This window comes from Acuticoccus mangrovi (genome assembly GCF_016411865.1).
Classification (GTDB): Bacteria; Pseudomonadota; Alphaproteobacteria; order Rhizobiales; family Amorphaceae; genus Acuticoccus; species Acuticoccus mangrovi.
In genome coordinates this window covers 226385-282102 of record NZ_JAEKJA010000001.1, presented here as the reverse complement: position 1 = coordinate 282102, position 55718 = coordinate 226385, and the positions used below count along the sequence as shown (strand labels likewise).

The 55718-nt window shown below is 69.0% G+C and carries 62 protein-coding genes (2 of these 62 running past the window's edge); 32 read left to right on the top strand and 30 right to left on the bottom strand.

Annotated elements, in window-relative coordinates:
* Together JCR33_RS01340 and JCR33_RS01335 are read left to right on the top strand one after the other, a co-directional pair.
* A protein-coding gene (locus tag JCR33_RS01340) for an ABC transporter permease (RefSeq protein ID WP_211109993.1) crosses the window boundary here: on the top strand, positions 1–30 show its end. It extends 2097 nt beyond the left edge of the window; the window shows 30 of its 2127 coding nt (coding positions 2098–2127); the start codon falls outside the window, past its left edge; it ends in the stop codon at positions 28–30.
* Positions 27–1100, top strand: a complete 1074-nt coding sequence (locus JCR33_RS01335; protein ID WP_198880200.1) for an ABC transporter ATP-binding protein — start codon at positions 27–29, stop codon at positions 1098–1100. Before JCR33_RS01340 ends, JCR33_RS01335 begins: the two co-directional genes overlap by 4 nt.
* Before the next feature lie 11 nt (positions 1101–1111).
* Here the strand turns inward: JCR33_RS01335 and JCR33_RS25435 are convergent, their stop codons facing one another.
* Positions 1112–2212: a mannitol dehydrogenase family protein gene (locus JCR33_RS25435; RefSeq protein ID WP_332461090.1), complete on the bottom strand. Its 1101-nt coding sequence runs from the start codon at positions 2210–2212 to the stop codon at positions 1112–1114.
* 94 nt (positions 2213–2306) lie between these two features.
* On the opposite strand from JCR33_RS25435, the gene JCR33_RS01325 reads away from it, so the two are divergent.
* From JCR33_RS01325 to JCR33_RS01275, 11 genes are all read left to right on the top strand, one after another.
* On the top strand, positions 2307–3011 hold the full coding sequence (locus tag JCR33_RS01325; RefSeq protein ID WP_198880199.1) for a GntR family transcriptional regulator: 705 nt from the start codon (positions 2307–2309) through the stop codon (positions 3009–3011).
* Positions 3008–3931, top strand: coding sequence for an alpha/beta hydrolase (locus tag JCR33_RS01320; protein ID WP_198880198.1), 924 nt, complete (start codon positions 3008–3010; stop codon positions 3929–3931). Before JCR33_RS01325 ends, JCR33_RS01320 begins: the two co-directional genes overlap by 4 nt.
* Before the next feature lie 64 nt (positions 3932–3995).
* A complete protein-coding gene (locus tag JCR33_RS01315) occupies positions 3996–4883 on the top strand; it encodes a sugar phosphate isomerase/epimerase family protein (RefSeq protein WP_198880197.1) in 888 nt (295 codons plus the stop codon).
* The gene (locus JCR33_RS01310) at positions 4880–5899 is read left to right on the top strand and encodes a Gfo/Idh/MocA family protein (protein WP_198880196.1); all 1020 of its coding nucleotides are present in this window, start codon (positions 4880–4882) and stop codon (positions 5897–5899) included. The genes JCR33_RS01315 and JCR33_RS01310 overlap by 4 nt, the downstream gene beginning before the upstream one ends.
* A 99-nt stretch (positions 5900–5998) precedes the next feature.
* Positions 5999–7078, top strand: a complete 1080-nt coding sequence (locus tag JCR33_RS01305; RefSeq protein ID WP_198880195.1) for an ABC transporter ATP-binding protein — start codon at positions 5999–6001, stop codon at positions 7076–7078.
* Positions 7079–7485: 407 nt separating this feature from the next.
* A complete protein-coding gene (locus JCR33_RS01300; RefSeq protein ID WP_198880194.1) occupies positions 7486–8604 on the top strand; it encodes an extracellular solute-binding protein in 1119 nt (372 codons plus the stop codon).
* 13 nt (positions 8605–8617) lie between these two features.
* Positions 8618–9532, top strand: a complete 915-nt coding sequence (locus JCR33_RS01295) for an ABC transporter permease (protein ID WP_198880193.1) — start codon at positions 8618–8620, stop codon at positions 9530–9532.
* Complete coding sequence (locus JCR33_RS01290) at positions 9532–10326, top strand: ABC transporter permease (RefSeq protein WP_198880192.1); 795 nt, start codon at positions 9532–9534, stop codon at positions 10324–10326. Before JCR33_RS01295 ends, JCR33_RS01290 begins: the two co-directional genes overlap by 1 nt.
* A 221-nt stretch (positions 10327–10547) precedes the next feature.
* A complete protein-coding gene (locus tag JCR33_RS01285) occupies positions 10548–11555 on the top strand; it encodes a dimethylarginine dimethylaminohydrolase family protein (protein WP_198880191.1) in 1008 nt (335 codons plus the stop codon).
* Complete coding sequence (locus JCR33_RS01280; RefSeq protein WP_198880190.1) at positions 11555–12523, top strand: DMT family transporter; 969 nt, start codon at positions 11555–11557, stop codon at positions 12521–12523. Before JCR33_RS01285 ends, JCR33_RS01280 begins: the two co-directional genes overlap by 1 nt.
* 142 nt (positions 12524–12665) lie before the next feature.
* Complete coding sequence (locus tag JCR33_RS01275) at positions 12666–13631, top strand: DMT family transporter (RefSeq protein WP_198880189.1); 966 nt, start codon at positions 12666–12668, stop codon at positions 13629–13631.
* Positions 13632–13652: 21 nt separating this feature from the next.
* Here the strand turns inward: JCR33_RS01275 and JCR33_RS01270 are convergent, their stop codons facing one another.
* The 4 genes from JCR33_RS01270 to JCR33_RS01255 form a co-directional block, all read right to left on the bottom strand.
* Positions 13653–15281, bottom strand: coding sequence for a thiamine pyrophosphate-dependent enzyme (locus tag JCR33_RS01270; RefSeq protein ID WP_198880188.1), 1629 nt, complete (start codon positions 15279–15281; stop codon positions 13653–13655).
* 11 nt (positions 15282–15292) lie between these two features.
* Positions 15293–16072, bottom strand: coding sequence for a class II aldolase/adducin family protein (locus tag JCR33_RS01265; protein ID WP_198880187.1), 780 nt, complete (start codon positions 16070–16072; stop codon positions 15293–15295).
* Entirely contained in the window at positions 16069–16776 is a 708-nt protein-coding gene (locus tag JCR33_RS01260; protein ID WP_198880186.1) for a nitroreductase, read from the bottom strand. The genes JCR33_RS01265 and JCR33_RS01260 overlap by 4 nt, the downstream gene beginning before the upstream one ends.
* Before the next feature lie 247 nt (positions 16777–17023).
* Positions 17024–17725: a TetR/AcrR family transcriptional regulator gene (locus JCR33_RS01255; RefSeq protein ID WP_198880185.1), complete on the bottom strand. Its 702-nt coding sequence runs from the start codon at positions 17723–17725 to the stop codon at positions 17024–17026.
* A 209-nt stretch (positions 17726–17934) separates the two neighbouring features.
* On the opposite strand from JCR33_RS01255, the gene JCR33_RS01250 reads away from it, so the two are divergent.
* On the top strand, positions 17935–18852 hold the full coding sequence (locus JCR33_RS01250; protein WP_198880184.1) for a polysaccharide deacetylase family protein: 918 nt from the start codon (positions 17935–17937) through the stop codon (positions 18850–18852).
* A gap of 73 nt (positions 18853–18925) precedes the next feature.
* Here JCR33_RS01250 and JCR33_RS01245 read toward each other — a convergent pair whose 3' ends face one another.
* The gene (locus tag JCR33_RS01245) at positions 18926–19927 is read right to left on the bottom strand and encodes a hypothetical protein (RefSeq protein WP_198880183.1); all 1002 of its coding nucleotides are present in this window, start codon (positions 19925–19927) and stop codon (positions 18926–18928) included.
* 205 nt (positions 19928–20132) lie between these two features.
* Here JCR33_RS01245 and JCR33_RS01240 point away from each other — a divergent pair, with 205 nt between their 5' ends.
* The 6 genes from JCR33_RS01240 to JCR33_RS01215 all read left to right on the top strand — a co-directional run bounded on the left by JCR33_RS01240 (position 20133) and on the right by JCR33_RS01215 (position 25366).
* The gene (locus JCR33_RS01240) at positions 20133–20951 is read left to right on the top strand and encodes an SDR family oxidoreductase (RefSeq protein ID WP_198880182.1); all 819 of its coding nucleotides are present in this window, start codon (positions 20133–20135) and stop codon (positions 20949–20951) included.
* Positions 20945–21688 (top strand): FadR/GntR family transcriptional regulator, encoded by a 744-nt coding sequence (locus tag JCR33_RS01235; RefSeq protein WP_198880181.1) that lies wholly within the window; start codon positions 20945–20947, stop codon positions 21686–21688. The genes JCR33_RS01240 and JCR33_RS01235 overlap by 7 nt, the downstream gene beginning before the upstream one ends.
* The gene (locus JCR33_RS01230; RefSeq protein ID WP_198880180.1) at positions 21685–22344 is read left to right on the top strand and encodes an RraA family protein; all 660 of its coding nucleotides are present in this window, start codon (positions 21685–21687) and stop codon (positions 22342–22344) included. Before JCR33_RS01235 ends, JCR33_RS01230 begins: the two co-directional genes overlap by 4 nt.
* Before the next feature lie 71 nt (positions 22345–22415).
* A complete protein-coding gene (locus JCR33_RS01225; protein WP_198880179.1) occupies positions 22416–23381 on the top strand; it encodes a Bug family tripartite tricarboxylate transporter substrate binding protein in 966 nt (321 codons plus the stop codon).
* Positions 23382–23389: 8 nt separating this feature from the next.
* The gene (locus tag JCR33_RS01220) at positions 23390–23869 is read left to right on the top strand and encodes a tripartite tricarboxylate transporter TctB family protein (RefSeq protein ID WP_198880178.1); all 480 of its coding nucleotides are present in this window, start codon (positions 23390–23392) and stop codon (positions 23867–23869) included.
* Between the two features lie 3 nt (positions 23870–23872).
* Positions 23873–25366 (top strand): tripartite tricarboxylate transporter permease, encoded by a 1494-nt coding sequence (locus tag JCR33_RS01215; RefSeq protein ID WP_198880177.1) that lies wholly within the window; start codon positions 23873–23875, stop codon positions 25364–25366.
* Between the two features lie 18 nt (positions 25367–25384).
* Here JCR33_RS01215 and JCR33_RS01210 read toward each other — a convergent pair whose 3' ends face one another.
* The gene (locus JCR33_RS01210) at positions 25385–26470 is read right to left on the bottom strand and encodes a mandelate racemase/muconate lactonizing enzyme family protein (protein ID WP_198880176.1); all 1086 of its coding nucleotides are present in this window, start codon (positions 26468–26470) and stop codon (positions 25385–25387) included.
* A gap of 279 nt (positions 26471–26749) precedes the next feature.
* Here JCR33_RS01210 and JCR33_RS01205 point away from each other — a divergent pair, with 279 nt between their 5' ends.
* The 3 genes from JCR33_RS01205 (at position 26750) to JCR33_RS01195 (ending at position 28101) form a co-directional block, all read left to right on the top strand.
* Entirely contained in the window at positions 26750–27178 is a 429-nt protein-coding gene (locus JCR33_RS01205) for an OsmC family protein (RefSeq protein WP_198880175.1), read from the top strand.
* Positions 27179–27246: 68 nt separating this feature from the next.
* Positions 27247–27753, top strand: a complete 507-nt coding sequence (locus JCR33_RS01200) for a CinA family protein (protein WP_211109991.1) — start codon at positions 27247–27249, stop codon at positions 27751–27753.
* Positions 27754–27945: 192 nt separating this feature from the next.
* Positions 27946–28101, top strand: coding sequence for a hypothetical protein (locus tag JCR33_RS01195; protein WP_198880174.1), 156 nt, complete (start codon positions 27946–27948; stop codon positions 28099–28101).
* Positions 28102–28213: 112 nt separating this feature from the next.
* On the opposite strand, the gene JCR33_RS01190 is transcribed toward JCR33_RS01195, so the two are convergent.
* From JCR33_RS01190 to JCR33_RS01160, 7 genes are all read right to left on the bottom strand, one after another.
* Positions 28214–29227, bottom strand: coding sequence for a hypothetical protein (locus tag JCR33_RS01190; RefSeq protein ID WP_198880173.1), 1014 nt, complete (start codon positions 29225–29227; stop codon positions 28214–28216).
* Positions 29228–29254: 27 nt separating this feature from the next.
* Entirely contained in the window at positions 29255–30148 is an 894-nt protein-coding gene (locus JCR33_RS01185; RefSeq protein WP_198880172.1) for an OmpA family protein, read from the bottom strand.
* A gap of 9 nt (positions 30149–30157) precedes the next feature.
* The gene (locus JCR33_RS01180; RefSeq protein WP_198880171.1) at positions 30158–31189 is read right to left on the bottom strand and encodes a trypsin-like serine peptidase; all 1032 of its coding nucleotides are present in this window, start codon (positions 31187–31189) and stop codon (positions 30158–30160) included.
* A gap of 149 nt (positions 31190–31338) precedes the next feature.
* Positions 31339–32787, bottom strand: a complete 1449-nt coding sequence (locus JCR33_RS01175; protein ID WP_198880170.1) for a hypothetical protein — start codon at positions 32785–32787, stop codon at positions 31339–31341.
* A gap of 35 nt (positions 32788–32822) precedes the next feature.
* Positions 32823–33833, bottom strand: a complete 1011-nt coding sequence (locus JCR33_RS01170) for a hypothetical protein (protein WP_198880169.1) — start codon at positions 33831–33833, stop codon at positions 32823–32825.
* The gene (locus tag JCR33_RS01165; protein WP_198880168.1) at positions 33775–34437 is read right to left on the bottom strand and encodes a L,D-transpeptidase; all 663 of its coding nucleotides are present in this window, start codon (positions 34435–34437) and stop codon (positions 33775–33777) included. The genes JCR33_RS01170 and JCR33_RS01165 overlap by 59 nt, the downstream gene beginning before the upstream one ends.
* A 4-nt stretch (positions 34438–34441) precedes the next feature.
* On the bottom strand, positions 34442–36055 hold the full coding sequence (locus JCR33_RS01160) for a hypothetical protein (protein WP_198880167.1): 1614 nt from the start codon (positions 36053–36055) through the stop codon (positions 34442–34444).
* A 260-nt stretch (positions 36056–36315) separates the two neighbouring features.
* Between JCR33_RS01160 and JCR33_RS01155 the strand changes: the two genes are divergently transcribed.
* From JCR33_RS01155 to JCR33_RS01115, 9 genes are all read left to right on the top strand, one after another.
* The gene (locus JCR33_RS01155) at positions 36316–39207 is read left to right on the top strand and encodes a PAN domain-containing protein (RefSeq protein ID WP_198880166.1); all 2892 of its coding nucleotides are present in this window, start codon (positions 36316–36318) and stop codon (positions 39205–39207) included.
* 126 nt (positions 39208–39333) lie between these two features.
* On the top strand, positions 39334–40683 hold the full coding sequence (locus JCR33_RS01150; RefSeq protein WP_198880165.1) for a glycoside hydrolase family 3 N-terminal domain-containing protein: 1350 nt from the start codon (positions 39334–39336) through the stop codon (positions 40681–40683).
* 97 nt (positions 40684–40780) lie between these two features.
* Positions 40781–43519 carry a caspase family protein gene (locus JCR33_RS01145; protein WP_198880164.1) on the top strand — a complete coding sequence of 913 codons (2739 nt, stop codon included), beginning with the start codon at positions 40781–40783 and terminating at the stop codon, positions 43517–43519.
* Between the two features lies 1 nt (position 43520).
* Positions 43521–43850 (top strand): AtpZ/AtpI family protein, encoded by a 330-nt coding sequence (locus JCR33_RS01140; RefSeq protein WP_198880163.1) that lies wholly within the window; start codon positions 43521–43523, stop codon positions 43848–43850.
* A gap of 57 nt (positions 43851–43907) precedes the next feature.
* On the top strand, positions 43908–44672 hold the full coding sequence (locus JCR33_RS01135; RefSeq protein ID WP_198880162.1) for a F0F1 ATP synthase subunit A: 765 nt from the start codon (positions 43908–43910) through the stop codon (positions 44670–44672).
* A 46-nt stretch (positions 44673–44718) separates the two neighbouring features.
* Positions 44719–44946: a F0F1 ATP synthase subunit C gene (locus JCR33_RS01130; RefSeq protein WP_198880161.1), complete on the top strand. Its 228-nt coding sequence runs from the start codon at positions 44719–44721 to the stop codon at positions 44944–44946.
* Positions 44947–44965: 19 nt separating this feature from the next.
* Complete coding sequence (locus tag JCR33_RS01125) at positions 44966–45598, top strand: F0F1 ATP synthase subunit B (protein ID WP_198880160.1); 633 nt, start codon at positions 44966–44968, stop codon at positions 45596–45598.
* Complete coding sequence (locus JCR33_RS01120; protein WP_198880159.1) at positions 45591–46076, top strand: F0F1 ATP synthase subunit B family protein; 486 nt, start codon at positions 45591–45593, stop codon at positions 46074–46076. Before JCR33_RS01125 ends, JCR33_RS01120 begins: the two co-directional genes overlap by 8 nt.
* 223 nt (positions 46077–46299) lie before the next feature.
* Entirely contained in the window at positions 46300–46803 is a 504-nt protein-coding gene (locus JCR33_RS01115) for a YciE/YciF ferroxidase family protein (RefSeq protein ID WP_198880158.1), read from the top strand.
* Between the two features lie 80 nt (positions 46804–46883).
* Here JCR33_RS01115 and rplQ read toward each other — a convergent pair whose 3' ends face one another.
* The 16 genes from rplQ to rplN all read right to left on the bottom strand — a co-directional run.
* On the bottom strand, positions 46884–47303 hold the full coding sequence (gene rplQ, locus JCR33_RS01110) for a 50S ribosomal protein L17 (protein ID WP_198880157.1): 420 nt from the start codon (positions 47301–47303) through the stop codon (positions 46884–46886).
* A gap of 105 nt (positions 47304–47408) precedes the next feature.
* Complete coding sequence (locus JCR33_RS01105; protein ID WP_332461089.1) at positions 47409–48434, bottom strand: DNA-directed RNA polymerase subunit alpha; 1026 nt, start codon at positions 48432–48434, stop codon at positions 47409–47411.
* Positions 48435–48495: 61 nt separating this feature from the next.
* On the bottom strand, positions 48496–48885 hold the full coding sequence (gene rpsK / locus JCR33_RS01100) for a 30S ribosomal protein S11 (protein WP_075219881.1): 390 nt from the start codon (positions 48883–48885) through the stop codon (positions 48496–48498).
* A 52-nt stretch (positions 48886–48937) separates the two neighbouring features.
* Complete coding sequence (gene rpsM, locus JCR33_RS01095) at positions 48938–49306, bottom strand: 30S ribosomal protein S13 (RefSeq protein ID WP_198880155.1); 369 nt, start codon at positions 49304–49306, stop codon at positions 48938–48940.
* Between the two features lie 225 nt (positions 49307–49531).
* Positions 49532–50119, bottom strand: coding sequence for an adenylate kinase (locus tag JCR33_RS01090; protein WP_198880154.1), 588 nt, complete (start codon positions 50117–50119; stop codon positions 49532–49534).
* Positions 50116–51447, bottom strand: a complete 1332-nt coding sequence (gene secY, locus JCR33_RS01085; protein ID WP_198880153.1) for a preprotein translocase subunit SecY — start codon at positions 51445–51447, stop codon at positions 50116–50118. The genes JCR33_RS01090 and secY overlap by 4 nt, the downstream gene beginning before the upstream one ends.
* Positions 51448–51738: 291 nt before the next feature.
* A complete protein-coding gene (gene rplO, locus JCR33_RS01080; protein WP_198880152.1) occupies positions 51739–52218 on the bottom strand; it encodes a 50S ribosomal protein L15 in 480 nt (159 codons plus the stop codon).
* Positions 52219–52449 carry a 50S ribosomal protein L30 gene (gene rpmD, locus JCR33_RS01075; protein ID WP_198880151.1) on the bottom strand — a complete coding sequence of 77 codons (231 nt, stop codon included), beginning with the start codon at positions 52447–52449 and terminating at the stop codon, positions 52219–52221.
* Positions 52449–53045, bottom strand: coding sequence for a 30S ribosomal protein S5 (gene rpsE, locus JCR33_RS01070; RefSeq protein WP_198880150.1), 597 nt, complete (start codon positions 53043–53045; stop codon positions 52449–52451). Before rpsE ends, rpmD begins: the two co-directional genes overlap by 1 nt.
* 46 nt (positions 53046–53091) lie before the next feature.
* Positions 53092–53454 carry a 50S ribosomal protein L18 gene (gene rplR, locus JCR33_RS01065; RefSeq protein ID WP_198880149.1) on the bottom strand — a complete coding sequence of 121 codons (363 nt, stop codon included), beginning with the start codon at positions 53452–53454 and terminating at the stop codon, positions 53092–53094.
* On the bottom strand, positions 53451–53984 hold the full coding sequence (gene rplF / locus JCR33_RS01060) for a 50S ribosomal protein L6 (protein ID WP_198880148.1): 534 nt from the start codon (positions 53982–53984) through the stop codon (positions 53451–53453). Before rplF ends, rplR begins: the two co-directional genes overlap by 4 nt.
* A 10-nt stretch (positions 53985–53994) precedes the next feature.
* Complete coding sequence (gene rpsH / locus JCR33_RS01055) at positions 53995–54393, bottom strand: 30S ribosomal protein S8 (protein WP_198880147.1); 399 nt, start codon at positions 54391–54393, stop codon at positions 53995–53997.
* Positions 54394–54405: 12 nt separating this feature from the next.
* Entirely contained in the window at positions 54406–54711 is a 306-nt protein-coding gene (rpsN, locus tag JCR33_RS01050; protein WP_198880146.1) for a 30S ribosomal protein S14, read from the bottom strand.
* A 9-nt stretch (positions 54712–54720) separates the two neighbouring features.
* On the bottom strand, positions 54721–55299 hold the full coding sequence (gene rplE, locus JCR33_RS01045) for a 50S ribosomal protein L5 (protein WP_198880544.1): 579 nt from the start codon (positions 55297–55299) through the stop codon (positions 54721–54723).
* 4 nt (positions 55300–55303) lie between these two features.
* On the bottom strand, positions 55304–55621 hold the full coding sequence (rplX, locus tag JCR33_RS01040) for a 50S ribosomal protein L24 (RefSeq protein ID WP_198880145.1): 318 nt from the start codon (positions 55619–55621) through the stop codon (positions 55304–55306).
* A protein-coding gene (gene rplN / locus JCR33_RS01035) for a 50S ribosomal protein L14 (protein WP_198880144.1) crosses the window boundary here: on the bottom strand, positions 55622–55718 show its final stretch. Its footprint extends 272 nt past the window's final position; only the last 97 of its 369 coding nucleotides appear in the window; the start codon falls outside the window, past its right edge; it ends in the stop codon at positions 55622–55624.

Here is a 55718-nt window from a genome sequence, read left to right as displayed (position 1 = left end):
GACGACAAGACCTCCAGGGAGACAGCGTGAGCGAAGGCGCCCTCATCTTCGACAATGTCGGCAAGGCGTTCGGCCGCTTTGAGGCCGTGAAGGACATCGCCTTCACCGTGAAGACGCACGAGCTCGTCAGCTTGCTCGGCCCGTCGGGCTGCGGCAAGACCACCGTGCTCCGCCTCATCGCGGGGCTCGAGATGCCCACCTCCGGCCGCATCCTGATCGCCGGCAAGGACGTCTCGCGCGTCCCCGCCAACGGGCGCAACATCGCGATGGTGTTCCAGTCCTACGCGCTGTTTCCGCACATGAACGTGATCGACAACGTCGCCTACGGACTGGTTGCGCAGAAGGTGCCCAAGCGGGAGGCGCACGAGCGGGCGAAGCGTCAGCTCGAGATCCTCGGCCTCAAGGCGCTGGAAGAGCGGCTGCCGAGCGCGCTGTCGGGCGGTCAGCAGCAGCGCGTCGCGGTCGCCCGCGCGCTGGTGCTCGAGCCCGACGTGCTCCTCTTCGACGAACCGCTCTCCAATCTCGATGCCAAGCTGCGCCGCCAGGTGCGCGAGGAGATCCGCGATCTCCAGCAGCGCCTCGGCCTGACGGTGGTCTACGTCACCCACGACCAGTCCGAGGCGATGGCGATCTCGGACCGCATCATCGTCATGCGCCACGGCCGGATCGCCCAGGCGGGCGCCCCCCGCGCGCTCTACGAGGCGCCCAACAGCGCCTTCGTCGCCGACTTCATGGGCGATGCCAACGTGGTGGGTGCGGAGGTCGCCGACGGGGTGGTGCGGCTCGACGGGCTGACGCTCACCACCGACCTTGCCCCCGGCACCGCCGTCGACGTGGTGCTGCGGCCGGAGCACATGCGCCTCGTCCGCGAGCCCGGCGAGGCGATGATCCGCGGCACCATCCACCGCGCGTCTTACCTCGGCGCGGTGGCCGAGTACCGGGTGGACACGCCGATCGGCGCGCTTCTCGCCACCGATGCCGAGCACGAGGAGGTGATCGCCGAAGGAGCGACGGTGGGGATCGCCATCGACCCTTCGGACGCGCGCATCCTGCCGCGCGGCGACGAGGCGGGCCTCGACGCCGCGGACCCGCGCCTCTGATGGGCGCCGCCTCAGCCCCTCGCCCGCGCCACCACGGCGGCAAGGCGTGGCGCTGGGGTGCCGGCGAAGGCGAGGAAGGCGGCGACGCGCCGCTCCACCTTCTGGCGGTGGTTCTGGGCGATGTCGGCGAGGCGGTGGTCGAGGAACGGGTTCTGCAGCCGCTCCAAGGTGGTGTCCCGGTAGCGTGCGGCAACCTCCCCCTCGCCGTGGGCGGCGAAGCCCGGCAGCACTTCCTGCGCGTAGATCTCCCGCAGCGCGCCGCCGGCCTCGCCCACCATCATCTCGCGCACCGTGACGGCCTCGTCGCCGCCCGCCGCGAGCCACATGTCGGCCAGCACCGTGTGGCCGAGATTGAGGATCCAGAGCTTCAGCCGCTCGATGGCGCCGAGATCGTCGACGAGGCGGACCGCGGGGTGGTTGCACGGCGCGACGACGCCCGCCGCCTTTTCGATCGCCCACAGGGCGTAGGGCTCGGCAACGGCGCCGGCCGGCTCGATGGGCTCGGAGACGATGCGATCGACCAGCGAGTTGGCGAAGGGCAGCGCCTCGAGATAGGCGAAAAGCCCGTCGTCGGCGCCCGTCGCGCCGGCGATCTCCATCACCCGCGCCTTCAGGACGCGGCCGTTCTCCGGCACGAGCTCCGTCGGCATCACCAGGACCTGGCCGCCCCCCGCCGCGTGACGCGCCTTGAGGAGATGGAAGAGCTTGGCCGGAAAGCTCATCGCCTGATGCGGCGCCCGGTCGAGGTCGCCCGGCTGAGGCTCATAGCCGGCGTCGGCGGTGTTGGAGAGGATCACCTCCGCCTCCCGCACCACGATCGTGGTGAGACGATCCCAGTCGGTGGCCGTGGAGAGCGTGCGCACGACGCTCGTCACGCGCCGCTCCTCGTCCACCTCCCGCCCGTCGGCGAGGCCGCGGATGCGAACGGGAAAGCCGCCGGGCGCACTGAGCGCGCCGAGACGCCGCGCCCGCGCCGGGTCACCCGACGACTGCACCACGCTGACCCGCCGCGCCGGCTCCGCTTCGGTGAAGAAGAGATCGGCGTGGGCCTGAAGGAAGCGGCTGGTGCCGAACTGGACGATCGGCGTACGGCCGATGGGAGCGGTGGTCACAGGGGGATTCCTCGGCGTTTCAAGTGGCGATCCGCTTGCATGCGGGCGCGGTCGCGTGTACCACTATCAATATTGATAACGATGAAGGGTGACAATGGCGGTTGAAAGTTTCCAGTCTCCGCCACAGAGCGGTTCGGGCGGGCGGGCGCGGCCCGCCTCACGGCGCAGCCAGACTGTGTTCACCAGCCTGGAGCGCGACATCTTGCTCGGCACCCTTGCGCCGAACCAGCCGCTCCTGGAACTCGAGATCGCATCCCGCTTCAACTGCAGCCAGGGCACGGTTCGCGAAGCCCTGCTGCAGCTTCAGGAAGAGGGGCTGGTGCTGCGCATGGCCCATCGCGGCACCCGCGTCGCCGACTGCAACGAGGACGACGCCCGCGAGCTCCTCCTCGTGCGCCACGACCTCGAATGCCGGGCCATCGCCCGCACCATGACGCGCCCGGTGAGGGTGCTGCCGACGCTGCGCGAGGAGCTCGAGGCGATGCGCGAGGCCGCCCGCGCCGAAGACGAATACCGCCTCTCGATCCACGACCGCCGCTTCCACATGGCGCTCTACGAGGCAGCGGATCTGCCCGCCGTGCTGCCGATCCTCAGCCGCTGCCTCATTCACAATCACCGTTATAAGATCATCAACTCGAGCCCCAACCGTGCCCTCACCGAGACGGCGGATCGCCACGTCGTCATCATCGAGGCCATCGCGGCGGGCGACGTGGAGGCGGCGCGCGCCGCCCTCTCCCATCACATCGCCACCATCGGCGATCTCGGCCCCAAGATCTTCGACCGGAACACGCCGCGATGAGCGCCCTCTCCCCGGCGATGGCCGCCCTTCTCGCACGTCTCGCGGACGAGGACGCCGGCGTGCCCGACACCACCACGCTGCCGGCCGCCGAAGGGCGCGCCCTCGCCGCCCGCCTCAACGAGCGCTGGAACCGCGATCTGCCGCCGATGGCCCTCGAGGAGGACCTCACTCTCGTCGGCCTTCCCGCCCGCCACCTCGTTCCCGAGGAGGACGAAGGCAACGGCGCGATCCTCTATATCCACGGCGGCGGTTTCAGCTTCTGCAGCAAGGACACCCACGAGGGTGCCGCGCGGGCGCTCGCCAACGCCTGCCGCGCCCCGGTGGTCACCTTCGACTACAGCCTCGCCCCGGAGCACCCCTATCCCGCGGGGCTCGAGGACTGTAGCCGCGCCTGGGACTCCTTCCGCTTCATGATGGCCGACCGTCGGACGGCCATCTCGGGCGACAGCGCTGGCGCCAACCTCGCATTGGCCCTCATGCTGCGCGCCCCGGAGGGCGGTGGTCTCCTCCCCGCCACCGCCCTCCTTTTCTACGGCGTCTACGACGACGACTTCGATTCGCCCTCCTACATCGCCCATGCCGACGGGCCGGGCCTCACGCGCGGCAAGATGCAGCGCTATCTCGACTGGTACGTCGCGCCTCACCGACGGCCCGAGGCGGCCGCCCTGCCGCTCAAGGCGACCGACGCCCAGCTCAAGGCGCTACCGCCGCTCTACCTCAGCGCCGCCGGGCTCGATCCGCTGCGCAGCGACACGGAGCGCCTCGCCGCCCGCCTCGCCGCCCTCGGCCGGCAGGAGGATCGGTTCGACCTCTACGACGGCGTCGTCCACGGTTTCATGCAGATGTCGGCCCATCTGCCGGAGGCGCGCGCCGCCTTCGCGGACGCCGGCGCCTTCTTCCGCACCATCGCCGCCAAGTGAGCCCGGCGACGGCCCCCTCCTCCCCCAAGAGCGCATCCGTGCGCCACGACAACGCCGGACGATCATGAAGAATCCGATCGGCATCATCTCGATGCAGTTCAACCGCCCGTTCGGGCGAGGCGACCTCGCCCTCTTCGCCAAGGTTCGCGCCCTGGGCTTCGACTTCATCGAGCTCCTGGTGCCCGAGCCAGAGGACGAGCTCGACCTCGCCGAGACGCGCGCCGCGCTGGCCGATGCCGGGCTCGGCGTGGTGCTCGCCGCCCGCGTCAACCTGCAGCGCTCCATCGCGAGCGACGATCCCGCCGCCCGCCAAGGCGGTCTCGACTATCTGCGCTACGCGATCGAGGTCGCGACCGACCTCGGCGCCACGATCATCGGCGGCCCCCTCTACGGCGAGCCGCTGGTGTTCGCCGGGCGCGCGCCGGTGCCGCACGGAGCCGAGGCGATCGCCGAGCGCGCCGCCCGCACCGTCGCCGGCCTCGCAACCGTCGCGCCGGAGGCGGCCGCCGCGGGCGTGGTGTTCGGCCTCGAGCCGCTCAACCGCTTCGAGACCGACATCGTCTGCACCACGCGCCAGGCGATCGAGGTGGTCGACCGGGTCGGCAGCTCCGGCCTCGGACTGATGCTCGACACCTTCCACATGAACATGGAGGAGCGCTCGATCCCCGACGCCATCCGCGCCGCCGGCTCGCGCATCGTCCACTTCCAGGCCAACGAGAACCACCGCGGCCACCCCGGCACCGGCCATCTCGACTGGCCGGCGATCATGCGCGCCCTCGCCGACGTCGGCTACGCCGGCCCGGTGTCGCTGGAGCCGTTCCGGCGCGACGACGACCGCGTCGGCCTGCCGATCGCCCACTGGCGCGCCCCGCACGAGGACGAGAGCGAGAAGCTGAAGGCCGGGCTGGAGCTCATCCGCTCCTGCCTCACCCTCGCGGAGGTCGCCCAGTGAGCCTCAGAATCGGTTGGATCGGCTGCGGCCGCCACGCGCGCCAGATGCTGCTGCCCCAGCTCGGGCGCAACGACATCCACCTCGCCGCCGTGTGCGACGTCGACGCGGATGCGGCGGCCGCCGTCGCCCGCGACTACGGCGTCTCGGCGACGTTCGACGACGCCGACGCCCTCCTCGCCCATCCGGGCCTCGACGCCATCGGCATGGCCGTCGGCCCCGCGATCCATCAAGCGGTGAGCCTCAAGGCGCTCGCCCGCGGGCTGCCCGTCTTCATGGAGAAGCCGCCGGCTCCCGACAGCGCCGGCGCGGCCGAGATCGCCCGCGCCGCCAAGGCCGCCGGCAAGCCGGTCGTCCTCGGCTTCATGAAGCGCTACTCCACCGGCAACAAGATCGCCCACAACATCCTGACCTCGGACGAGTTCGGCCCGATCCTGGGCTTTGCCGGCATCTACATGACGGCCCCCACCTACTTCGTGGGCGAGGTGGACTATACCGGCTTCTTCCTCCACCACTGCGTCCACTACATGGACCTCGTGCCGTGGCTGATGCGCTCCCCCGTCGCCGACATGTCGGTGCGGGTGGTGGAGAAGGAGCCGGGCAAGCTCCTCATTCACCTGTCGCTCGCCACCCTGAGCGGGGCGATCGGCACCCTCGTGATGGGCACCGTGCAGTCGCGCGGCACGCCGATGGAGTTCGTCCAGGTGATGGGCGACCACCGCCGGGTGGAGATCTCCAACATCATCAACGTCGCCTATCACCGCAATCCACCCTTCAAGGCGGACGATCCGGCCGCGACGCTCGCCGACAGCTCCGACACCCTCGTCTGGACGCCCAACTTCACCGCCGCCGCCAACGAGGACCACAAGGGCTACGCCGCCCTCCTCGCTGACACGGCCGCGGCGCTGCGCGGCGAGCCGAGTTCCGCCCCGACGATTGATGACGGCGTCGTCGCGATGCAAAATCTGGAGCGGATGGTCGGTCTCGTCGCCGAGGCGCTGCGCGCGTCGGGCGGCTGACGCCGGCCGCGGTTCTCTGTCGCCGCGGTTGGCCGCGGACTTGCACACGACCGTCCCAGATGGCCCCGCGGGGCGAATTTGTGGATTGAAGGAGGTCGCGTGACCGCGCATTCACTCGAGGTTCGAAGGCTGCGGAAGGAGTATGGGAGCGCCATCGCGGTCAACGATGTGACGCTGAAGGTTCCCGGCGGCCAGTTTCTCACGCTGCTCGGCCCCTCGGGGTCGGGCAAGACGACCATCCTGATGACGATCGCCGGCTTCTCCACGCCGACCGCCGGCGACATCCTGCTCGACGACGCGATCATCACCCCGTTGCCGCCCGAAAAGCGCAACTTCGGGATGGTGTTCCAGGGATATGCGCTGTTTCCCCATCTCGACGTGGCGCACAACGTCGCGTTTCCGCTGCGGGTGCGCGGCATCACCGGGGCGGAGGCGGAGGCGAAGGTCAGCCACGCGCTCGACCTCGTGCAGCTCGGCCACCTCAAGGACCGGCTGCCCCGTCAGCTCTCCGGCGGCCAGCAGCAGCGCGTCGCCCTCGCCCGCGCGCTGGTGTTCGACCCCGCCGTGCTCCTCCTCGACGAGCCGCTCTCCGCGCTCGACAAGAAGCTGCGCGCCGACCTCCAATGGGAGCTGAAGGCGATCCACGAGCGCGTCGGCACCACCTTCATCTACGTGACCCACGACCAGGAGGAGGCGCTGTCGATGTCGGACCGCATCGCCATCCTCAACGACGGTCAGATCGCCCAGCTCGGCAGCCCGACGGAGCTCTACGAGGCGCCCGCGACGCGCTTCGTCGCCGACTTCCTCGGCAAGAGCAACTTCATCGAGGGCCGCACCGTGCGCCAGGACGGCAGCGACCTCGTCTACCAGGCCGGCGGCGGCGAGTTCCGCCAGGCGAACAGCACCGGCTCGGGCGGTGAGCCGATCCTCGTGGCGCTGCGGCCGGAGAAGATCGACGTGCGCAACGAGCCTCCGACGGACGGCCTCAACACCATCGAGGGCCGCCTGTCGTCGTGGAACTACTACGGCACCAACTTCCAGCTGCGCGTGGCGACGGACGCGCTGGGCGACGTGCTCGTCAACCAGCCGGCCTTCAAGAGTCCCATCGAGCCGCAGCAGGACGCATCGGTCTGGCTCTCCTGGGAGCCCGACGCCTCGGTGGTCGTCAAACCCGACTGAGGCGACCCCCAATCGGGCGGCGCGGATTGCCGCACCGCCCCATCGCCTCGCTCGGCGCCCGCGCAGCTCCGGGCGGTCGCCACGCGCCGGCGGACCGTGCGTCCGGCGGCGCCGGTGTTTGTCCGCGCGCCTTCCTCGCCGACGCATCCGCGGCGATCGCGGCCCGGCGCGTCGGACGCGCCACATCGTGCCCAAGCGCGTCGCACGCGCCCCATCGTGCGTCGGCGCGTCGGACGCATCATTGTGCTACTCTTCGATTTCCGGCGGGACAGGCCGGGACCGGGCCGCGGCATGGACGGCCCCTCCCCCTGAGACCCTTGGCAAGGCCCTTGGCACACGGATTGCAGGACGCCAAACTCGAATGGAGTGGGGTCCAACTTCCCTCACAACAACGGAGAAGATGAACGATGCGTCAGCCCTCCCGGAATGACATCCAACGCCTCGGCGAGGCCCTCCACCGAACGGGCCGGATCGACCGCCGCCAGCTCCTCGCCGGCCTGGGCGCGCTCGCCGCTCTGCCGCCGATGATGTCCAGCAAGGCCTGGGCCCAAGCGAAGGAAATCGTGCTCGTGAACTGGGGCGGCGATGCCATCGAGTTCATGGATACCTCCTTCGCGATCCCCTACGAGGAAGAGAACCCCGGCATCGACGTCGTGGTCGACGGCGGCGGCCCGAGCCAGGGCAAGATCCGCGCGATGGTCGAATCCGGCGCGGTGACCTGGGACATCTGCGATTCGGGCGGCGGCTCGTCGATCCAGCTCGGCACCGGCGGCTTCATCCGCGAGATCGACTACGACGTCGTCGACCGCAAGAAGTTCTTCCCCGGCATGGACTTCAAGTGGGGCGCCACGAACTACATCTACTCGTTCGTGCTCGCCTACGACACCAGCGAGTACGACACCGATTCCGCGCCCAAGAGCTGGAAGGACTTCTTCAACACCAAGGACTTCCCCGGCCTTCGCTCCATGCGCAAGGACGTGATCGCCGTCCCCGAGGTGGCGCTGATGGGGGCGGGCCTTGCCAAGGAAGAGGTCTACCCGATCACCCCGTCGAAGGAGAAGCTCGCCTGGGAGACCGTCAAGTCGATCCTCGACGATCTGATCTTCTGGGCGTCGGGCGCGGAGAGCCAGCAGTTCATGCGCTCGCAGGAAGTGGTGATGGGCTGCTTCTGGAACACCCGCGTGAAGGCGATCTACGACGAGACCGACGGCATGTGGGACTGGACCTGGAACCAGGGCATCGTGCTGCCGGGTGCCTGGGTCGTGCCGAAGAACAACCCGGCCGGCGACGCGGTGTGGCCCTTCATCGCCTCCACCCAGGACCCCGCCCGCCAGGTGAAGCTGTTCGAGCTCTTCGGCAATGCGCCGGCGAACCCCGCCGCCGCCCCGCTCGTGCCGCCGGAACTCAAGAAGTTCAATGCGACCGACCCGGATAACTACGCCCTGCAGCTCCCCGTCGACAACGAATGGTACGGCGAGAATATCGCCCGCGTCGGCAAGGACTATCTCGACCTCATCTCGAGCTAAGGCTGGTCGACACGTGGCGAACGCAACGCTCGCAGCACAGGCAACGGGGAGGCCGGCCCGCGCCGGCCTTCCCAGCGTCTATTGGCTGCTCCTCCTTCCGCCGATCATCCTGATCGTGTTCTTCTACCTGGTGCCGCTGGCACAGATCCTCACCATCAGCTTCACGGAGTTCGATGCGGATGCGGCGACCGCGCCGCTCGGCAACTACAGCATGCTGTTCGTCGATGAGGGCATTCAGCGCATGCTGTTGCGGACGGCTTGGGTTTGCGTCATCACGACCTTCCTCACGGTGGTGCTGGGCTACATCGTCGCCTACGCGATGGTGAATGTCGGCCCGCGCCAGCGCACCCTTCTGATGTTCGGGGTGCTGCTCACCTTCTGGCTGTCGGTGCTGATCCGCGCCTTCGCCTGGATCATCCTTCTGCGCAACCGCGGCATCGGCTATGAGGCGGTGGATCTCTTCTATCAGCCGCTGCGCGATCTCGGCCTCGTCGAAGGCCGGCTGCGCCTGGTGCGCTCGGAAACCGGCGTGATCATCGGCATGGTGCACTTCATGCTGCCCTACGCCATCCTGCCGCTCTTTGCGAACATGCAGGGCATCGACCAGCGCGTGCTTCTCGCCGCCCGCGGGCTCGGCGCCACCGCGTCCGGGACGTTCTGGCGGGTCTGGGTGCCGCTCTCCTTCCCCGGCCTCATCGGCGCGCTGATCCTCGTCTTCGTCTTCTCCCTCGGCTTCTTCGTCACACCCGCCCTCCTCGGCGGCGGCAAGGTGGTGATGATCGCCGAATATATCTGGTTCTCCATGGAGCAGACGCTGAGGTGGGGCCTCGCCACGATGCTCGCGACCACCATCCTCGTCGCGACGCTCACACTCATCGTGATCATGTCCCGCGTCGTCGATCTGCGCACCATGTACGGAGCGAAGTGATGGAACGCCGCTCCTGGCACTTCTACATCATGCTCGGCCTCGCCTGGACGGTGGTGGCGTTCCTGGTGCTGCCGCTTCTCGTGGTGGTGCCGGTGTCCTTCACCGACCAGCGTTTCCTTTCCTTCCCGCAGGAAACGATCTCCTTCAAGCACTACGCCAACCTCGTGGCCGACCCGTTCTGGCGCAACTCGATCCTGCGCTCGCTGTTCGTCAGCACGGTGTCCGCCACGTTCTCCACGATCCTCGGGACGATGTGCGCGATCGGCTGCTGGCGTCTCGCCAATCAATATGCCGAGTGGGTGCGCCTGTTGATGCTGACGCCGATCATCGTTCCCTCGGTCGTCCACGCCCTCGCCTTCTACCGCACGTGGATCGACCTCGGGCTGATCGACACCTACGCCGGCGTCATCCTCTCCCACACCATCATCGGCCTCCCCTACGTGGTGATCACGGTCTCGGCCTCGCTCGCCAACATCGACCTGCGGCTCGAACAGGCCGCGCGATCGCTCGGCGCCGACATGTCGAAGACGGTGCGCTGGGTGCTGGTGCCGCTGGTGATGCCGGGCATCCTGTCGGGCGCGATCTTCGCCTTCATCATCTCGTGGGACGAGATCGTCGTGCTGCTCTTCATCACGAGCCGCAACATCTACCTGCTGCCGAAGGCGATCTGGGACGGCATCAACGAGAATGTCGACCCCACCGTCGCCGCGGTGGCTTCGCTGCTCATCGGCGTCACCCTCGTCATCCTGCTCGTCCAGATGAGCTGGCGGGGCCTGCGCGGCGCCAAGCGCTGAGCGAGCGGCCGGGCGCGTCGCCGCCCGGCCCACCCTCCCGGCGCGGCTGCATAGAATATAGTCAACTCCAATTTTCTTTTGCGCAGGGCTCCCCCGTGCTGCGCAAAGGGTCTATTGTCCGGACCAAAGATTTATGCTTTGGCCGGACCCGCCGGGGCGGGCCTCCGGTGCGCCGGGGTGGCGACGTCGTGCCCGGGCGAAATTAGAGAAAGACTGAGCCCATGTCGGTGATGACCGAGGGTGAATACCGCTACAATCAGCTCATCAAGATCTTCAAGTCCGAGCCGGAGCCCCCGTTCGAGAGCGACGAGCAGCAGGCCTTCGTCTGGGGTCGGACCTGGGGCTGCCCCAACGACGTCGGCAAGCTGCGCGTCGTGCTGATGCACCGCCCCGGCGACGAGGTGAAGATCGTCGACCCGTCCAAGCGGATTGCCGACGTCGGCGCCTTCGGCGATCCGGCCGAAGGCTGGTACTGGCGCGGCAACGAGGCGCCGGATCTCGAGGCGATGCAGGCCCAGCACGACGGACTCGTCAAAGCGCTCGAGGCCGAGGGCGTGAAGGTCGTGATGATCGACGGACCCGCCAAGGGCCGCATGAAGACCTGCTACACTCGCGACAGCTGCATCGGGGTGAAGGGCGGCGCGATCGTCACCCGCATGGGCCCGCCGATCCGCCGCGGCGAGGAGCTGCCCGTCACCCGCACCCTCGCCAATCTCGGCTGCCCGGTGCTGCGCACCATCCACGGCAACGCGATCATGGAAGGCGGCTCCTTCGCCTGGATCAACGACAAGACCGCGGTGATCGGGATCTCCTCGCGCGTCAACGACGCGGGCGCCGACCAGATCGAGGAGGTGTTGCGCTGGCAGGGGGTGGAGCTCATCCGCGTCTACCTCACCGGCTATCGCCTCCACATCGACGGCGCGTTCGTGATGATCGACGTCGACACCGCGATCATCAATCCGACGCAGCTCCCCTTCGTGTTCCTGGAGCGGCTGAAGGAGATGGGCATCCGCACGGTGGAGGTGCACCACGAGGATCCGGTCTGGACGATCAACTGCCTCGCCGTCGCTCCCGGCCGGGTGCTGATGGCCGACGGCGTGAGCCCCCGCACCATGGACAAGCTCGACAAGATCGGCATCGACATCGTGTCGGTGCCCTACGACAAGGTCTATTCGGGCGGCGGCGGTATTCACTGCTCCACCTCGCCCCTCGTCCGCGACCCCGTCTAGTGGTCGCGGCGACCCCGTCCAGCGCCTCGCCGGCTCCCGCCGCCGAGGCGAGTGCCCACCTGCGCCTGCTCGTCACCATGGTGTTCTGGGGGCAGATGACGCCGAGCTTCGTGCTCCTCCTCCAGGTATGGGACCCGTTCGCCCTGTCGGCGGCGCGCTACGTGGTGGCGGCCCCGTTCATGATGCTCGTGCTCCTCGCCTTCCGCGGCAGCCCCATGGTGCCGACCTGGGCCGAGGTGCCCAAACTCGCCGCCCTCGGCATCATCGGGATGGGCGGGCTCATCACCTGCTACGCCTATGGTCTCGCCCACTCGAACCCGGTGACGGCGATCGTGGTGCAGACCGCCTCCCCCCTCACCTATACGGCGATCGCCCGCTTCCTCTACGGCGAACCCGTGCCCTCGGGCATCGGAACGGCGCTCTGCCTCGTCATCCCCGGCGGCCTCCTCCTCGCCACCCCGGCCCTCATGGGCGAGGCGATGACGGTGAAAGGCGGCGAGATCTTCCTGATCTTCGGCAGCGCCTGCTGGGCCTGGTACAGCCTGCAGTGCCGCCGCTGGCTGCCGCACTATCACGAGCTGCGTCTCACCACGTGGACGATGATCACGGCCGCGCCCTTCCTCATCGGCATCTTCCTGGTGCTGTGGGCCCTCGGCGCGACGCGGCTGCCGGCACAGGTGCCGCCGCTCTACCTCAACATCCTGCTTCTGTGGCTGGTGCTCACCTCCACCTGTCTCGGCATCATGCTGTGGCACAGCGGGGTGAGCCGGCTCGGAGTGGCGACGGCCGGCCTCTACTTCAACATCGCCCCCCTCGTCGCGATGGCGATCTCGTCGGCGCTCGGCTATGTGCCGACGCCGCTGCAGCTCGCCGGCGCCCTCTTCGTGCTCGCCGGCATCGGCCAGCTCCATGTGCGGCGCTGGCTGAAGGCGCGGCGGGTGCGTGGCCAGGGCGCGATCCGCGGCTGACGTCCATTCGGGCGACGTGCGCGCGGTTCGCCGCCCGCACGATGCGCCAACAGGACCACGGAAAGAGCTATCGGTGGGATCGGCACATTCGCCAGCGCGCTCGGCTCCCCTCGCGGGAGCGCGGTCGGCCGGAGGGGGCGAGGTGGGCCTCTGGGTCGGCGTCGCGCTGATCTTTGCCGCCAACATCCTGCTGCCGCTTCAGGATGCGCTCGCCAAAGACTATGTCGCCGTGCTGCCCGTCTGGCAGGTGCTCCTGGTGCGCAGCCTGACGGTGTTGCTCCTCGCCGCCGCCATCGGTCGCGGACCGCTGCTGCGCCGTCTGCCGGTCGCGCGGAGCCTGCCGGCGATGCTCGTGCGCTCGCTCGTCAACCTCGCGGCGTGGGGCCTCTTCTATCTCGCCCTGCGCGACCTTCCGCTCGCCCAGGGGATCACCCTCTACTTCTTCTCCCCTGTGCTCGTGGCGCTGATGGCGGGGCCGTTGCTCGGCGAGAGGGCAGGACGTGCGCACTGGATCGGCATCGTGGTGGGCTTCGCCGGGGTGGCGCTCGCGAGCGGTGCCGCCCGGCTCGACATGTCCGCCGCCGCCGGTCTCGGCATCCTCGCGGCGGCATTCTGGGCCGTCACCACCATCATGCTACGGGTGATCGCCGTCGGCGAGAGCGCGCTGGTGCAGGTGACGGTGGCGAACGCCGTGTTCGCCGTCGCGACCGGGACGGTGGCGCTCGTCGTCGGCTGGCAGGCCAACGGGGCGCAGACGCTGGGCCTCGCCCTCGCCGGCATCGCGGGCGGAGCGGGACAATATGCGATCTACGCCGCCGCCCGGCGCATCTCCGCCACCACCCTCGCCGCCCTCGAATATGGCGCCCTCGTCAGCGGCTTCGTGCTCGGATGGCTGTTCTTTGCCGAGACGCCCACCCTCACGGTGTGGCTCGGGGCGAGCCTCGTCATCGCCTCCGGCCTCGCGGTGGTGACGGCGGAACGGCGCCGCCCGCCGAGCCCGCTCGATCGGGCGGCCCCCGTCGCCCCAGTCACCACGGTCGCCCTCGCCGCCACCGCCTCGGAGGCTGAGGCTGAGGCTGAGGCCGCGCCGGACGCAGACCGCCCCTGACGCCGGCCGTTTCCGGTACCCTCAGGGCTCCAGCAGGCGCCATGGGCTCGGCACCCGCGGCATCGCCACCTCGATGATGGTGGGACCCGGCCGGCCGATCGCCCACCGCAACGCCTCGCCGAGACCCTCCGGCCCCTCGGTGCGTCGCGCCTCGGCACCGAAGCTCTCGGCAAAACGCACGAAATCGGGATTGCTGAGATCGGAGGAGATCAGCTTGCCGCCGTGCTGTTCGTCCTGCATGCGACGCACGTTGCCATAAGCTCCGTCGGCGAACACCACGCCCACCGCGGGAATGCCGAACTGCACGGCGGTGGCGAGCTCGGTCGCGCTGAACAGGAAGCCGCCATCGCCGCAGAGCGCTACCACGGGCACGTCGGGCCGGGCCACCTTGGCGCCGAGCGCCGTGGCGTAGCCGAAGCCGAGCGTGCCCTGATAGCCCGGCGTGATGATGCGGCGCGGTGCTTCGACCGGCAGCGCCGCCGTCGCCACGTAGCCGATCTGGGTGTAGTCGCACACCACCACCGAATCGGGCGGCAGCGCGGCCCGGATCGCCCGGATGTAGGCCATTTGCGGCGCGAGCGTCATCTCGAAGGCGGCCTTCTTCTCCGCCTTCGCCTCGGCGACCCGGGCCCGCCGGGTCGCGACGCGGCGCGCGTTGCCCGCCCCGAGACCGGAGAGGATGGCAAGCAGCGCAACCCGAGCGTCCGCATGGAGGGCGACACTCGGCGGCGTGCCGCGGGTGAACTGGGCGGCGTCGGTGTCGATGCGGATGACCTCCTGATCGGGCCGCAGACCCCAGCGCTTGCGCTGCTCGTGGAGCCGCGTGCCGACGGCGAGGATCACGTCCGCCTCGTGCCACAGCGTCTTGCCGTCGAGCATACCGACGGCCCAGTCACTGGAATCGGGAACGACGCCGCGCGCCTGGAGGCGGCAGCCGACGCCGGCCCCGAGCCGCTCGGCGAGGAGGGCCACGAGATCGCCCGCCTCGAGCGCGCCGGAACCGATCCAGATGAGCGGTGCCTCGGCGCTCTTGAGGAGGTCGACGGCCGCCTCGACGTCGACCGCTTCCGGCTGACGCGGAGCCGTGACGGGCACCGGCGCCGTAGGCTCGCTGTCGGTCTCGTCGCGCAGCACGTCGGCCGGGAGCTCCACGCCCGCCGGCGCGCGTCCCGCCTCGAGCGCGGCGAAGGCGCCCGCCATCACCCCGGCGACGTCGGCCGGCGTCCTGGCGATGCCGCTCCAGCGGGTGAGGCCGGCGAGGATCGCGCCCTGGTCGGGAAGCTCGTGCAGCTCGCCGCCGCCCTTGCCGATGGCGCCCGACATGATCTGCCCGATGATCGCGAGCACCGGCGCGTGGGTCGCATAGGCGGTCGAGAGCGCCGCCGCGGTGTTGAGGAAGCCCGGCCCCGGCACCACCGCGTAGGCGCCGACGCGGCCCGAAGCGAGGGCGTAGCCGAGTGCCATATAGGCCGCCCCCTGCTCGTGGCGGGCGTGGATCACCTTGAGCCGCTGCTGTGCGCCGTGGAGGGCGTTGAAGAGATGGTCGAGCTGCACGCCGGGAAGCCCGAACAGGGTGTCGACCCCGTTCGCGATGAGGCTTTCGACGGCGATCTCGCCGCCGGTGGCGGCGGCGTTCGTAGTTGATGTCATGAAGGGTCCCGTCAGTCGCGATAGTCCGGCTGCTCACGGTCGAGCTTGCGGCGCAGCGCCTGCCAGGGCAGCCACCCGCGATTGGCGCTGGCGGTGAACTGGGCGGACGTCCGCGCCACGACCTCGGGCGAGGGCATCGACAACTCTACCCCACTCGCCTGCGCCGACAGCTGCAAACGGCACGCCTGTTCCAGATAATACATGCAGTAGAACGCCTCGGCGACGGTGCGGCCCACCGTGAGGAGGCCGTGATTGCGCAGGATGAGGCAGGACTTGTCGCCGAGGTCGCGCACCAGGCGCTCGCGCTCCGACAGATTGTCGTCGGCGGCGATCCCCTCATAGTCGTGCACTGCGATGTCGGAGACGAACTCCATGCTGAGCTGGTTGAGCGGCAGCAGGCCGCCGGCCTGGGCCGCCACCGTCATGCCGGCCTGCGTGTGGGTGTGCATCACGCAGGCCGCATCGTCGCGGCCGCGGTGGACGGCGGAGTGGATCACGAAGCCCGCCGGGTTCACCGGCCAGGAGGTGGGCTGGGCCGGCTCGCCGTCGGCGTCGACGAGCACCAGCGAGCTCGCCGTGATCTCCTCAAAGAGCAGCCCGTAGGGATTGACCAGGAAGCGGTGCCCCTCCCCCGGCACGCGCACCGAGAGGTGGGTGAACACGAGGTCGGTCATGCCGAAGAGGGCGATGAGGCGGTAGGCGGCGGCGAGGTCCTCGCGCAGCTCGTGCTCGGTCGGCACGTGATCGAGGGCAGGCGGCTCGGGCAGGGTGTTCGGAAGGCGTCGGCTCATGCAGGGTCTCCTCGCGGCGGTGGGGCGGCATCGGGGTCGTCGGCGAACGGGTCGTCGCGCTCGGTGCGGATCCGGTTCTCGGGGCGGCTCGCGTCGGTGTGGCCGACGGCGATGCCGCAGATCAGGCGGTAGCCGGCGGGGGCGCCCAGGAAGGCCGCCACGCTCTCGCCGTGGATCGCCCAGTCGGCCTGCGGACAGGTGCCGAGGCCGGCCTCTTCGAAGAGGAGCAGCGCCGTCTGCAGGTAGATGCCGACGTCGAGCCACTGCCAGCCGTTGCCCACCCGCGGCGTCAGAATGAACACGCCGAGCGGCGCCCCGAAAAACTGGAAATTCTCTTCGTTCCAGGCCGCCCGCGCCGCCGTGTCGGAGCGGTCGATGCCGAGTGCGCCATAGAGGATCTCGCCGTTGCGCATGCGCCGGCGGACGAACTCCGGCGGCGGCCCGGCCGTGGGCTGGAACGGCGGATCGAGCGGCTCGCCCTCGGGCGCCTCGGCACGGAGCCGGCGCATCATGGCGAGCAGCCCGGCGAGGCGGGACCCGTCCACCACCCGCACCGCCCAGGGCTGGACGTTGCCGCCCGAAGGGGCGCGAGCGGCGCGGCGCATGATGGCCTCCACGACGGTCCGATCCACGGGGCGGTCCTGGAACGCCCGCACCGAGCGGCGGCGGGCGACGGCGTCGGATACCGAAAGTCGGCCGCTCACGCGATGATCGCCCCCTCACGCCGACCCGCGCGATCGGGCGGGGTGGAGCGCGCTTCGCCTCTCCGGTCCCGGATCGCCGACGGTCCCCGGACGGTTCGCAAGAGCCCTTCCCGGCCCGTATCCTGCGCGCGGCCCGATGCCTTATCAGTCGACGACAATGGACACCCTCACGAGGCGGAACGGACAAGTCCCCACGACGTCGCAACCCGCCCGCTCGCCATCGTAGCGATGGCACACCCACTCGCAATCAGAAACTGGAGCGAACTCCAATATTGTTCGGCAGCGGCGGCCGGGTCTCCGTGCCGACGGCGGAGCCGACGATCAGCGGCGTCGTGACGAGGCCTTCGAGGATCAGGCGGATGTGCGGCACCCCCATCAGGAGGAGGTCCTCGAGGGTGCTGTCCTCGGAGGCGACGAAGGTGCTGAAGTCCTGCGTGGTGATGCCGACGATGAGGTTGGAGAGGGCCGGAATGTCGACGTCGGAGCGCAGCACGCCGCGGTCGCGATAGGTCGACAGCAAGCGCAGATAATGCCGCTTGATGAGGTTGTTGAGGCGCGCCCCGGTGCGGCTCGCCCTGCCGCCAGGCTCAAGGTGCTGCGCCGACAGGATGACGCGCCAGCACTCGCGCGACAGGTGGCGCGTCGCCTGCTCGGCCAGCAGGCGCTCGAAGCCCAGCACACCGGTCAGAATGTCGTCGGGCAGGTTCTGCAGATAGGCCCGCCGGGCCGGCAGCGCCGAGCGCACGTGGCGCAATGCGAGCTGCATCAGAAGGTTCGACTTGGTCGCGAAGTAGTTGTAGACGGTCGCCGGCGCGACCGACGCGGAGGTGGCGATCGCCTCGATCCTCGTCGCCTCGTAGCCCTGTTCGTTGAACAGGACCGCCGCCGCGTCGAGGACCTCCTGAAGCCGCCGCTGTTTATGCCTTTGTCTGAGGCCTCCAGCTGTCACGCGCGCACCTCCCTTCTTTCCGTTGTTGCGGCGTAAACGCATGGTGCGCGCTGTCGCCGATGGGTGTTGCTACATGATTGGAGTTGACATCACCAAACTCCACCGGGAATTTTTGGCACGATATCACGGGCCGCGCCCCCGATGAGTCCGGTCGACGGTTCCCGCTTCCCGCTCGCTCCAGGTCGCAGCGCCCTGCAAAAGGTGCCGATATGCTGAGCCTGATCGACAATCCGCCCCCCTGGCCGAACGGAGCGCGCTGCGCCGTCTCCTTCGCCTACGACTTCGACGCCGAAAGCCTCCTCCACCTCTACTATCCTACTGATTCGGCGCGGCGTCTCTCTCTTGCCTCAACGCTACGTTATGGCGCACGCGTGGCGATCCCGCGCCTCGCGGCGATCTGGCGGCACTTCGGCATCCGTCAGACGGTGTTCACCCCCGGCTGGTGCGTGGAGCACTATCCGGAGGCGATCGAGCTGCTGCTCGAGGGCGGACACGAGATCGGCCATCACGGCTGGCTGCACGAGCGCGTCAACCAACTCTCCCGCGGCGACGAGGAGCGGGTGCTCGAGGCGGGGATCCGCGCCATCGAGAAGGCCACCGGCGCGCCCCCCGTCGGCTACCGCTGCCCCTCGGGCGCCTTCTCCGAGCACACCCTCGACCTGTTGATCGACTACGGCCTGCGCTACGACGCCTCGCTCGGCGGCCACGACATCCCCTACCTGGTGGAGCGGTCCGACGGGCGCGCCATCGTGGAGCTGCCGCACGACGCCTCGCACGACGACTGGAACCAATATGTCCACCTGAAGGACGCCAACTGGCAGGTGCCGGTCGCCGCGCCCGCCCGCGCCCGGGAGACGTTCCAGGCCGACTTCGACGCCGCCTGGAACCACGGCGGGCTGTGGACGGCGGTGTTCCACCCGTTCGTGTCCGGGCGCCTCGCGCGGGCCGAGGAACAGGTGCGGCTCATCGAGTACATGATGGAGAAGGGCGACGTGTGGTTCGCCACCTGCGCCGAGATCGCCGCCCATATCGACGGTCTCGTCGCGCGCGGCGAGTGGACGCCGATGGTCGAGCGCCTGCCCTTCTGGCCGGAGCCGCCCGAGCAGGTCGCCCTTCCGAGCCGCTGACGGGCGCGTTGCTGAAGGGCTGAGCCGCTAGCGGGCGGGCCACTCGCCGGGCCGATCCGCCCGGTCCCGCCGCTCAGGCCGGGTCGCGCACTACTGGCGGAAGCACCACGGGGAGCCGTACCCGGCCCGCCCGGGTGACCTCGTAGCCGCGGACGCCGGCGCACGAGATGCCGTGCCGCGCGACGAGGTCGCGCGTCGCCTCGGCGAGAGGCGCCGGTACGTAGAGGAGGAAGTGCTTGGCGGGCCGGCCCGTCTCCGGGTCCTCGTAGTGCCCCTCGAGGGCGACGGTCTCGGAGAGCGCCCGCCAGCGCGCCACGCTCGCCTCCCCCACCTCGGTCTCCACCTCGCCGATCTTCATGATCGTGTCGGCCGCATCCACCACCACGATGTCGGGCCACACCTCCTCCCCCGCGACGACGGCGGGGCGGCGCCGGTGGAGCCGCGTGTTGGCGAGCGCATGATAGTCGAGCGGCCAGGTCTCCTGCCCCTCGCCGGGGAAGGGAAAGCGCTCGGCGAGAAGAAAGCGCACCACCGCATCGTGCGCCGCATCGTCGATCGCCTCCACGACAGGATCGTCGGCGACGTCGGGAGGCGAATCGGGCCGATGGTCCTTGGTGTTGCCGAGCGTCTTGTGCGGCAGGACGTGCACCGTGCCGTCCGCGGCCACGCGGATGCCGCGCAGGGCGTGATAGGAGATGGCGTTGGTCTCGAGCAGCGCCTCGGCCTCCCTCTCCCGCCCCTGCGGCACGTAGATGAGGAGGTGGCGTGCCTTCGTCGGCGTGGTGTCGTCGGCGGCGAGCGAGGCAGCGGCCCAACGCGCCACGAGGTGCGGGTCGTCGAGGTCCGTCTCCACCTCGCCGATCTCACGGATCCGGCCGCTGCCGTCGCGGATGACGATGTCGGGATAGTGCGGCCCCGCCGGCGTCTCGATGGCGATCTGGGGGTGCGTCGGGGTGTTGATGTAGGTGCGGTAGTGCAGCGGCCAGCTCGGCGCGGGCTGGTCGGGGAACGGGAAGCGGTTGGTGGCGATGAAGCGCACGGCCTTGTCGTGCTGGTCCTGCGTCAGCGTGCTCACATGCGGCTCCTGGGCTCCTCGCCCCCACGCCGGGGGCCGCCCCGATCCCATGGCCTCCGCGCACCGCCGTCAACGCCCGCCACCACGAAATTAGCGTCAACTCCAAATATTTCGCCAATGCTGATCCTTGACATATGACACATGTCACTAGACAATCTTATCAACAAGAGCGGTGGGCGAGCCGCCGGCGATATGCGGGAGCGAGATGTCCGATCTATTCAGCGTGCGCGGGAAGACCATCATCGTGACCGGCGGTCTGGGGCAGCTTGGGCGCTCGTTCGCCAATCACCTCGCCGGTGAAGGCGCCAAGGTGGCGATCTACTCGCGCCGCCCCATCGCCGACGACGATCTCGCCGCCCTCTTTCCGAGCACCGTCGACGACATCCGCGTGTTCGAGGCGAGCGTGACCGACAAGGCCGCGCTGAAGGCCGCCACCGACGAGCTCGTCGCGAACTGGGGCGTGCCGCACGTCCTCATCAACAACGCGGGGATCGATTCCAAGCCCTCCGGCCCCGCCGAGCAGAACGGCCCGTTCGAGACTTACCCCCAGGAGTTCTGGGACGAGGTGATCGACGTGAACCTCACCGGCGTCATGCTGACCACCCAGGTGGTGGGCGCCGAGATGGCCGAAGCGCGCCGCGGCAGCATCATCAATGTCGGCTCGATGTACGGCATGGTCTCGCCCAACCAGGCGCTCTATGCCTACCGCGAAAAGCGCGACGGCGTGCCCTTCTACAAGGCCGTCGCCTACGCCGCGTCGAAGTCCGGCCTCCTCAACCTCACCCGCTACGTGGCGACCTATTGGGCGCCGAAGAACGTGCGCTGCAACCTCATCACCTTCGGCGGGGTGAAGACGGCGACCTTCGACAAGGAGTTCATCGACGCTTTCCTGGAGCGCGTGCCGCTCGGGCGGCAGGCCGAGATCGAGGAGTTCAACGGCGTCGTCCAATTCCTCGCCTCCGACGCCTCCACCTACATGACCGGCGCCAACACCGTCGTCGACGGAGGCTTCACCGCATGGTGACGGCGCCGCCACAGATCGAGCGCAACAAGCTGTCGACGGCGGTGGTGAACGCCTTCGAGGAGGCGATCCTGTCCGGCTCCCTCGCCGTCGGCGAGCGGATGCCGGCCGAGGCCGAGATCGCCCGCAATTTCGGCGTCTCCACCCGCTCGGTACGCGAAGCGATGCAGATTCTCGAGATGAAGGGCCTGGTGCGCCGCCGTCACGGCGAGCGCGCCGAGGTGGTGCGCGACGACATCGGCCAATATCTCAACTCGCTCGCCACCACCGTGCGCACCCTGTTTCAGCGCGAGCCCGCCTATGTGGTGAAGATCATGGACGTGCGCCGCCTCTTCGAGGTGGACGCCGCGCGCCGCCTCGCCGCCGGCGAAGGGCGGCTCGACGGCTCCATCGAGGCGGCGCTGGAGCGCATGCAGGAGAGCGTCGGCGCGCGCGACTTTCCCTCCTACGCCGACGCCGACGCGGCCTTCCATCTCGCCATCGTGCACTCGCTCGGCAACGAGATCCTCTCCACCCTCTACGACAACGTCTACGCCCTCATCACCGACACGATCCGCATCTCGGTCCGCGTTCCGTCGAAGTCGATGGAGAACGGCATCAAGGAGCATCGCGGCATCTACCGCGAGATCCGCTCCGGCGACCCCGACCGGGCCGCCGCCGCGCTCGAGACGCACCTGCGCAACAGCACCGAATATCTGCGGATCGCCCTCACCCGTCAGCAACCGGACACCTCAACGTGAGCGACTACGACTATAGCGCCGTCGACTGGGCCGCCATCGACCGCCTCAAGCGCTGGTACACGGGCGACGTCCACGACGTGATGGACGGCTTCAACACATACGGCTACCTCGACGGCATCACGCTGTTCGGCACGCTGAAGCCGGGCGAGACGGTGTGCGGCCCCGTCGCCACGGTCGCCTACGAGCCGAGCCCGCGTCGCGGCGTGCCGCAGGACGCCTATCACGGCATGATCGACCGCATCGTGCGCGGCGGCATCCTCCTCGTCGATGCGTCTTGCGCGGAGGGGTCGGGCACCGGCGAGCTGATGTCGACGGGGGCGAAGACCGCGGGCGCCGCCGCCACCGTCGTCAACGGCACGGTGCGCGATCTCGCCGAGGTGCGCGCGCTCGACTATCCGCTGTTCGGCCGCGGGGTGAGCCCCGTCGGCGTCGGCGGCCGGATGGAGCCCACGCGCACCCAGATCCCCGTCACCATCGGCCGCGTCACCGTCCACCCGGGCGACGTCATCATCGGCGACGTCAACGGAGTGGTGGCGATCCCGCGTGCCCTCGTCGGCGAGATCGCCGACGCCGCAGACCAGAACGGCGAGGCGGAAGCCCACTATCGCACGCGCATCCTCGCCGGCGAGAAACTCCAGTCGGTCTGGCCCCTATGAGCTGACCGACCCACCAGGCCCAAGCTTCCCGACACGAGCGAAGCAGCCAACAAGAACAAGGGAGGACCACCATGACGATCTTCAAGCGGGCCGCGCTCGCCGCCCTCGCCGTCGCCATCTCGGCCGGCGCCGCGTGGGCGGACTATCCGGAGCGGCCGATCACCCTCATCGTGCCGTGGTCGGCCGGCGGCGGCACCGACGCGACGGGCCGCATCATCGCCGCCATGCTGGAGGACAAGCTCGGCCAACCGGTCAACGTGGTGAACCGCACCGGCGGCGGCGGCATCGTCGGCCACACCGCCATCAAGGACGCGACGCCCGACGGCTACACGCTCGGCATCATCACCACCGAGATCTCGATGTACGAGCCCGTCGGCTCGGCCGATCTCGCCTACGACGACTATACGCTCATCGGCCTCTACAACGCCGACCCGTCGGCCGTGTTCGTGCGCGCCGACAGCCCCTACAAAACCATCGCGGACCTCGCTGCCGCGGTGAAGGAGGACCCCTCCGCCGTCAAGGCGAGCGGCGCCAACTTCGGCGGCCTCAACCACCTCTCCTGGGTGAGCCTCGTCCAGGGTCTCGGCGCGCCCGCCGCGGAAGCCACCTGGATCCCGACGGACGGCGGCGCCCCGTCGCTGCAGCTCCTCGCCTCCGGCGCCATCGACGTCGCCGTCGCCCAGTTCCCCGAGGCGCAAGCGCTGATGGACGCGGGCGAGATCCGTGCCCTCGCCTATCTCGGCTCCAAGCCCAACGCCAAATATCCCGACGTGCCGACGGCGAACGCTTCCCTCGGGATCGACTTCGCGATCGCCGGCTGGCGCGGCCTCGGCGGCCCCAAGGGGATGCCCGACGCGGTGGTCGAGACGGTGGCCCCGGTGATGGCCGAGATCGTGGCGAGCGAGGCCTTCCACGAGGCGATGGGCAAGCTCAACTACGGCGTGGAGTGGGCCGGCGGCGCAGACTTCGAGGCCTACCTCGCCCAGCGCGGCAAGGCGTTCGCCGACGCGATCGCATCGGCCGGCCTCAACCAGTAGGCCGCGTCATGCAACGCGCGGCCCTCGCCGACATCGCGATCGGTGCGGCGTTCGCCCTCGGCGGCGTGGGGATCGTCCTCCACGCCGCGGGGCTCAAGTCGATGCCCGGCATGGTCGTGGGGTCCGGCCTCTTTCCGACCATCACCGGCGCCGGCATGGCGGTGTTCGGCCTCGTCCTCGCCGCGGGCGCCGCACTGCGCTCCCACCGCATGCGCGCCGATGGCGAGGAGCCGCTCGCCGCGACCGCCGCCTTCAAGACGCTGAGCCTCTACGGGCTCGCGGTCCTCGCGCTCCTCCTCGCCCTGGTGGCGGCGATGCCGAGCGTCGGCTTTCCCGTCGCCGGCGTGGTGCTCGCGACGCTCGTCGCCCGCCTCGGCGGGGCGGGGTGGCTCGGCGCCCTCGCCTTCGCCGTCGTCGCCACCGGCACACTCTACGTGACCTTCGTCCATGGGCTGGGCGTGCCGCTGCCCGCCGGCCTGATCGGATAGCGGATGGATGCCTTCATCGGAGCGGTCTCGCTGGTCGCGACCGCCGACACCCTCATCGTCATCCTCATCGCCTCGATCTTCGGCCTGTTCGTCGGCGCGATGCCGGGCCTCACCGCCACCATGGCCGCCGCCCTGCTGGTGCCGGTGACCTTCTACATGGAGCCGGTGCCGGCGATCGCCGCGATCATCTCCTGCACGGCGATGGCGATCACCGCGGGCGACATCCCCGGCGCGCTCCTGCGCATCCCCGGCACGCCCGCCTCCGCCGCCTACGTGGAGGATGCCTACGGCCTCACCAAAAAGGGCAAGGCGGGCCTCGCCATCGGCATCTCGATCACCGCGGCGACCATCGGCGGGCTGATCGGCTTCGCGGTGCTGATGGTCGGCGCCCCCGCCCTCGCCCGCTTCGCGCTCAACTTCTCGAGCTTCGAATATTTCTGGCTGGCGCTTCTCGGCCTCTCCTGTGCGGCGCTCGTCTCCTCCGGCGGCGTCGCCAAGGGGGTGCTATCGCTCCTTCTCGGCCTCTTCATCGCCGAGGTGGGCCTCGACCCCCTCATGGCTCAGCCGCGCTTCACCTTCGGCAGCGCCGAGCTCGCCGGCGGCATCAGCTTCATCCCGGTGATGATCGGCATGTTCGCCCTCGCCGAGATCCTGCGCACCGGCGCGAGCGCCACCGGCGTGCCGCAGACCACCGTCGGCAACCCCTTCGCGGGGGTGTGGTCGGAGCTGATGCGATGGCGGGTCAATCTCCTCCGCGGGGCGGCGATCGGCTCCGTCATCGGCGCGCTTCCTGGCGTCGGCGGCGATCTCGGGGCCTGGGTCACCTATTCGCTCGCCAAGCGCACCTCGAAGACGCCGGAAAAGTTCGGCACCGGCCACGCCGAGGGCCTCGTGGAGGCGGGCGCCACCAACAACGCCGCCCTCTCGTCCGCCTGGATCCCGGCGATGGTGTTCGGCATTCCGGGCGACGCCGTCACCGCCATCGCCGTCGGCGTGCTCGTCATGAAGGGGATGGAGCCCGGTCCGCAGCTTCTGACCGTCAACCCGCAGAACTTCTATGCGGTGATGATCGTGTTCGTGATCGCCAACCTTCTCTTGCTGCCCCTCGGCTATGCGGCGGCGAAGCTCGCCCGCTTCATCTTCCGCGTCCCCCGCAGCTACCTCAACGCGGCGATCCTCCTCTTCTGCGTGGTGGGCGCCTACGCCATCAACAACTCGATGTTCGGCGTCTTGGTGATGATCGTCGCCGGGGTGCTCGCCTACATCCTGGAGGCGAACCGCTTCGCCGTGGCGCCGATCATCCTCGGCATCGTGCTCGGCCCGCTAGTGGAGAAGAACTTCACCACCTCGATGATGATCGCCCGTGGCGATCCCCTCGCCTTCTTCGAGCGCCCCATCGCCGCCACCCTCGGCATCGCGACCATCCTCATCTGGACGCTGGTGGCCGCGAGCGCCCTCATGCGAAGCCGCCGCCCGCGCGCCGAGGTGGTCGCCTGACAGGGCAGCGCCCCGAGCCTAGCCGGGCAGCGCCTGGAGCGCCGCCCAGTCGAAGGCGACGCCGTGGCCGGGGCGCTCGGGCGCGATCGCCAGCCCCTCCTCGATCGTCAGCGGGTCGGCGATGAACCGGTCGAGGCCGAAGCCGTGCACCTCCAGGAAGGAGCGGTTGCGCACGGCGGCGAGGAGATGGACGGTCACGTCGTGCGCCCCGTGCGAGGTCACCGGGAGGTGGAAGGCCTCGGCGAGATGGGCGATCTTCATGAACGCCGTCACGCCGCCGCAGGTGGTGACGTCCGGCTCCGGATAGGAGACGCCGCCGGCCTCGATCAGGCCGCGGAAGTCGCCGAGGGTGCGCAAATTCTCGCCCGAGGCCACTGGAATGCCGCCTTCGCGCACCACGCGGGCGTGGCCGGCGAAGTCGTCCGGCACCGTCGGCTCCTCGAGCCACACGAGGTTGTGGGGGGCGAGCGCCCGCGCGGCGCGGATCGCCACGTCGGCCGTCCACTTCATGTTGGCATCGACCATCAGCGGAAAATCCTCGCCGAGATGGGCGCGCATTGCCGCCACGCGGGCGACGTCCTCCGAAAGGCGCGGTCGACCCACCTTCATCTTGATGGCGCGGAAGCCGCGATCGAGATTCGCGTCGGTCTGGGCGATCAGCGCCTCGGTGGTGAAGTCGAGGTCGACGCCGCCGGCGTAGCACGGCACCCTAGGGTCGAAGCCACCGAGGAGGCGCCACAGCGGTAGCCCCGCCCGGCGCGCCTTGAGGTCCCATAGCGCCACGTCGAAGGCGGCGAGGGCGAACACGGTCGGCCCACCCCGCCCGCCATAGTGGAGCGCCCACCACAGGCGGTGCCAGAGCCCCTCGATGCGGTCCGCATCCGCCCCCGCGGCGATCTCGGCGATCTCGTCGAGCGTCGCCATCACCGCCCGGCCGTTGCGCCCCACGGTGACCGTGTAGCCGACGCCCGCGGCCCCGTCGGCGTCCACCACTTCCACGGTGCAGAGCTCGAAGTGGGTGATGGTGCCGTGCATGCTGTCCGACAGCACGGTTTCGAGGGGTACGCGAAAGTAGCGGGGCCTGATCTCGGTGATGGTGGCCACGGCCGTCTCCTCCGTTGCGGTTCGTCCGCATCTCGTTTTGTCCACCACGCTGACCGCCGCGCGCCGGATTGGCAAGGCGACGGGCGAGCCGATCGACGAGGGGGCCGATGAGGCGACCGGGCGAAGAAATCGCCCGCCGGCATCGGAACCGGCCCTCTCGCACGTGCGTTCCCCACGGGGACAACCGCCGTCGCACGGCGCGTTTCGTCGTGCCGGGGATGCCGCCTCCGCGCTCCTGAGAGCGCCAACTCTTCGCCAACACTTCGAAGGTGAGACACCATGACGATCAAGCGCAAAGCCTCCGCCCACTGGGAAGGCGGCCTCAAGGATGGTCGCGGCAGTATTTCGACGGACAGCGGCGCCCTCGACGCCTACCCCTACGGTTTCGCAAGCCGCTTCGAGGGGATGAAGGGCACCAATCCTGAGGAGCTGCTCGGCGCCGCCCACTCCGGCTGTTTCACCATGGCGCTCTCGCTGGTGCTCGGCGAGGCCGGCTTCACCGCCGAGGCGATGGATACGAGCGCCGTGGTGTCGCTCGACCAGGTGGACGGCGGCTTCGCGATCACCAAGGTGGTGCTGACGCTGCGCGCCAAGATCCCCGGCATCGACGACGAGACGTTCCAGAAGTGCGCCGCCGGCGCCAAGGCCAACTGCCCCCTCTCCAAGGTGATCAACGCCGAGATCGAGCTCGACGCGGCGCTCGTCTGAACACCCTCGCATCCCCCGATGCGGCATGGTACGGCCGGCTTAATGCCGGCCGTACGCGCGAGGAGCCCATGTTCGACGACGACATCATGATAGCCGCCGAGGCCGCCCTCGCCGCGGCCCGGCGCGCCGGCACCATGATCACCACCGCCGAATCCTGCACCGGCGGGCTCGTCGCCGGCGCCCTCACCGCGATCCCCGGCTCGTCCGACGCCGTGGACAGCGGCTTCGTCACCTATTCCAACGCCGCGAAGGCGCGCCTCGGCGTCGATCCGGCGGTGATCGAGGCCCACGGCGCGGTGAGCGAGGCGGTGGCGCGCGGCCTCGCCCTTGCCGCGCGCGGCCGCGCCCTCGTCGACGCGCCGGAAGGAGAGAAACGCGTGGCGGTGGCCGTCACCGGCGTCGCCGGTCCCGGCGGCGGCACGGCGGCAAAGCCGGTCGGCCTCGTTCATTTCGCCGCGACCGACGGGATGCGCACCCTCCACGCCGTGGAGCGCTTCGGCGACATCGGCCGCGACGCGGTACGGGCGGCGAGCGTGCGCCGCGCCCTCGCCCTCCTCATCGACGTTCTCGGCTGAAGCCCACCGCCGCAGCGGCGAAAACCGCACCTCGCGGCAGCGACGCGCGCTCACCCGGTCCCTGCTGCCATCCCATATGCGCGCAGCTTGGGGCTCCAGCCATGAGCCAGCCGGTTTTCTCGGCGGCGCCAACCCCGGTATTCTCCATTCGCGCGGCCGGGTGGGTTTCCGGGGAGCGCAGTGGAGATTGTCATGGGTTTGAATTGCACCGTCGTCATCATCGAGCTCGCCGTCATCGGGATGGGAATGCTCGCCTTCGGAGCGTTCGAAGTCATCGACGCCGTCCGCTACTCGGTGGCTCGGCCCCAGAGCGCGGCGCAACGGCGCGCCCGCCTCGGCAACCTCTGAGGCGCCGGCGCCGACCACTTCGGCCCGCGCGCCACGCCGCTTTTCTTCCTGCAAACGAAAACGCCGCCGGACATCCGTCCGGCGGCGTCGTCGTTCAGGGCGTCGGGCGTCGTCAGTTGTGGCGCAGCCCGATGGTCTCCACCGCGATCTCCGTCTCGCCCCGCAGCGAGGTCTCCACGATGAGGCCCATCATGTCGGCCATCTGGCGGATGTTGCGCACGATGCGGCGACGGTCGGCGGTGGTCTTGTAGCGGTAGGACACCGTCGACAGGCTGTCGTCCTGGAGCTCGAGGTTCATCGCGCAGGCCCAGGAGGACATGAACTCCTCGATGGCGTTCTTCTGGCGCCCCTCGACCCCCTCGAAGGAGACGATGTAGGTCACCGGAATGTTGCCGCAGGCCCCGCCCGTCGATCCGGTCAGGGGCACCGAGGTGCCGCCACCGCCGATCGCCGCGTTCGTGGTGGCCGGCTGGGCCGGCGCCGAGCGGCCGACGAGGGCGGCGAGCTGCAGCGCGATCTTGTTGGCCGCGTCCTGGGCGAGGCGCGAGACGTTGTCGAGCACCAGCTGGCGCACGCAGTAGGGGTCGGGCTGCTGGCCGGCCACCGCGGCGGCGCACCCGGTGAAGGGAATGCCGGAGGTGTCGAGGTTCATGTTGTCGCCGCCGAGGAAGCGCCCGTCCCGGCCGAGCACGCGATACTGGATCGAGGCCTGGAGCAGCGAGATCTTGGTGTAGGGGTCCGGCACCGCACGGGCGTAGAGCGTATAGAGCACGATGGCGTCGAACGAGTGCCCCGGGATCTGCCGCGACAGGGTGATCAGCTCCTCGTCGGACCGGCGGGTGCGGGTGGTGTCGTAGCCGGGATTGGTGAGGATCACCGCCTTCTCGTCGGCCACGTCCATGCCCTCGATGCCGAACTGGCGCATGTAGCTGACGACGTTGGGGCTGTTCAGCACCTTCTGGAACTCCAGAAGCATACCGTTCTGGATCTGGCTGCCGCGCTCCAGCGAGTTGGGATCCTGATCCGACTGGAGGATGAGGACGTCGACCGTCTGGGCGCTCGCCGCGATGGGAGCCAAGCCGAGGGCGCCGATTGCGGCCGCGGCGCGGAAAATAGATTTCAGCATCTTAGTGATCCTCTCAAATGACCCGCGTCAATTCGCAATGGCGGAGTTGGTCGAGTTGATGGCGTCGTTGGTTCCGGTGATGGGGGCGGCGTCCGCCTCACGGTTCGGACGGGGCGCCTCGTCGGGTGTGCGGACGTGCTGGTCCTCGCACTCGACGGGGGTTCGGGGGCTGCCGTAGTCGTCGAGACCGTGGGTCGCGGGACGCGGATCGCTCAGCGACACCGCCTGCGAATCGCAGGTCACGTTGCCGACCGGTGCCGCGTGCACGGGCGGCTGGCGAGTGGCGACCGGCCGGGGCGCCGCCTCGGGCGGCAGCTCCACCAGCGTGAACTCGACCCGGCGGTTGGCCCGCACCGCGCCGCGACGGGGGTCGGCGAGCTGGCTTTCGCCATAGCCCACCGGCAGCAAGCGGGAGGGATTGATGGCGAAGGTGCGCACCAGATAGCGCACCACCGCGTCGGCCCGCTTCTCCGAGAGCCACTGATTGTAGTCGTCGCTCCCGACGGTGTCGGTGTGTCCGCCGACGAGGTAGACCTCGCCCGCAAGCCGCGGATCGGTCAGCGCCTCGCCCACGATGTCGAGGATCGCCGCCGCCTTGGGCGTGATCGCGAAGGAATCGAAGGCGAAGTGGACCGTGAAGTCCTCGGTGTGGTTGTAGTTGAGGACGTAGGTCCTCTGCTCGATGATCGAGTTCGTGGTGTAGGCGTTCTCCGCCGCGATGTTGGGGCGCACCGGCACCGTCACTCGGCGGATCTTCTTGCGATAGGCCGGGGTGTTGGCCGCGGCGCCGTGCGTCGGGCCGAGCTCCTGGATGATGCGGTTGATCTCATTGGCCGCGGGCTGACCCTGGGCCGACGCCTCGACCGAGGCGAGGGCACCGAGGACGACCGCCGTGCCGATCAGGCTGCGTAGGATGGTCATGACCTCACCTCAATTGAGAATATCGTTAATGGAATTGGCCGTGGCGCGCGCCGCCTCGTCCGCCGACTGGCCGCCGATGCCGCCGATCGCGTTCTGCGGCGCGGTCTGAGCCCGCGCGGGGGGCGTCGACGCGGTGCGCTGGCTCGCGGTGGTCGAGCTAGGCGTCGCCGCGACGGGGGCGGTCACGCTGCTCACCGCGGGCGTCGCCGTCGCCGAGCCGGTCGGCTGGGTCAGGCTCTCCAGCGCCTCGCGGATCGCCGTCATGCGCGTCGCCGTGTTGTAGCTCTCCGGATCGTTCTCGCGCAGGCCGCCGGTGTGGTGGAGCCCCACCGGACGCAGCGCGGAGTTCACGAGCAGACCGCCGGAGCTCCCTGGCAGCGTGTCGCACACGTGGCGCAGCTCGAACGCCTGGCCGGACTGCTTGTTGTGCGCCCGACAGTCGAACTGCGTCATCATCTTGGGCCGGCCGGCCGGATGATGGATCATGATGAGGCGCGAGCCCGGCGAGACCTCCTCCGGCGTGAACGGCAGGGGCTGGACGCCGTCCGGCAGCGGCTCCTTGATGCGCACGAAGGAGAAATCCATCTCGCCGCTGGTCGCCGCCGGCTCGGTCTCGACCTCGAGACGGATCGCGTCGGGATCGTCCTCCTCCTCGTAGTTGATGAGGATCGACGCCTTGAGGATCTTGTGGCGGCCCGGAACGCAATGGTGGTTCGTCAGGATGAGCGTCGGCGCGACGATGGTGGCCGTACACGTCGACGTTGCGGTCTGGCCGTTATATTCGACGAGCATGTCGAGCCGCACCACCGGCCCCGCGGCGACGCGGATCACGTCGTCCTCGGGTAGAACGCCGACGCGCTCGAAGATGTGGCCGAGGGTGCGGATGAGCATCACCGCTCCACCGATGCTTTCACGCAAAGGCAGATCGTTCTTCCCGTAGTCGCTTCCGAGAAACGGGGGCTCCTCGTCGGCGGCGGCGGCAGAGATGCCCATCGCCGCGGCAACGGCACCGGCAATCATCAGGCGAACATGGCGTTTCACGGTGAGAATTCCTCAAAATCAGGCGGTTGGACGATAATCATCTTTCTCTCCATGGGCCAGCGGCACCGGCACGCGGACCGATCCGCGTCGCTGCCAAGCCGAATGGAGCGGCGAGACACGATTGGGGAGGCCGAGGGAGCGGAAGCCCGTCATTTCGCCACCGCTCGCACCCAGGCCCACACTTCGGAGATGTTGGGAATCTCGCGGAACGCGCGCGACATCGCTTCGGCGGCCGGCCAAGCGAGCATCGCCTGGGCCCGATGGGCCGACAGCCAGCGATCCACCAGAGGCTGCGGCAGCGGGTTGGCACCCACGAAGCAATGGAAGATTGCCGTGCCCTCGTCCTGCAGCGGAATGTCGGGCAGATAGAAGTCGGCGGGGATCCGGTAGGTGCGCGCCGTCAAGGGCTTGCGCGCGAGCGCGTCGCGGTGGGGAAAGAGCACCACCGCCCCTTCCTCCAGGAGAACCCAGCAATAGGCGTAGACCGGCTCGTCGACGGCGAAGTTGATGACGAGCGGATCGCCGACGGTGAACGGATCGGCGAGCGCGTTCATGCGCAGGCTGTAGCGGCCGATGTTGCGGGCGTTGGCGAGGAAGGTGTCGAGTGGGCTGATCACGGTGCCCTGGCAGTGCTCCAGCGCGTGCCTCGGCAGAGCGACGATGCGCGACACGCCCGGCGACCGCTCGTCGCCGGAGCGCCAGACGAACTCCACCGCCGCGGTGCTGTCGGCGTCCGCCTCCTCAACGCCAACGGCGCGCGTCACCACCACCTGCATGTGCGGCATGGTTGCGGCGGTCTTCCCGTCGATCGGAATGTAGCTGCGCCGGCGCGTGACGAGCGCCGAAGCGGTCGGATCCACCGCACTCACGGCCGCAGCGAGAAGATCACGTCGCATCGCATCGCCGGACAGGACGCAGTCAGAACCAGCGAAATCGGTCTTCACCGTGAAGGGCACGGCCTCTTCAGGGGGAATGGTGCTCGGCGGCGTCCGGCGCACACCGTCGCGCAGGGTGGCGTCGAGGTCGTAGATATTGATCGCACGGGCGGAAAAGGACGGCTGCTTCGCCCTGTCGAGGGTGGCGATGTCGAAATGCCATCTGTTCGAGGTGGAGTTGCAGAGGCTGCCGTCCGGCCGGCGGAATTCGACCAGGATCTTCAGTCGCGCCACGTCGAGATAATTGCGGGCGACGCTCGCCTCGACGATGATCTGGGAGGTGTAGAGATCGGCGAGGCGATCCTCGCCGCTCACCTGGCCGCGGCCGGCCGTACCGGGAAGCACGCCCTCACGGACGGCGCCGCCGACCACCTCGGAGGACCGCATCGACCAGCGCCGCGGGATCGCCTCCTCGATCAGCGCATTGAGCCGCTCGCGCACCGGCGCGCTGAGGAAGGGATCGTCCTCGATGATCTGCTTGAACCGCACCCGCCGATCGCGCAGCTCGGCAAAGCAGGGGATGAGAGAAGTGTTTCGATCTTCAAGCTGCACCAGCCAATAGTCGATGTCGGCATAGAGCGAATTCTGCGCGCTCGCCGGTCGCAATCCCGTCGCGAGGAGGACGGTGGTGAGGCAAGCGATGAGCAAGCGGCGCGCAACCATAGGAGCTCTCCAGAACCGCCGAAACGGCGGGCAAGTCAGTATCGTCGGATCACCCGCTGTTGGCGCATCGTGCTGTTCACCTCCTCGAGGAGGCCGAGGGCGTCGAGGGTGGCAAGGGTGATCCCTTGCGGCAACCCGCGTCCAGCAGCAAAGACGGCCAACGCATCGCGCCAACTCTCCCGAAAGTGACCGTCGACGGGGCCCGGATGGATGCGGGAGGCGACGAGCGCTTCCTGCACCATGCGCCAATGTTGGGGCGAGAAGAGATAGGAGACGTCGAGCGCGAGGACGGCGCTGCCGTCGCGCGAGCCGGCCGCGAGCGCGGAGGCCGCGAGGCGGGCCGCGCCCGGCAGGTCCCACGCCCCGCCGAAGCCTTCGATCTTCAGATAGGCGGCCAGCGCCTTGGCGGTCGGCAGGCCGTAGCTCGCCCCCTCCTCCGCGAAACGATAGGCCTCGTCGAGGTTGGTGAGGCGGTATTCGACCAGCGCGAGGTTGGCGAGCGCGGGATAGTAGCCGCCGGCGACGAGGTCGGCGAAAGTCGCCCGCGCCGCGACGAGGGTGGCGTAGTCGTCGGCGGCCCGCTTCACCCTCGCGGCCGCGATGAGGTCGCGCCGCTCCGGCGAGGCCGGCCCCGGAAGGCGCCTCAGACAGGCAAGGCGCACGCCGTCGTGCTCGATGGCGCCGCAGCGCAGCACGCCGCAGGCCTCCCCGTCGCACCACCCCGCCGCCTCAGCGAGCGCTGCGACGGTGCGCGGCCGATTGGTGGCGATGGCGGCGATGCGCACCGCCGCCGGTCGCGCCTGCGGCACCTCGACGGCGGCGAGGCAGGCGAGCCAGCGCGTCGCGGGGTAGGCCGCGATCTGATGGTCGGCACGACCGAAGGCGAAGCCGCCGGTGCCCCGCGGCGCCTCGCCGTCGCGACGGCAATGCTCGGCGGCGGTCGCGATCGGCGCCGCGAACCGTGCCCGCGCCGCGGCGACGCCCGGATCAGCTATCCCCGTCGGGCCCTGCCACAGTGCCGCGAGCAGCAACAGGACGAGCTGCATGGCCGATCCTCTCGTCGAGCGTGGGTTCGAAGCGCACGCGCATCCCTTGGTCAATGGCGGAGAAGAAGGCTTGCACCTCGCTCTCGTACATCGACACGCAGCCCCAGGTGGCGGCGCGGCCGACCTTGCGCGCGTCGTTGGTGCCGTGGATCAGGTAGTATTTCCACGACAGGTTCATCGCACGCGTGCCGAGAGGGTTGTCGGCGCCGCTCTTCATCACCGCCGGCAGATAGGGGTCACGCTGGCGTGCCCGCGGCGTCGGCCACCAGCTGGGGTCCACCCGCTTGCTGGTGATGCGCGTGCGGCCGAGCGGGATGTGCGCCTCGGGCCGGCCGATGCCGACGCGGTAGAGGCGCACGTCCGCCTCCCCGGCGGCGCGGAAGAACATGCGGCGGTTCTTCATGTCGACGACGACGCGCTCGCGCTTCGCCTCGAAGACGGGCGCCGCCTCGGCGGGCAGCTTGAGCATCGAATGGGACTGGCCGAGCACCAGGTCCGACAGGGTGAGCCCGGTTCCGGCGTGGGCGCCGCCCGCGCCGAGGGCGACGGCGGCCGCAACGATGCCGATGCGGACCACGCGCGGTCCGGCTCGCAATAATCGCATCACACTATCCTCCCGCGACGGGTCGGTAGCCGAGGGCGCCGAGGAGCCGATCGACCATGTCCTTCTGCAACGAGGACCCGTGCACCGCCTCGATGTTGAAATACGGGCGACCATCCCGCAGGACGACGTAGTTGGAAAAGGAGCAATCGTTGTTCCGAGCGGTCACTGTTTCGTGAACGACGTTCATGCCGGCCGCCACCACGAGGTCGCGTCGGGCGAGCGCCTCGGGGTCGGAATCGATGGGCTTGGCGCTGGCGATGTAGACGAGGTGGTCGGCATCGCTGATCGGCCGCCGTCCGCCGGCCTTGTAGCCACGGTTCTTGGCGTCCCACACGTTGACCGTCACCGCTCCGCCGCGGGTGTTGTTGTGCATCGAGAGGATCTGCGGCCGGCCCTTGAAGAGGTTCATCACGTAGGCCGTGTAGTGCGGCGTGCCCCGACGGATCTTGCACGGCCGGGCGTCGGCGTCGTCGGCGGCGAAATAGCGGTTTGGATCGTAGAGGCGATAGTAGCGGGTCTCCGGCCCGGCCACGGCCACCATGCGCCCGCCATAGCGGGTGATGGCGTAGACGGCGGCGTCGAACGCCTCCGCCTCGTCGTCGTGCGGCAGATACCAGACGGGGCCGTCGGGATGGGCGGGGTTCTCGATGGAAGTGAAGGCCCAGTCGATCGCCCCCTCGCGCACGCCTTCGCGGGTGACGCACAGGCGCGCCCGCTCGATGGCGCGGCGGTTGCGCTGCACGTCGGCGTCGCGCACCTGCGCCGGCTCGAGGCAGTTGCCGTCGGCGAAGAGGCGCGCCCTCGCCGCGGCCGCCTCCTTGCGGGTGTCGGCGAGGGGATGCGGCGGCGGCGTGTTGCGCGGGCGGTGGGCGTCGGGCGCGAGGGCGCCGAAGACGACGGGATCGCCCGCCCCCGAGGCCGGGCTCGGTGCACCGGGAGCCGCGACCCCGCTCGGAACGGCCGGTGGCGCCGCGCGCGCCGGCACCTGCGGGGCGGCGGGGCCGTCGTCGGCAAGGCTGCCAGCAATGGAGGCGACCGGCGCTGTCGGAACGTCGACGAGCGGCGCCGGCCCGGTCTCGCCGGCGCCGGCGTCCGCCGGACCGCGGAAGCCGGCCGTCGCGTCGGCGAGACCGTCGGGCCCCGTCGTCTGCGACTGGAATGCGGCGAGGAGCGAGGCGTGGAACACCGGATCGGTAGTGCGGGCGGGCTCCGCCGCCACCACCGCATCGGCCAGCCGGCGGAGGAAGTAGGCGGGATAGGGGTCCTCCGGCGTCACCGCGAAGTCCCGCGTCAGCATCTTGTAGTAGGGGGAGAAATCGTCGGCCCCGAAGTCCTCGGGCGCGAGCAGGCCCATGCGCAGCGCGGCGATCCGCACCCGGCACTGCTTGGCCTTGTCCGACGCGTCGGCCGACTGGCGCAACCGGGCCGCCAGCTCGTCGTTGTCGAGGCGGCGCTCGCTGTCGCAGTCGGACGCGTCGAACGCGAGTGCCGGCATCGCGAGGCCGAGCACCATCAACGCGCCGCAAAGCCTCGCGAGGCTCCACCGCAGCGCGGCCCCCTTGACCGTGGCGGTGGTGAGCCGCCCCATGCTCGGCCGGGCGCCAACGTTGATGCGCATGGCCCCTCCCGCTTCCATCCCCCATCGACCGTCCCCCACAGAGCGGGAGACGCGGGCCGTCGCGGCGACACGTCCTCGTTTCACGTCATTGTGATCGGCCTCGCCGCAATTGTGGCGACAGCTCGACCATGACGTGCCCACCACGGGTCGACCCAGGGTTTCGGGCTTGCGCGAATGAGCGTAAAAATTCAATAGGGTGAATATTCCGTGTCTGAAGCTTCCACCGGCAATAATATCGTTACGACATAATGGCGCTCTCCATGTCTCCCTCTCTCCGCCTTTCGGTCGCCGCGTTCTTCGCCGTCTTCGCGCTCTGGACGGCCGCTGTCCGGCCGGCCTCGGCAGCGGGAAGCGACATCGCCTCGGCGGTGGCCGCGGGCGACAAGCGCTACGTGCTGCTCGTCGGCGTCGGCGAATATAGCCACACGGTGCCCGTTAAGTATGTCGAAGAGAACCTCGACGCCGTCGAAAAGCTGATGCGCGAAAGCTTCTTCGTGCCCGACGCCAACATTCGCCGCATTGTCGACCCGTCGGCCACCGACCTCTTCGCCACATTCGGCTTCGAGGCCGGGGCGCCGGGCGACTTCGCCGGCCTCGACATCGCCGAGCCGGACGCCGAGCTCTACGTCTACTATGTGGGACACGGCACGCGCGACCTCAGAGCCGCGGGCACCTCGAACGCCGCCGCCTCGGAGGGCTTCCTCCTCGCCAGCAACTCGCGCCTCACCGCCCTCTCCCACACCGCCTATTCCTACGATACGCTCCTTGCGAACCTCGACGCCTTCCAGAAGGCGCACTTTCCGCAAGGCCGCGTCGTACTCTTCCTGGAAAGCTGCTTTTCCGGCGAGACCAGCGACGGGCAGTCGCTGAACCCCACCATGGGTCCGATGATCGCCCCGCCGGTCGGCTGGGACGCGCCGAGCGAGACGAGCGACGTGATCGCGATCGCCGCCGCCGGGGCCGACACGCCCGCCTACTGGGACGACGAGCGCCATCGCGGCCTCTTCACCGACGCGCTGGTGACGGGGCTCGGCGGTGCCGCCGACCACGACCCGGCCGCCAACGGCGACGGTGCCGTGACCCTCGATGAGCTCGGCCACTGGCTGGAGCGGCGGGTGCCGACGCGGGCCGCCCAGCTCCTCAAGGGTCGGCAAGTGCCGCAGGTGAGCGACAACGCCGGCAGCGGCGTCCTCCTGGAGCTCGCGAGCATCGCGCCCAAGAGCACCGTCGCCCCGTCTCTGTCGAGCTTCGAGACCGAGTTCGAGATCGAAGACTACGAGTATCGCTTCAAGGAGGCGGGTGCGCGCGACTGGCCGAGCCTCGCCGCCCTCTCCAACGACCTCGGCGCCTACATGGAGAGCTGCGGCGACCGCTGCCGGACCTACCTGCCGCGCCTCCTGCCGCTGCGCGATCAGCTCACCGCGCGTATCAAGCGGTGCGAGGCGGCCTCGGCCGTCGCCGAGCGGCGCCTCGCGGTCGGCCGCTTCGCCGCCATCGCCCGGCTCAGCGCGCTCTGCGCCGACGAGACCGACATCAACGCCTGCGTCGCCGGGCGCGACGCCAGCTCGCACGCCTGCGGCTGCGTCGTCGATCCGGGCGGCGAGGGTTGCGGCATCGACCCCGTCGTCGCCTGCGCCCAGCAGCTCGACGAGGCGATCGCGAGCGCCCGGGCGGGCGACAGCCTCATCCCGTTCGGCACCTTCCAGGCCAAGGCGAACGCGGCGTGCCTGGAGCGCGAGCGCGGCCGCCTCGCCGAAGCGCGCAAGGCGGTGTGCGAGGCAAGCCCCCGACGCAACGGCACCGGCGCGCCGCCCGAGGCGCTCATCGCCTGCGACTGGGCGAAGACCCGCGCCCGCGAGCTCGCGGCCAGCCGCGCCTGCACCGTCGCCTTCAACGACGCGCGCGCCGGCGGCCCCGCCGACATCGGCCGCTTCATCGTGGACCACCTGGCCTGTGCCGAACTCTCCGACGCGGAGGCGCTGCGCGACCGTCAGCTCGACGAGGCGCTGACGGCGGCGAGCGGGGCGAGCAGCGACGCGGCCCGCTCCCGCGCCGCGGACGAGCTGAAGTCCGTCCGCCTCGCCTATGCCCACACGCTGACGAACGCCGCCCTGCGCCGCATCGACGACGCGCTCGACACGGTGCAGCGCGCCCCCTGCGGCCTCGCCTATTCGCAAGCCCAGGATCGGGGCAGCTCCGGCCTCGCCCGCTTCATATCCGAGCGCCCGGAATGCCGCGACGAAGTCGCCCGCGCCAGGGCGATCCTCGCCGACGATCGCTGCCAGCGCTCGTTCGAGACCGTGCGCGAGGACGACGCCATCGCCCTCTTCCGCTTCACCGAAACCTACAGCGAGTGCACCGAAGAGACGCTGCGCGCCCAGCGAGCCATCGACCGGCTGGCGCTCGACTGCCTCTACGACGCCGAGGCCGAGCTGCGGCCGGACCTCTCCGCCATCGACACGGCGCTGCGCAAGGCGCGCTCCTGCGAGAGCCGCTACGGCTCGATGTCGAGCCGCTTCAGCGAGCGGGCCAACACGCGCCTCGCCGCCCTCACCTCCATGCGCGACAGCCAGATCGTCATCGACAGCCGCAACGCCACGCCACCGATCGGCTCCGGCACACAGACCGAATCGGGTACCTTCGTGGCCTTCTACAATGGTCTCGACTTCAACGGTGCCGACCTCTACCCCCGCGGCGTGAAGGCAGGCTCGGAGATGGCCTGTGCCAATCGCTGCGAATCGGAGAGCGGCTGTCGTGCCTTCACCTTCAACGTGCGCGCCAAGGTGTGCTACCTTAAGACGAACACCGGCACGCTGTCGCCGCATCAGGACGCGCTCTCCGGCACGCTCCTCGTCAACAGCCGAAGCGCGCCCCCCCTCAAGGTCTCCGGCGGCAGCGGCGAGATCCTCTACAACCACGACTTTCCCGGCAACGACATCATGTCGGCCACCATCAACAACACCACGCTGTGGGGCTGTCAGGCGGCCTGCTCGCGCAACTCCGCCTGCGCGGCCTTCAGCTACATCGAACGCAACGGGCAATGCTGGTTGAAGCACAGCGTCGGTGCCGGCCGGGCCCTGCGCGGCGTTCACTCCGGACGGTCGGGGGGAAGCCGCACCTACTCCGCCTCCCGCGTCGTCAAGCTCCACTGACGTCCCCAATCGACCGATGGGCCGCCGCATGGCCCGCGGGTGAGCGAGCGAAAGAATGATCTTGATCCCCTCCCCCTCTTCGCCGCGTCCCGCCGGGCCCCGCCCCGCCACGAAGGGCGGCTGCCGATGAGGCGCCCCCATCGTGTCCTCGGCGTCGCGGCCGCCGCCCTCGCCGGGGTCGCCCTCTTCGTCGCCGCGGCCGCCTCCACGGCCGACCCGATGCCGCAGCCGGCCCCGCGCGATGCGATCGGCGCCGTGATCGAGGACGGTGCCTCACCGCCCGCGGCACCGGACGCAGCGGCTCCGGCCGCGCCACAGGAGGCGGCGCCCGCAGAGGTCGCCCCCGTCCCCCGCGCCCATCCGATGGCGCTCGCCGACCGTCAGGCCGTCGAAGCGGAGCGGCGAGCGGCCTTCGAGCAGGCCAACGTCGCGGCAGGCCTTCCGGCCGACACCACGCTCGACGCGATGATCGGCCAGATGCTGATGGTCGGCTTCGAGGGCGACGACATGAGCGATGCCGGCCCGCGCCGCATCGCCCAGCACATCGCGGCCGGGCGGCTCGGCGGCGTCCTCCTGTTCCGCCAGAATGTCAGCTCCGAGCGCAACGTGAAGGCGATGAACGCCGCCTTCCGCGAAGCGGCGGCGCGCTACGGCACGCCCGTCCTCATCGGAGTGGATCAGGAAGGCGGCATGGTGGAGCGGCTGCGGAGCAAGGTGGGCTTCCCGTCGACCCCGTCGGCCCGCAAGGTCGCCACCATGGGGCTTCCGGCGGCCGACAAGATCTATCGCCGCCTCGCCCGCGGCCTCGCGGCCTGGGGCTTCAACATCAATCTCGGACCCGTGGTCGACCTCTCGGTGCGGTCCGACAATCCGGTGATCACCCGCATGGGCCGCTCCTATGGTCGCGATCCGGCGACGGTGGAGGCGTACGCCAGCGCCTTCATCGCCGCCCACCACGCCGCCGGCCTCCTCACCACGCTGAAGCACTTCCCCGGCCACGGCTCCAGCGCCGGCGACACCCATCGCGGCTTCGTCGACGTGTCGGGAAGCTGGACCCCGCGCGAGCTCGAGCCCTTCCGCACCCTGATCGGCGAAGGGCGTGCCGATATCGTGATGGTCGCCCACGTCCACCTCACCGGCTACGGCGACGACGACGCGCCCGCCACCCTCTCCAGCGGCATCATCGAGGGGCTGCTTCGCCGCAAGCTCGGCTACGGCGGGGTGGTGATGTCGGACGACATGGAGATGGGCGCGATCGCGAAGCTCGGCTCGTCGGTCGACGTCGCCACCCGCGCGATCCTCTCTGGCAATGACATTCTCGTCTATGCTGGCGGGGCGGCGCCGGGAGGTGATCTCGTTCGGGTGCTCCACCACCGCATCAAGCGCGCGGCCGAGCGCGACCCCAAGGTCGCGGCGCGGATCCGCGAGAGCTACGGGCGCATCATGCGCCTCAAGGCGGGGCTCGGCCGGTCGTGACCGCGCGGGCCCGCCCCACGACGCCCAACGCGCCCGCCGGGCGCGTGGCCCACGACAGAAACGAGGCCCCCTCCAGCGGCCACCAGAGGTTCGCATCATGACCCGAAGCTGCACAGGCCATCTCCTCCGTCGCGCTGTCCTCCTCCTCGTCGCCCTTTGCCTCGCCGTCCCCGCCCTCGTCGCTCCCGCCTTCGCTGAAGGCAGTGCGATCCGCGAGGCGATCGCCGCCGGCGACAAGCGCTACGCCCTCCTCGTCGGCGTCGGCGCCTACACCCACACCCCGCCGGTGAAGTTCGTGAAGGAGAATCTCGACGCGGTCGAACGCGCGATGCGCGACGTGCTCTTCGTGCCCGAAGCCCATATCCGCCGCATCAGTGATCCCGACGCGGTGGACCTCCTGGCCGCCTTCGGCTTCGAGAGCGGAGCGCCGGGCGATTTCGGCGGCCTCGACATCACCCAGCCCGACGCCGAGCTCTTCGTCTACTTCGTCGGCCACGGCTCGCGCGACCTGCGCGCCGCCGGCACCTCGTCGGCCGCCGAATCGGAGGGCTTCCTGCTCGCCCGGAACTCGCGCCCCAACGCACTGAGCCAGACCGCCTATTCCTACGACACGCTGATCGCGAACCTCGACGCCTTCCAGAAGGCGCGCTTTCCTGAGGGCCGCGTGGTGCTCTTCCTCGAAAGCTGCTTCTCTGGCGAAACCAACGACGGCCAGTCGCTGAGCAACACCATGGGCCCGATGATCGCCCCGCCGGTGGGCCTCGACCCGCCCGAATCCTCGCACGACGTCATCACCTTCGCCGCGGCCGGCGCCGACACACCCGCCTACTGGGACGAGGAACGCGGCCAGGGCCTCTTCACCGACGCGCTGGTGAAGGGCATCACCGGCCGCGCCGACGCCGCGACGGGCAACAGCGACGGCACGGTCACGCTCGACGAGATGGCGAGCTGGCTCTCGGTCTCCGTTCCCGCCCGTGCTCGCGCCCTCTCCAAAGGCAATCAGCGACCCCAGGCGACGGCGATCACCGACTCCCCCCTCTTCGCCCTCTACAAGGCGCCGGCGCCCGAGCCGAACATCCTGATCGAATTCGAGGTGCAGGACTTCCGCGACCGCACCGAGGAGGTCGATCGCCACGACATGGCCGCCCTGCGGACCCTCCACGAGGAGCTCGTTCGCTTCATGGACGAGTGCGGCGACGCCTGCCGCCCCTACCTCGCCGAGCTCGTGACCATGCGCGACGAGCTCGCCAACAAGCGGCGGCGCTGCGAGGCGGCAACCACCATGGTGGGCCGCCTCCTGGAGCGCAACGCTTACGACCGGATCGCCGCCTTCGACGAGATCTGCGCGCCGGCGGAGATCGTCAGGGCCTGCGTCGGTGACGGCACGGCCGATTCGCCCGCCTGCCGATGCCTTGCCGATTCGACGGGCGCGGCGTGCGGCCTGCCGCCCGAGGCCGACTGCAGCGCCGATCTCGCCAAGGCGCGCGAGGCGGCGCTCTCGTCCGGCAGCCTCGAGCCCATCGCCGCCTACGAGGCCGCAGCGCGCGCCTGCGTCGAGGCCGACCCGGCCGCCGTCGCCGCCGCCCGCGCCGACGTCTGCGCCGCGGGCGAGGCCGCCCTCTCCGGCGGCACCATCCCGCCCGGCCTCGCCGAGTGCCCGTTCGCCGCCGACGCCGCGGCCAAGGCCGACGCGGAGGTCGCGATGGCCGAGGCCTGCCGTGCCTCCTATGCCGACGCGCGCGCCGTCGACGACCCGGCGCCGCTCGCCCGCTTCATCGCCGAATCACCCACCTGCCCGCAGCGGGCCGAGGCGACGGCCCAGCGCGACCAGCGAATCGCCGACGCCATGGCCGCCGCCGACGCCGTCGCCTCCGACGCCGAACGCCAGCAAGTCCGCACCGAGCTGACGGCGCTGCGCCAGGCGTTCGGCACCCAGCTCTCCGAAGCCGCCCTCGCCCGCATCGACGACACTCTCGACGGGCTCGATCGGGTCCCCTGCGCCGTCGCCGCCCGCGAGGCGCAGCGTCGCGGCACCGCCGGCCTCGAGGATTTCGTGGCGAGCCGCCCCGAGTGCCCGGAGGTGAGGGAGGCACGCGCGAGCCTCGACGCCGCGCGCTGCACCCGCGACTTCGACCGGATCGACGCGACGGACACCGCGGGCCTCTTCAACTTCATCGACACCCACTCCGACTGCTCCAGCGGGGTGTGGAGCGCGAAGGCTCGGCTAGAGCAGCTCGCCACCCAGTGCCTGCACGAGGCCGGCCGCGTCGAGGACAGCGACCCGCGCGACGCGATCTCGCGCTATCGCCAGTGCGATTCGACCTTCGGCTTCGAGCTGTCGTGGGTGGGCAAGGAGGCGACGAGCAGCATCGACCGGCTGCAGCGGCTCAGCTTCTGCCGCGATTCGCTCGCCTCGCTCGGCAACGACAAGGCCGCGCTGGAGCGATTCGTGCAGCGCTCCAGCGGCCAATGCCCGGCCGAGGCGCTGATCGCCCGACAACGCCTCGCAAATCTCACCCCACCCTCGCCGGACGGAAACTATCTCGGCACCCGCGGCTACACCGACCGCGGCCGCAAGAGCCCCAACCGGTCCTGCCTCAGCCGCTACGAGTTCAACGTCACCGTGCGCAACGGCGTCATCACCTTCTACAGCGACAACCGCTCCTGGCGCGGCGACGTGGGTGCGGACGGCAGCATCAGCCTGTCGCGCAGCGGCATCTCGCCACCCCCCAACCATGAGACGTGGATCAACGCCCGGATCCAGAATGGCCAGGCGGACGGCACGCTCTACAATGCCTATTGCGGGGGCGGTTATTTCAGGCTGACACGGCAGTAGGATGGCTGAGGACGATTTCGAAGAACGGCGCGAGCGGCTGAAACGGCAGCTCGCCGCCCACAAGCAGGCCGAAGAGGCCGAGAAGGCGCGCGAGCAGCGCTCGTCCATGGCCGGCTATGCCGCGGCTTTTCGCCTCTCGACGGAATTCATCAGCGCCATCGTCGTCGGCCTCGCCCTCGGTTATCTCGCCGATTGGGGGCTCGGAACCACGCCCTGGCTGATGATCGTCTTCCTTCTTCTGGGCTTTGCGGCCGGGGTCCTCAATGTTTTGCGATCAGCGGGCTTGATTCAATCGCCGCAAATCGGCAAGAGACCCCACGACGGGCGCTGACGCATCCGCACAATCGCATTTTGCTCCGCCGGAGCAGCTAACCGACGGGACCAATACGTGGCGACAGAAGGCGGCGGGCTCGACCCCATCCACCAGTTCGAAGTTAAGCCGCTGATCGACATCGATGTCGGCGGTGTGGACCTGTCTTTCACCAACGTTTCCTTGTTCATGCTGGTGGCGACCGCGCTCACCATCGCGCTGATGCTTCTGCCGACCAACCGCCGCGCCCTGGTGCCGGGACGCTGGCAGAACGTCGCCGAGCTCGCCTACGAGTTCTCCGGCAACATGCTGCGATCCTCGGCCGGCGCCGGCGGCATGCGCTTCTTCCCGCTGGTGTTCTCGCTGTTCATGTTCGTGCTGATCGCGAACCTCCTCGGCATGTTCCCCTATTTCTACACCATCACCAGCCAGCTCATCGTGACCTTCGCGCTGGCGATGGTGGTGATCCTGACGGTGGTGATCGCCGGGCTGCGCATGCACGGCCTGTCCTTCTTCGGCGTGTTCGTGCCCTCGGGCGTGCCGGCCTACATCGTCCCGCTGGTGTCGGCGATCGAGGTGATCTCCTTCCTGTCGCGGCCGATCAGCCTCTCCGTCCGTCTCTTCGCCAACATGCTCGCCGGCCACATCATGCTGAAGGTGTTCGCCGCCTTCGTGGTGTCGATGAGCGCGTTCGGCGCCGTCGGCGTGATCGGCGCCGTCCTGCCGCTCGGCATGACGCTCGCCATCACCGCGCTGGAATTCCTCGTCGCGGGCCTTCAAGCCTACGTCTTCGCCGTGCTCACCTGCATCTATCTGAACGATGCAGTGCACCCCCACCACTAATCTTCCCCAAGCGCAGAACTGAACGCGCAATCTCAAGGAGCCCCCCATGGAAGCGGAAGCTGCCCGTTATCTTGGTGCCGGTCTGGCCTGTTTCGGCCTCGGCTTCACCGCGATGGGCCTCGGCAACATGTTCGCCAACTATCTCTCCGGTGCCCTGCGCAACCCGTCCGCTGCCGACGGTCAGTTCGGCCGGCTCATCTTCGGCTTCGCGGTGACGGAAGCGCTCGGCATCTTCTCGCTGCTGATCGCCCTCCTCCTCCTCTTCGCCGTCTAAGCGAGAAGACAGCACCGTGATGTCGATCGTCTTGGCACAGGCAACGTCCGACGGTGGCCACGCGACGCCCGCTGCCGGCCACAATGTCGAGGTCCCCTTGCCGTCACAGCACGCCCAGGTGGACGTCCCCCTTCACGGGGGCAGCGGCTCGGAAAGCCTGTTCCCGCCGTTCGACGTCAACGCCTTCCCCTCGCACCTCTTCTGGCTCGCGATCGCGTTCGGTATCCTCTTTTTCTTCGTCAACCGGCTGGTGGTGCCGAAGGTTGGCGGAATCATCGAGGACCGGCGCGATCGGATTGCCAGCGATCTCGGCGAGGCGAGCCGCCTCGCCCGCGAGACCGACGAGGTGATCGCCGCCTACGAGAGCGAGCTCGCCACTGCGCGTCACAACGCCTACGCCATCGCGCAGGAACGGCGTGAGGCGATCAAGGCCGAGCAGGCGCGCCAGCAGGCCGAGACGGAGGCGACCCTCGCCGCTCGCATCGCCGAAGCGGAGACGGAGATCGCCGCCCGTCGCGACGCCGCCCTCGCGGACGTCACCACCATCGCGGTGGAGGCGACGCAGGAGATCGTGGGGCTTCTCAGCAAGGCTCCGGCGAGCGCCAAGGAAGCCGAAGCCGCCGTGAAGAAGGCGGAGGCCAAGAATGTTTAGTACCGATACTTTCTGGGCCTTCATCGGCCTCGTCCTCTTCTTCGTGGTCGTCGTCGCCGTCGGCGCCCCGCGCAAGATCCTCGCCATGCTCGATACGCGGACCGATCGGATCCGCACCGAGCTCGACGAGGCGCGCAAGAGCCGGGAGGAGGCTCTGGCCCTTCTCGCCGAGTACCAGCGCCGTCGTCGCGACGCCGAAGCCGAGGCCGAAGCGATCCTCGAAGAGGCCCGCAAGGAAGCGCGCCGCATGACCGAGGAAGCGAGCGAGAAGCTCAAGGACATGGTGGAGCGCCGCACGAAGGCCGCCGAGGCGAAGATCGCTCACGCCGAGAGCCAGGCGATCTCCGAGGTCCGTGGCCGTGCCACCGACCTCGCCGTCGCCGCCGCCGCCAACCTCCTGGCGAAGAAGGTGAGCGGCACGGTCGCCACCAAGATGATCGACGACTCGATCTCCACGGTCCGCCAGCGGCTCAACTGAGCCCCGTCGGCTAAGCCCGATCGACGGGCCGCGCTGGCGGCCCGTTCTCCCCTCTTCGGCGTCCCAGCACGGCGCCAGGCCATCGCGGACCGGCCGGCACCCATGGTCTCGTCGGCGGAACGACCCTCCACCGCATTGCGTTTTTCCCTCTGAACGCACCTGGCGTCGCGCCCATGTCGAGCGCGTTCTTGTTGCCCGGTGTCAGACCAGAGGAGAGTCCCCGATGGGTCTGTTCAGCAAAGACATCCGAACGATGGACGACCTTTTCGTCCATACCCTCCGCGACATCTACTATGCGGAGCATCAGATCGCGAAGGCACTGCCGAAGCTCGCCGACCAGGCGGTCGACCCGGCCCTGAAGTCAGCCTTCACCTCCCATCTCGCCGAGACCGAGGGTCAGATCGCGCGGCTCGAGAAGGTGTTCGAGCTCCACGGCGTCACCGCCAAGGGCGTCACCTGCGACGCTATCGACGGGATCCTCAAGGAGGCCCACTCGGTCGCCGGCGAGGTCGCTGATGGAGCCGTGCTCGATGCGGCGATGCTCGCCGCGGCGCAGGCCGTGGAGCACTACGAGATCAGCCGCTACGGCACCCTCGTCGCCTGGGCCCAGCGGCTCGGACGCGCCGACTCGGCCGCCCTCCTCAACCAGACGCTCCGGGAGGAGGAGGCGACCGATCAGCGCCTCACGGCGATCGCCATGGGCCAGGTGAACCGCCAGGCCGCCTGACGGCCGCGCATCGCTGCGCAAAAAAGAAGGGGCCGCATCGCTGCGGCCCCTTTTCGATTCTCGAGCGTTGAGGATGCGGCTCAGCCGGCCTCTTCCATCTCCGCCTCATGGCGGGCGCGATCTTCCGCGCCACGCGCCTCGACGTCGCGGTCGACGAACTCGATCACCGCCACGGCGGCGTTGTCGCCGTAGCGGAAGCCCGCCTTCATGATGCGCGTGTAGCCGCCGTTGCGCTCGGCGTAGCGGGGGCCGATCACCTCGAACAGCTTCGCCACCATGTCCTTGTCGCGGATCTTGGAGATGGCCTGACGGCGGGCGTGGAGATCGCCGCGCTTCGCGAGTGTCACGAGGCGCTCCACGAAGGGACGCAGTTCCTTCGCCTTCGGCAGCGTCGTGATGATCTGCTCGTGCTTGATCAGCGAGGCCGACATGTTGGCGAACATCGCCAACCGGTGGCTCGACGTGCGATTGAGCTTACGACCTGACTTCTTGTGACGCATCGCGTCCCCCTTGTTGGATGATGCCGGGCGCTCCGGCGTTCGCGCATCGCGGGCTCATGCGAGCCGGCGAAGGCCGCGGCGGGTGTCCGTCGCGGCCCGAAACGATCAGTAGTGGTGGTCCTCGTAGCGCTTGGCCAGCTCCTCGATGTTGTCGGGCGGCCAGTTCGGCACTTCCATGCCGAGGTGCAGCCCCATCTGCGCGAGGACTTCCTTGATCTCGTTCAGCGACTTGCGGCCGAAGTTCGGGGTGCGGAGCATCTCCGCCTCGGACTTCTGGATGAGGTCGCCGATGTAGACGATGTTGTCGTTCTTCAGGCAGTTGGCGGAGCGCACCGAAAGCTCCAGCTCGTCCACCTTCTTGAGCAGCGCCGGGTTGAAGGCGAGTTCCGGAACGTCCTCCTGAACCTCGGGCTTGGTCGGCTCCTCGAAGTTCACGAAGATCGACAGCTGATCCTGCAGGATGCGCGCGGCGTAGGCCACAGCGTCCTCCGGCGACAGCGAGCCGTCGGTCTCCACCTGCATGGTGAGCTTGTCGTAGTCGAGCACCTGGCCCTCACGGGTGTTCTCCACCCGGTAGGACACCTTGCGCACCGGCGAGTAGAGGCTGTCCACCGGGATGAGACCGATGGCGGCATCCTCGGGCCGGTTGCGATCGGCCGGGACGTAGCCCTTGCCGGTGTTGACGGCGAACTCCATGCGGATGTCCGCCCCCTCGTCGAGCGTGCAGAGCACGTGCTCGGGGTTGAGGATCGACACGTCGCCCACGGTCTGGATGTCGCCGGCCGTCACCTGGCCGGGGCCCTGCTTGCGCAGGACCATGCGCTTCGGCCCCTCGCCCGACATGCGGACGGCGATTTCCTTGACGTTGAGGATGATATCGGTGACATCCTCACGCACGCCGGACATGGACGAGAACTCGTGCAGCACGCCGTCGATCTGGACGGACGTCACCGCCGCGCCCTGAAGCGAGGACAACAGCACACGGCGCAAGGCGTTGCCCAGCGTCAGACCGAAGCCACGCTCGAGCGGCTCGGCGACGACGGTGCCGATGCGCTTCGGGTCGTAACCGGGGGTTACGTCGAGCTTGTTGGGACGAATCAGCTCCTGCCAATTCTTCTGGTTGGTCGTCACGGGTGATTGCCTCATGGTTTGCCCGCGACCCGGATGGTCTCGGGCGGTCGCGACGAAAGCGTCAGACGCGGCGGCGCTTGGGGGGGCGGCAGCCGTTGTGCGGGATCGGCGTCACGTCACGGATCGAGGTGATGGTGAACCCGGCGGCCTGGAGCGCGCGCAGGGCGGACTCGCGACCGGAGCCCGGCCCCGTCACTTCCACCTCGAGGGTGCGCATGCCGTGCTCGGAGGCCTTCTTGGCGGCGTCCTCGGCGGCGACCTGCGCGGCGTACGGGGTGGACTTGCGCGAGCCTTTGAAGCCCATGGCGCCCGAGGACGACCACGAAATGGCGTTGCCCTGCGCGTCGGTAATGGTGATCTTCGTGTTGTTGAAGGACGCGTTCACGTGGGCGATGCCCGACGTGATGTTTTTCCGCTCCCTGCGCCGAACGCGCGTGGCTTCCTTCGCCATTCAGTTCCTCACTTCAGCGAGCTGCGGCTCTCGATGAGCCGGCTCGAAAAAATTACTTCTTCTTGCCGGCAATCGGCTTCGCGGGACCCTTGCGCGTGCGCGCGTTGGTGTGGGTACGCTGACCACGCACCGGAAGACCGCGGCGGTGACGCAGACCGCGATAGCAGCCGAGATCCATCAGCCGCTTGATGTTCATCGCCGTCTCGCGACGCAGGTCGCCTTCCACGATGTAGTCCCGGTCGATGACCTCGCGCACATGAAGCACTTCCGCGTCGGAAAGTTCATTCACGCGGCGCTCCGGCGCGATGTTCACCTTCTCGATGATCTCATTCGCCTTTGCCGACCCAATGCCATGAATATACTGCAGCGCAATGACGACGCGCTTGTTCGTCGGAATGTTAACGCCTGCGATACGAGCCACTTTGCCTCCACTGCCGGTCCCGCTGCCGGCCGAATTCTATCACGGACCCCTACCCCCTGTCCGCCGCAACAACAAGCAACAGGCTGGCTTCGCCGTGGGCAACGGCGGGGCCAGCCATGACGCTGTGGGGTGTGGTCCCTAACCGGACGCGCGGCCGCACCGATGCTCCGCGACTCCTCCAGTTAAGGTGCCTGCCTAGCGCGGTGCAAGACCCGCGTCAAGCTTTTATCCAGCCGCCTGTGCTTCCGCAAGCACCGCCTGAATTTCGGCGGCGACGGTCTCGATGTCTTGCATACCGTCCACAGATACGAGCTTGCCCGTCTTGCCGTAATGCTCCACGAGCGGCGCCGTCTGCGCATGGTAGACCGACAGCCGATGCTTGAGCGCCTCGACGGTGTCGTCGTCGCGCACCGCACCGCCCGATTCGCGGACGCGGTTCTCGACGCGCGCGGCGAGCGCCGCCTCGTCCACCTCGAGCTCGACCACGGCGTCGAGATCGAGACCGTGCTCCTTGAGCATGACCTCCAGCGCCTCGGCCTGTGCCACGGTGCGGGGGAAGCCGTCGAGGATGAAGCCGTTGGCGCAATCGGGCTCGGTGATCCGGTCCGATACGATCTGCACCACCACTTCGTCCGGGACGAGGTCGCCCCGGGCCATGATGTCCTTCGCCTTGAGCCCGACGGGCGTTTCCGCCTTCACGGCGGCGCGCAGCATGTCACCTGTGGACAGTTGCGGAATGCCCTGGCTCGCCATGAGCTTCTTGGCCTGCGTGCCCTTTCCGGCGCCCGGCGGGCCCAGGAGGATCAGTCTCATCGGCGTTTTCCCTTCAGCTTGGCCTTCTTCACGAGCCCCTCGTACTGATGCGCCAGGAGATGGCCCTGGACCTGCGCGACGGTATCCATCGTCACGCTCACAACGATCAGCAACGATGTGCCACCGAAATAAAACGGCACCGCGGTGGCTGAAATCAAGAACTCTGGGATGAGACAGATGATGACCAGATATGCAGCTCCGAGCACGGTGATGCGCGTCAGCACATAATCGATGTACTGCGCCGTGCGCTCGCCCGGCCGGATGCCGGGAATGTAGCCACCGTGCTTCTTGAGGTTATCCGCCGTGTCGGCCGGATTGAACACGATCGCCGTGTAGAAGAAGGAGAAGAAGATGATCAGGCTCGCGTAGACCAGCATGTAGAGCGGCTGGCCGTGCCCGAGCAGCGCCTGGATGGTGCCGACGATGCCGCCGCCCGAGCTCTGCGAGAAGCTCGTCAGCGTCGCCGGCACGAGAAGCAGCGAGGACGCGAAGATCGGCGGGATGACGCCCGAGGTGTTGAGCTTCAGCGGCAGGTGGGACGAATCCCCCTGGAACATGCGGTTGCCCACCTGACGGCGCGGATACTGGATCAACAGCCGCCGCTGCGCCCGCTCCACGAACACGATGAACGCGATCACCGTCACCGCCATGAGGATGACGAGGAGGATGATCGGCGTCGACAGGGCGCCCTGTCGGCCGAGCTCCAGCATGCCCGCCACCGCCGCCGGCAGCTCGGCGATGATGCCCGCGAAGATGATCAGCGAGATGCCGTTGCCGACGCCGCGCGAGGTGATCTGCTCACCGAGCCACATCAAGAACATGGTGCCGCCCACGAGGGTGAGGACGCTCGTGAAGCGGAAGAACCAGCCCGGATCGGTGACGATGCCGCCCGCACTCTCGAGCCCCACGGAAATGCCGTAGGCCTGCACCGTGGCGAGAATCACCGTGCCGTACCGGGTGTACTGGTTGATCTGCTTCCGGCCCTGCTCGCCCTCCTTCTTCAGCGCATCGAGCTTCGGCACCACGGTGGTGAGGAGCTGGATGATGATGGAGGCGGAGATGTAGGGCATGATGCCGAGCGCGAAGATCGCCATACGACCCACCGCGCCGCCGGCGAACACGTTGAACAGCCCGATCAGCCCCGACTGGGCCTGGTCGAACGCCTGCTGCAGCGCCACGGGATCGATGCCCGGCAGCGGGATGTAGGTGCCCAGACGGTAGACGACCAGCGCGCCCAGGGTGAACCAGATGCGCTTCTTCAGCTCGTCCGCCTTGGCGAACGCCTTGAAGTTCAGATTGGAAGCAAGTTGCTCGGCGGCTGACGCCATTCGTGGCTCCGATGTTGTCCGATGCTCCGGGTGCGCCGTCCCCCGGGCGGTCACATCCGTGCGCCTTAGCGCAAACGTCGCACGGTGTCACGACCTCGTCCCGGATGACCGATGCCGCGTGCCGTCGCGACGAACGAAGAAAGAAAACGGGCGGAGAAGCGGCCCTCCCCGGCAGCCCCTTCCATGTGACGGCGCGCGACCCGAAACGCAAGCGCCCGCCGCAAACCCTCACAGGGACGCGACGGGCGACACCTCCATCGGCACGGCGCAGCGCCGCGCCGGATCGGTGAACTACTCCGCCGCGGCGGCCTTCACCACGAGCTTCTCGACCGAGCCGCCCGCCTTCTCCACCGCGTCCACGGCCGCCTTGGAGGCGCCCGCGACCTGCAGCTTCAGGGCGCTCGTCAGCTCGCCGTCGGCGAGCACCCGCACACCGTCCTTCTTGCGGCGCAGGAGGCCGGCCGCCACCAGCGTCTCCACGGTGATGGTCTCACCCGCGTCGAGCTTGCCGGCGTCCACGGCCTGCTGCAGCTTGCCGAGGCTCAGGATGTTGAAGTCCTTGGCGAAGATGTTGTTGAAGCCACGCTTCGGCAGGCGCATGTGGATGGGCATCTGCCCGCCCTCGAAGCCTTTGATGGCGACGCCCGAACGCGACTTCTGACCCTTCACACCACGGCCGGCGGTCTTGCCGCGGCCGGAGCCGATGCCTCGACCGAGGCGGCGGCGCGACTTCACCGCGCCAGGATTGTCCCGCAAATCGGAGAGCTTCATCTACTCCTCCACGATCCGGACAAGGTGCTGCACCTTGCCGATCATCCCGCGCACGGCCGGAGTATCCTCCAGCACGCGACGGCGATGCATCTTGTTGAGGCCGAGACCCTTGAGGGTCTGGCGCTGCACGTCGGGCCGGCGGATCGGGCTGCCGATCTGCTCGACCGTGATCACCGGACGGCCGGCCGCCTTCGCGGCCTCCGCCCCTTTGGTCACGCGAAAGTCGGGCATCAGGCCATCTCCGCCTGGCTGTCGGCGTCCGCCTCGGCCGGGGCGTCGCTGTCGGCGTCACGGCGCCGCGCCTGCAGCGCCGACACCTTGAGCCCGCGACGGGCCGCCACGGAACGCGGCGAATCCTGATCCTTCAGCGCCTCGAAGGTGGCACGGACCATGTTGTAGGGGTTCGAGGAGCCGAGCGACTTCGCCACGATGTCGTGGATGCCGAGCGTCTCGAACACCGCACGCATCGGACCGCCGGCGATGATGCCGGTACCCGCCGGCGCCGCGCGCAGGAACACCTTGCCGGCGCCCCAGCGGCCCGCCACGTCGTGGTGCAGCGTCCGGCCTTCGCGCAGCGGCACGCGGATCAGCGAACGCTTCGCCGAGTCCGTCGCCTTGCGGATCGCCTCCGGCACCTCACGCGCCTTGCCGTGACCGAACCCGACCCGCCCCTTCTGGTCGCCCACGACGACCAGAGCGGCGAAGCCGAAGCGCCGGCCACCCTTCACCACCTTCGCCACACGGTTGATGTGGACGAGCTTGTCGGTGAACTCGTTGTCCTCTTCGCTGCGATCGCGCCGTCCGCGACCTCTGCGTTCCTCAGCCATCACTTAACCCTTTCCCGGTCGTCCGGTTTGTCCGCTGCACCGGGTGTTAAAAATCGAGACCAGCCTCGCGGGCCGCGTCCGCGAGAGCCTTGAGCCGGCCGTGATAGAGCCGACCGCCGCGGTCGAAGATCACCTTCTCGACACCGGCCGCCTTGGCCCGCTCGGCAATCAGCGCGCCCACGCGCGCCGCCGCCGCCGTGTCGGCACCGGTCTTCAGTTCGTCCTTCAGCCCCTTCTCCAGCGTCGACGCGGACGCGAGGGTGCGCCCCGCGGCGTCGTCGATCACCTGAGCGTAGATGTGCTGCGACGAGCGAAACACGGAAAGGCGAGCGCGGCCATAAGCGGCCGCCTTGAGATGACGGCGAACGCGCGCGCGACGCCGATCGGAGCGAATGCGTTCCCGGCTCACTTCTTCTTACCTTCCTTGCGCACGATGGTCTCGTCCGCATACTTCACGCCCTTGCCCTTGTAGGGCTCCGGCGGACGCCATTTGCGGATCTCGGCCGCGACCTGGCCCACACGCTGCTTGTCGATGCCCGACACGACGATCTCCGTCGGCTTCGGGCACTTGATGTCGATGCCGTCGGGGATCGCATACTTCACGTCGTGCGAGTAGCCGAGCGCGAGCACCAGATCCTTGCCCTGCACCGAGGCGCGATAGCCGACGCCGTTGATCTGGAGGGCCTTGGAGAAGCCGTCCGTCACACCGGTGACGAGGTTCGCGACCATGGTGCGGGAGAGACCCCACATCGCGCGCGCCCTCTGCTCGTCCTTCACCGGGTCGACCTTGATGCCGCCGTCGGTCTCCTGCACCGCCACGAGATCGGGCACCGTGAAGGAGAGCTCCCCCTTCGGTCCCTTCACCGTGACCGTCTGACCGTCGATCTTGGCGGTGACCCCCTTCGGGATCGGCACCGCCAGCTTGCCAATTCGTGACATGCCCGCTCCCTTAGAAGATCTGGCAGAGCACCTCGCCGCCGACATTCTCGTCGCGGGCCTGATGCTCACTCATGACGCCCTTCGACGTCGACAGGATGGAGATGCCGAGGCCGTCGCGCACCCGCGGCAGCGTCGTCACCGACGAGTACACCCGGCGACCGGGCTTCGACACGCGCTTGATCTCGCGGATCACGGGCGTGCCGTCGTAGTACTTCAGCTCGATGTCGATTTCGGAACGCCCATTGTCGTGGGTCGTCACGGTGTAGCCGCGAATATAACCCTCGGCCTTCAGAACGTCGAGCACGTTGGTGCGCAGCTTGGAGCCCGGAGACTGCACCGACGACCGCTTGCGCATCTGCGCGTTGCGGATCCGGGTCAGCATATCGCCGAGAGGATCGGTCAAGTTCATTCTCGGATCCCCTTACCAGCTCGACTTGACCAGGCCGGGGACCTTCCCGGCCGAGCCCAGCTCGCGCAGCGCGATACGGCTCATCTTGAGCTTGCGGTAATAGGCCTTGGGACGGCCCGTCACCTCGCAACGATTCTTCACCCGGGTCGGAGCAGAGTTGCGCGGCAGCTCGGCGAGCTTCAGCTGCGCCGCGAACCGCTCCTCCATCGGGAGCTCTTTGTTCTTCGTGATGTCGAGAAGCTCCGCGCGCTTCGCAGCGTACTGGTCAACCAGCTTGCGCCGCTTCGCGTTGTTCTCGATCTTGCCCTTCTTGGCCATTCTCGCCCCTTACGTCCGGAACGGAAAGTTGAACAGACGCAGCATTTCGCGCGCCTCGTCATCCGTCTTGGCGGTGGTCGCCACAATGATATCCATGCCCCAGACCTGATCGACCTTGTCGTAGATGATCTCGGGGAACACGAGGTGCTCCTTCACGCCGCAGGCGAAGTTGCCGCGACCGTCGAAGCTCTTCGGGTTGAGACCGCGAAAGTCCTTCACCCGCGGCAGCGCGATGGTCACGAAGCGGTCGAGGAACTCGTACATCTTCTGCCGGCGCAGGGTGACCTTGCAGCCGAGCGGCATCTGCTCGCGGACCTTGAAGCCCGCGATCGAGTTCTTCGCCCGCGTCATCACCGGCTGCTGACCGGCGATCAGCGCCAGGTCGCGCATGGCCGACTGCACCTTGCGGGTGTCGTTGACCGCCTCGCCGACGCCCATGTTGAGGACGACCTTGTCGATGCGCGGCAGCATCATGACGTTGGAGTAGTTGAACTTCTCCTGGAGGTCGGGCACCACCTTCTCGCGGTAGAGCTTGGCGAAGCGCGGCTCGTAGCCTTCCGGCAGACCGGTGGTCTCGGCCGCATCCATCACATCAGCCATCGATCACCTCCCCCGAACGCTTGGCGAACCGCACCTTGGTGCCGTCATCGTTGACCCGGAAGCCGACGCGCGTCGGCTTGCCGTCCGTCGGATCGGCGAAGGCGAGGTTCGACAGCTGGATCGGCGCGGCCTTGGCGATGATGCCGCCCTCGGTCTGCGCCGTCTGACGCTGGTGGCGCTGCACCGTGTTGACGCCGGAGACGATGGCGCGGCCTTCCTTCGGCAACACCGACAAGACCTCGCCGGTCTTGCCCTTGTCGCGTCCGGCGAGGACCACGACCCGGTCGCCCTTCTTGATTTTCGCGGCCATCTAGAGAACCTCCGGCGCGAGCGAAACGATCTTCATGTGGTTCGAGGCGCGAAGCTCGCGGGGCACGGGGCCAAAAATGCGGGTGCCGATGGGCTCT

Bases quoted from the DNA above. Each gene is read 5' to 3' on its own strand.
- JCR33_RS01300 (WP_198880194.1), top strand. From the start codon at position 7,486: ATGCGTCAGCCCTCCCGGAATGACATCCAACGCCTCGGCGAGGCCCTC.
- JCR33_RS01285 (WP_198880191.1), top strand. From the start codon at position 10,548: ATGTCGGTGATGACCGAGGGTGAATACCGCTACAATCAGCTCATCAAG.
- JCR33_RS01170 (WP_198880169.1), bottom strand. From the start codon at position 33,833: ATGCAGCTCGTCCTGTTGCTGCTCGCGGCACTGTGGCAGGGCCCGACG.
- rpsH (WP_198880147.1), bottom strand. From the start codon at position 54,393: ATGAACTTGACCGATCCTCTCGGCGATATGCTGACCCGGATCCGCAAC.
- JCR33_RS01165 (WP_198880168.1), bottom strand. From the start codon at position 34,437: ATGCGATTATTGCGAGCCGGACCGCGCGTGGTCCGCATCGGCATCGTT.
- rplE (WP_198880544.1), bottom strand. From the start codon at position 55,299: ATGGATGCGGCCGAGACCACCGGTCTGCCGGAAGGCTACGAGCCGCGC.
- JCR33_RS01195 (WP_198880174.1), top strand. From the start codon at position 27,946: ATGGGTTTGAATTGCACCGTCGTCATCATCGAGCTCGCCGTCATCGGG.
- JCR33_RS01215 (WP_198880177.1), top strand. From the start codon at position 23,873: ATGGATGCCTTCATCGGAGCGGTCTCGCTGGTCGCGACCGCCGACACC.
- JCR33_RS01140 (WP_198880163.1), top strand. From the start codon at position 43,521: ATGGCTGAGGACGATTTCGAAGAACGGCGCGAGCGGCTGAAACGGCAG.
- JCR33_RS01200 (WP_211109991.1), top strand. From the start codon at position 27,247: ATGTTCGACGACGACATCATGATAGCCGCCGAGGCCGCCCTCGCCGCG.
- JCR33_RS01155 (WP_198880166.1), top strand. From the start codon at position 36,316: ATGTCTCCCTCTCTCCGCCTTTCGGTCGCCGCGTTCTTCGCCGTCTTC.
- JCR33_RS01125 (WP_198880160.1), top strand. From the start codon at position 44,966: ATGTCGATCGTCTTGGCACAGGCAACGTCCGACGGTGGCCACGCGACG.
- JCR33_RS01185 (WP_198880172.1), bottom strand. From the start codon at position 30,148: ATGACCATCCTACGCAGCCTGATCGGCACGGCGGTCGTCCTCGGTGCC.
- JCR33_RS01290 (WP_198880192.1), top strand. From the start codon at position 9,532: ATGGAACGCCGCTCCTGGCACTTCTACATCATGCTCGGCCTCGCCTGG.
- rpmD (WP_198880151.1), bottom strand. From the start codon at position 52,449: ATGCCCGACTTTCGCGTGACCAAAGGGGCGGAGGCCGCGAAGGCGGCC.
- JCR33_RS01175 (WP_198880170.1), bottom strand. From the start codon at position 32,787: ATGGTTGCGCGCCGCTTGCTCATCGCTTGCCTCACCACCGTCCTCCTC.
- secY (WP_198880153.1), bottom strand. From the start codon at position 51,447: ATGGCGTCAGCCGCCGAGCAACTTGCTTCCAATCTGAACTTCAAGGCG.
- JCR33_RS01150 (WP_198880165.1), top strand. From the start codon at position 39,334: ATGAGGCGCCCCCATCGTGTCCTCGGCGTCGCGGCCGCCGCCCTCGCC.
- JCR33_RS01325 (WP_198880199.1), top strand. From the start codon at position 2,307: ATGGCGGTTGAAAGTTTCCAGTCTCCGCCACAGAGCGGTTCGGGCGGG.
- rpsE (WP_198880150.1), bottom strand. From the start codon at position 53,045: ATGGCTGAGGAACGCAGAGGTCGCGGACGGCGCGATCGCAGCGAAGAG.
- JCR33_RS01250 (WP_198880184.1), top strand. From the start codon at position 17,935: ATGCTGAGCCTGATCGACAATCCGCCCCCCTGGCCGAACGGAGCGCGC.
- rplX (WP_198880145.1), bottom strand. From the start codon at position 55,621: ATGGCCGCGAAAATCAAGAAGGGCGACCGGGTCGTGGTCCTCGCCGGA.
- JCR33_RS01160 (WP_198880167.1), bottom strand. From the start codon at position 36,055: ATGCGCATCAACGTTGGCGCCCGGCCGAGCATGGGGCGGCTCACCACC.
- rpsN (WP_198880146.1), bottom strand. From the start codon at position 54,711: ATGGCCAAGAAGGGCAAGATCGAGAACAACGCGAAGCGGCGCAAGCTG.
- rplO (WP_198880152.1), bottom strand. From the start codon at position 52,218: ATGAAGCTCTCCGATTTGCGGGACAATCCTGGCGCGGTGAAGTCGCGC.
- JCR33_RS01320 (WP_198880198.1), top strand. From the start codon at position 3,008: ATGAGCGCCCTCTCCCCGGCGATGGCCGCCCTTCTCGCACGTCTCGCG.
- JCR33_RS01265 (WP_198880187.1), bottom strand. From the start codon at position 16,072: ATGAGCCGACGCCTTCCGAACACCCTGCCCGAGCCGCCTGCCCTCGAT.
- JCR33_RS01235 (WP_198880181.1), top strand. From the start codon at position 20,945: ATGGTGACGGCGCCGCCACAGATCGAGCGCAACAAGCTGTCGACGGCG.
- rpsK (WP_075219881.1), bottom strand. From the start codon at position 48,885: ATGGCGAAGGAAGCCACGCGCGTTCGGCGCAGGGAGCGGAAAAACATC.
- JCR33_RS01145 (WP_198880164.1), top strand. From the start codon at position 40,781: ATGACCCGAAGCTGCACAGGCCATCTCCTCCGTCGCGCTGTCCTCCTC.
- JCR33_RS01120 (WP_198880159.1), top strand. From the start codon at position 45,591: ATGTTTAGTACCGATACTTTCTGGGCCTTCATCGGCCTCGTCCTCTTC.
- JCR33_RS01240 (WP_198880182.1), top strand. From the start codon at position 20,133: ATGTCCGATCTATTCAGCGTGCGCGGGAAGACCATCATCGTGACCGGC.
- rplQ (WP_198880157.1), bottom strand. From the start codon at position 47,303: ATGCGTCACAAGAAGTCAGGTCGTAAGCTCAATCGCACGTCGAGCCAC.
- rplF (WP_198880148.1), bottom strand. From the start codon at position 53,984: ATGTCACGAATTGGCAAGCTGGCGGTGCCGATCCCGAAGGGGGTCACC.
- JCR33_RS01225 (WP_198880179.1), top strand. From the start codon at position 22,416: ATGACGATCTTCAAGCGGGCCGCGCTCGCCGCCCTCGCCGTCGCCATC.
- JCR33_RS01090 (WP_198880154.1), bottom strand. From the start codon at position 50,119: ATGAGACTGATCCTCCTGGGCCCGCCGGGCGCCGGAAAGGGCACGCAG.
- JCR33_RS01190 (WP_198880173.1), bottom strand. From the start codon at position 29,227: ATGCTGAAATCTATTTTCCGCGCCGCGGCCGCAATCGGCGCCCTCGGC.
- JCR33_RS01315 (WP_198880197.1), top strand. From the start codon at position 3,996: ATGAAGAATCCGATCGGCATCATCTCGATGCAGTTCAACCGCCCGTTC.
- JCR33_RS01115 (WP_198880158.1), top strand. From the start codon at position 46,300: ATGGGTCTGTTCAGCAAAGACATCCGAACGATGGACGACCTTTTCGTC.
- JCR33_RS01220 (WP_198880178.1), top strand. From the start codon at position 23,390: ATGCAACGCGCGGCCCTCGCCGACATCGCGATCGGTGCGGCGTTCGCC.
- JCR33_RS01130 (WP_198880161.1), top strand. From the start codon at position 44,719: ATGGAAGCGGAAGCTGCCCGTTATCTTGGTGCCGGTCTGGCCTGTTTC.
- JCR33_RS01270 (WP_198880188.1), bottom strand. From the start codon at position 15,281: ATGACATCAACTACGAACGCCGCCGCCACCGGCGGCGAGATCGCCGTC.
- JCR33_RS01205 (WP_198880175.1), top strand. From the start codon at position 26,750: ATGACGATCAAGCGCAAAGCCTCCGCCCACTGGGAAGGCGGCCTCAAG.